The sequence below is a fragment of the Haloplanus sp. CK5-1 genome, from assembly GCF_037201915.1.
Lineage (GTDB): Archaea > Halobacteriota > Halobacteria > Halobacteriales > Haloferacaceae > Haloplanus > Haloplanus salilacus.
In genome coordinates, this window is the sequence record NZ_CP147505.1 from 3,195,119 (window position 1) to 3,243,851 (window position 48,733).

The 48,733-nt window shown below is 66.5% G+C and carries 51 protein-coding genes, 4 tRNA genes and 1 pseudogene (1 of these 56 only partly in view); 28 read left to right on the forward strand and 28 right to left on the reverse strand.

Going from position 1 to position 48,733, the window contains the following annotated elements; all coding sequences use genetic code 11:
• Nucleotides 1-1,041: the 5' portion of an amidohydrolase gene (locus NBT81_RS16960; RefSeq protein ID WP_338740084.1), read on the reverse strand. 252 nt of this gene lie to the left of the window's left edge; the window shows 1,041 of its 1,293 coding nt (coding positions 1-1,041); it begins with the start codon at nt 1,039-1,041; its stop codon lies beyond the left edge, outside the window.
• 82 nt (nt 1,042-1,123) lie between these two features.
• Here NBT81_RS16960 and NBT81_RS16965 point away from each other — a divergent pair, with 82 nt between their 5' ends.
• The 3 genes from NBT81_RS16965 (at nt 1,124) to hisG (ending at nt 4,197) form a co-directional block, all read left to right on the forward strand.
• Nucleotides 1,124-1,786 (forward strand): hypothetical protein, encoded by a 663-nt coding sequence (locus NBT81_RS16965; RefSeq protein ID WP_338740085.1) that lies wholly within the window; start codon nt 1,124-1,126, stop codon nt 1,784-1,786.
• A complete protein-coding gene (locus tag NBT81_RS16970) occupies nt 1,783-3,102 on the forward strand; it encodes a hypothetical protein (RefSeq protein WP_338740086.1) in 1,320 nt (439 codons plus the stop codon). Before NBT81_RS16965 ends, NBT81_RS16970 begins: the two co-directional genes overlap by 4 nt.
• A 249-nt stretch (nt 3,103-3,351) precedes the next feature.
• Nucleotides 3,352-4,197 carry an ATP phosphoribosyltransferase gene (hisG, locus tag NBT81_RS16975; RefSeq protein WP_338742588.1) on the forward strand — a complete coding sequence of 282 codons (846 nt, stop codon included), beginning with the start codon at nt 3,352-3,354 and terminating at the stop codon, nt 4,195-4,197.
• On the opposite strand, the gene NBT81_RS16980 is transcribed toward hisG, so the two are convergent.
• Both NBT81_RS16980 and NBT81_RS16985 read right to left on the reverse strand, forming a co-directional pair.
• The gene (locus tag NBT81_RS16980; RefSeq protein WP_338742589.1) at nt 4,198-4,713 is read right to left on the reverse strand and encodes a CPBP family intramembrane glutamic endopeptidase; all 516 of its coding nucleotides are present in this window, start codon (nt 4,711-4,713) and stop codon (nt 4,198-4,200) included.
• Complete coding sequence (locus NBT81_RS16985; RefSeq protein WP_338740087.1) at nt 4,710-5,261, reverse strand: hypothetical protein; 552 nt, start codon at nt 5,259-5,261, stop codon at nt 4,710-4,712. Before NBT81_RS16985 ends, NBT81_RS16980 begins: the two co-directional genes overlap by 4 nt.
• A gap of 84 nt (nt 5,262-5,345) precedes the next feature.
• Here NBT81_RS16985 and NBT81_RS16990 point away from each other — a divergent pair, with 84 nt between their 5' ends.
• Nucleotides 5,346-6,320, forward strand: a complete 975-nt coding sequence (locus NBT81_RS16990) for a hypothetical protein (RefSeq protein ID WP_338740089.1) — start codon at nt 5,346-5,348, stop codon at nt 6,318-6,320.
• Nucleotides 6,321-6,365: 45 nt separating this feature from the next.
• On the forward strand, nt 6,366-6,710 hold the full coding sequence (locus NBT81_RS16995) for a hypothetical protein (RefSeq protein WP_338740091.1): 345 nt from the start codon (nt 6,366-6,368) through the stop codon (nt 6,708-6,710).
• A gap of 53 nt (nt 6,711-6,763) precedes the next feature.
• Here the strand turns inward: NBT81_RS16995 and NBT81_RS17000 are convergent.
• Nucleotides 6,764-6,837 (reverse strand) — tRNA-Val (locus NBT81_RS17000).
• A gap of 91 nt (nt 6,838-6,928) precedes the next feature.
• Between NBT81_RS17000 and NBT81_RS17005 the strand changes: the two genes are divergently transcribed.
• Both NBT81_RS17005 and NBT81_RS17010 read left to right on the forward strand, forming a co-directional pair.
• Entirely contained in the window at nt 6,929-7,507 is a 579-nt protein-coding gene (locus NBT81_RS17005) for a DUF192 domain-containing protein (protein WP_338740092.1), read from the forward strand.
• 37 nt (nt 7,508-7,544) lie between these two features.
• A complete protein-coding gene (locus NBT81_RS17010; RefSeq protein WP_338740093.1) occupies nt 7,545-7,826 on the forward strand; it encodes a DUF7538 family protein in 282 nt (93 codons plus the stop codon).
• Here the strand turns inward: NBT81_RS17010 and NBT81_RS17015 are convergent.
• The gene (locus NBT81_RS17015; protein WP_338740094.1) at nt 7,821-8,768 is read right to left on the reverse strand and encodes a methyl-accepting chemotaxis protein; all 948 of its coding nucleotides are present in this window, start codon (nt 8,766-8,768) and stop codon (nt 7,821-7,823) included. The two genes, NBT81_RS17010 and NBT81_RS17015, sit on opposite strands and share 6 nt — an antisense overlap.
• Nucleotides 8,769-8,878: 110 nt before the next feature.
• Here NBT81_RS17015 and NBT81_RS17020 point away from each other — a divergent pair, with 110 nt between their 5' ends.
• Nucleotides 8,879-10,840, forward strand: coding sequence for an ABC transporter ATP-binding protein (locus NBT81_RS17020; RefSeq protein WP_338740096.1), 1,962 nt, complete (start codon nt 8,879-8,881; stop codon nt 10,838-10,840).
• A 61-nt stretch (nt 10,841-10,901) separates the two neighbouring features.
• On the opposite strand, the gene NBT81_RS17025 is transcribed toward NBT81_RS17020, so the two are convergent.
• Entirely contained in the window at nt 10,902-12,119 is a 1,218-nt protein-coding gene (locus NBT81_RS17025) for a transposase (protein WP_338740097.1), read from the reverse strand.
• Between the two features lie 136 nt (nt 12,120-12,255).
• On the opposite strand from NBT81_RS17025, the gene NBT81_RS17030 reads away from it, so the two are divergent.
• Nucleotides 12,256-12,981: a creatininase family protein gene (locus NBT81_RS17030; RefSeq protein ID WP_338740099.1), complete on the forward strand. Its 726-nt coding sequence runs from the start codon at nt 12,256-12,258 to the stop codon at nt 12,979-12,981.
• Here NBT81_RS17030 and NBT81_RS17035 read toward each other — a convergent pair whose 3' ends face one another.
• Both NBT81_RS17035 and NBT81_RS17040 read right to left on the reverse strand, forming a co-directional pair.
• On the reverse strand, nt 12,982-13,392 hold the full coding sequence (locus NBT81_RS17035; protein ID WP_338740100.1) for a DUF5790 family protein: 411 nt from the start codon (nt 13,390-13,392) through the stop codon (nt 12,982-12,984).
• A gap of 74 nt (nt 13,393-13,466) precedes the next feature.
• Nucleotides 13,467-13,802 carry a dihydroneopterin aldolase family protein gene (locus NBT81_RS17040; protein ID WP_338740101.1) on the reverse strand — a complete coding sequence of 112 codons (336 nt, stop codon included), beginning with the start codon at nt 13,800-13,802 and terminating at the stop codon, nt 13,467-13,469.
• A gap of 86 nt (nt 13,803-13,888) precedes the next feature.
• Here NBT81_RS17040 and azf point away from each other — a divergent pair, with 86 nt between their 5' ends.
• Nucleotides 13,889-14,677 carry an NAD-dependent glucose-6-phosphate dehydrogenase Azf gene (gene azf, locus NBT81_RS17045; RefSeq protein ID WP_338740102.1) on the forward strand — a complete coding sequence of 263 codons (789 nt, stop codon included), beginning with the start codon at nt 13,889-13,891 and terminating at the stop codon, nt 14,675-14,677.
• Between the two features lie 143 nt (nt 14,678-14,820).
• Here azf and NBT81_RS17050 read toward each other — a convergent pair whose 3' ends face one another.
• Complete coding sequence (locus tag NBT81_RS17050; RefSeq protein ID WP_338740103.1) at nt 14,821-15,438, reverse strand: DUF309 domain-containing protein; 618 nt, start codon at nt 15,436-15,438, stop codon at nt 14,821-14,823.
• 76 nt (nt 15,439-15,514) lie between these two features.
• On the opposite strand from NBT81_RS17050, the gene NBT81_RS17055 reads away from it, so the two are divergent.
• On the forward strand, nt 15,515-15,931 hold the full coding sequence (locus NBT81_RS17055) for a hypothetical protein (protein WP_338740104.1): 417 nt from the start codon (nt 15,515-15,517) through the stop codon (nt 15,929-15,931).
• Between the two features lie 342 nt (nt 15,932-16,273).
• On the opposite strand, the gene NBT81_RS17060 is transcribed toward NBT81_RS17055, so the two are convergent.
• Nucleotides 16,274-16,346: transfer RNA gene (locus NBT81_RS17060), tRNA-Arg, on the reverse strand.
• A 116-nt stretch (nt 16,347-16,462) separates the two neighbouring features.
• On the opposite strand from NBT81_RS17060, the gene NBT81_RS17065 reads away from it, so the two are divergent.
• The 4 genes from NBT81_RS17065 (at nt 16,463) to NBT81_RS17080 (ending at nt 19,991) form a co-directional block, all read left to right on the forward strand.
• Nucleotides 16,463-16,894: a hypothetical protein gene (locus NBT81_RS17065; RefSeq protein WP_338740105.1), complete on the forward strand. Its 432-nt coding sequence runs from the start codon at nt 16,463-16,465 to the stop codon at nt 16,892-16,894.
• 110 nt (nt 16,895-17,004) lie between these two features.
• Nucleotides 17,005-18,504 carry a single-stranded DNA binding protein gene (locus NBT81_RS17070; RefSeq protein WP_338740106.1) on the forward strand — a complete coding sequence of 500 codons (1,500 nt, stop codon included), beginning with the start codon at nt 17,005-17,007 and terminating at the stop codon, nt 18,502-18,504.
• A 50-nt stretch (nt 18,505-18,554) separates the two neighbouring features.
• Nucleotides 18,555-18,986, forward strand: a complete 432-nt coding sequence (locus NBT81_RS17075; protein WP_338740107.1) for a histone — start codon at nt 18,555-18,557, stop codon at nt 18,984-18,986.
• Nucleotides 18,987-19,991, forward strand: coding sequence for a histone deacetylase (locus NBT81_RS17080; RefSeq protein WP_338740108.1), 1,005 nt, complete (start codon nt 18,987-18,989; stop codon nt 19,989-19,991).
• Here NBT81_RS17080 and cca read toward each other — a convergent pair.
• The gene (gene cca / locus NBT81_RS17085; RefSeq protein WP_338740109.1) at nt 19,988-21,337 is read right to left on the reverse strand and encodes a CCA tRNA nucleotidyltransferase; all 1,350 of its coding nucleotides are present in this window, start codon (nt 21,335-21,337) and stop codon (nt 19,988-19,990) included. The two genes, NBT81_RS17080 and cca, sit on opposite strands and share 4 nt — an antisense overlap.
• Before the next feature lie 111 nt (nt 21,338-21,448).
• Here cca and NBT81_RS17090 point away from each other — a divergent pair.
• Nucleotides 21,449-21,521, forward strand: a tRNA-Asn gene (locus tag NBT81_RS17090).
• A gap of 37 nt (nt 21,522-21,558) precedes the next feature.
• On the opposite strand, the gene NBT81_RS17095 is transcribed toward NBT81_RS17090, so the two are convergent.
• Nucleotides 21,559-21,981 carry a GtrA family protein gene (locus tag NBT81_RS17095; RefSeq protein ID WP_338740110.1) on the reverse strand — a complete coding sequence of 141 codons (423 nt, stop codon included), beginning with the start codon at nt 21,979-21,981 and terminating at the stop codon, nt 21,559-21,561.
• A gap of 7 nt (nt 21,982-21,988) precedes the next feature.
• Nucleotides 21,989-23,431, reverse strand: a complete 1,443-nt coding sequence (locus NBT81_RS17100) for a sulfatase-like hydrolase/transferase (protein WP_338740111.1) — start codon at nt 23,429-23,431, stop codon at nt 21,989-21,991.
• Between the two features lie 149 nt (nt 23,432-23,580).
• Between NBT81_RS17100 and NBT81_RS17105 the strand changes: the two genes are divergently transcribed.
• Both NBT81_RS17105 and NBT81_RS17110 read left to right on the forward strand, forming a co-directional pair.
• Nucleotides 23,581-23,686 (forward strand) — tRNA-Ile (locus NBT81_RS17105).
• Nucleotides 23,687-23,726: 40 nt separating this feature from the next.
• A complete protein-coding gene (locus NBT81_RS17110) occupies nt 23,727-24,548 on the forward strand; it encodes a hypothetical protein (RefSeq protein ID WP_338740112.1) in 822 nt (273 codons plus the stop codon).
• 269 nt (nt 24,549-24,817) lie between these two features.
• Here the strand turns inward: NBT81_RS17110 and NBT81_RS17115 are convergent, their stop codons facing one another.
• On the reverse strand, nt 24,818-26,221 hold the full coding sequence (locus NBT81_RS17115) for a PAS domain-containing sensor histidine kinase (RefSeq protein ID WP_338740113.1): 1,404 nt from the start codon (nt 26,219-26,221) through the stop codon (nt 24,818-24,820).
• Nucleotides 26,222-26,470: 249 nt separating this feature from the next.
• Between NBT81_RS17115 and NBT81_RS17120 the strand changes: the two genes are divergently transcribed.
• Complete coding sequence (locus NBT81_RS17120; protein ID WP_338738951.1) at nt 26,471-27,463, forward strand: transposase; 993 nt, start codon at nt 26,471-26,473, stop codon at nt 27,461-27,463.
• Nucleotides 27,464-28,195: 732 nt separating this feature from the next.
• Entirely contained in the window at nt 28,196-28,402 is a 207-nt protein-coding gene (locus NBT81_RS17125; RefSeq protein ID WP_338740115.1) for a hypothetical protein, read from the forward strand.
• Nucleotides 28,403-28,443: 41 nt separating this feature from the next.
• Here NBT81_RS17125 and NBT81_RS17130 read toward each other — a convergent pair whose 3' ends face one another.
• Complete coding sequence (locus NBT81_RS17130; protein ID WP_338740116.1) at nt 28,444-28,929, reverse strand: hypothetical protein; 486 nt, start codon at nt 28,927-28,929, stop codon at nt 28,444-28,446.
• An 83-nt stretch (nt 28,930-29,012) separates the two neighbouring features.
• On the opposite strand from NBT81_RS17130, the gene NBT81_RS17135 reads away from it, so the two are divergent.
• Nucleotides 29,013-29,681, forward strand: a complete 669-nt coding sequence (locus tag NBT81_RS17135; protein WP_338740118.1) for a hypothetical protein — start codon at nt 29,013-29,015, stop codon at nt 29,679-29,681.
• Here the strand turns inward: NBT81_RS17135 and NBT81_RS17140 are convergent.
• The 3 genes from NBT81_RS17140 to NBT81_RS17150 are packed head-to-tail and all read right to left on the reverse strand — an operon-like array spanning nt 29,664 to nt 31,042.
• Nucleotides 29,664-30,254 (reverse strand): L-threonylcarbamoyladenylate synthase, encoded by a 591-nt coding sequence (locus tag NBT81_RS17140; RefSeq protein ID WP_338740119.1) that lies wholly within the window; start codon nt 30,252-30,254, stop codon nt 29,664-29,666. The genes NBT81_RS17135 and NBT81_RS17140 overlap by 18 nt on opposite strands.
• Nucleotides 30,255-30,767: a redoxin domain-containing protein gene (locus NBT81_RS17145; RefSeq protein WP_338740121.1), complete on the reverse strand. Its 513-nt coding sequence runs from the start codon at nt 30,765-30,767 to the stop codon at nt 30,255-30,257.
• Complete coding sequence (locus NBT81_RS17150; protein WP_338740122.1) at nt 30,767-31,042, reverse strand: glutaredoxin family protein; 276 nt, start codon at nt 31,040-31,042, stop codon at nt 30,767-30,769. The genes NBT81_RS17145 and NBT81_RS17150 overlap by 1 nt, the downstream gene beginning before the upstream one ends.
• Before the next feature lie 100 nt (nt 31,043-31,142).
• On the opposite strand from NBT81_RS17150, the gene NBT81_RS17155 reads away from it, so the two are divergent.
• The gene (locus NBT81_RS17155; protein ID WP_338740123.1) at nt 31,143-32,516 is read left to right on the forward strand and encodes a hemolysin family protein; all 1,374 of its coding nucleotides are present in this window, start codon (nt 31,143-31,145) and stop codon (nt 32,514-32,516) included.
• 3 nt (nt 32,517-32,519) lie between these two features.
• On the opposite strand, the gene NBT81_RS17160 is transcribed toward NBT81_RS17155, so the two are convergent.
• The 6 genes and pseudogenes from NBT81_RS17160 to NBT81_RS17180 all read right to left on the reverse strand — a co-directional run bounded on the left by NBT81_RS17160 (nt 32,520) and on the right by NBT81_RS17180 (nt 39,115).
• The gene (locus tag NBT81_RS17160) at nt 32,520-33,692 is read right to left on the reverse strand and encodes an inorganic phosphate transporter (protein ID WP_338740124.1); all 1,173 of its coding nucleotides are present in this window, start codon (nt 33,690-33,692) and stop codon (nt 32,520-32,522) included.
• A gap of 73 nt (nt 33,693-33,765) precedes the next feature.
• Nucleotides 33,766-33,927, reverse strand: a complete 162-nt coding sequence (locus NBT81_RS17165; RefSeq protein WP_338740126.1) for a hypothetical protein — start codon at nt 33,925-33,927, stop codon at nt 33,766-33,768.
• A 126-nt stretch (nt 33,928-34,053) separates the two neighbouring features.
• A complete protein-coding gene (gene csg, locus NBT81_RS17170; protein ID WP_338740128.1) occupies nt 34,054-36,693 on the reverse strand; it encodes an HVO_2072 family ArtA-dependent S-layer glycoprotein in 2,640 nt (879 codons plus the stop codon).
• A gap of 168 nt (nt 36,694-36,861) precedes the next feature.
• A pseudogene (locus NBT81_RS17405) lies at nt 36,862-36,954 on the reverse strand (surface glycoprotein); the annotation flags it as partial.
• 471 nt (nt 36,955-37,425) lie between these two features.
• Nucleotides 37,426-37,995 (reverse strand): metallophosphoesterase, encoded by a 570-nt coding sequence (locus NBT81_RS17175; protein WP_338740129.1) that lies wholly within the window; start codon nt 37,993-37,995, stop codon nt 37,426-37,428.
• Between the two features lie 91 nt (nt 37,996-38,086).
• Nucleotides 38,087-39,115: a GntG family PLP-dependent aldolase gene (locus NBT81_RS17180; RefSeq protein ID WP_338740130.1), complete on the reverse strand. Its 1,029-nt coding sequence runs from the start codon at nt 39,113-39,115 to the stop codon at nt 38,087-38,089.
• 116 nt (nt 39,116-39,231) lie between these two features.
• Between NBT81_RS17180 and NBT81_RS17185 the strand changes: the two genes are divergently transcribed.
• The 5 genes from NBT81_RS17185 (at nt 39,232) to NBT81_RS17205 (ending at nt 43,465) form a co-directional block, all read left to right on the forward strand.
• The gene (locus NBT81_RS17185; RefSeq protein ID WP_338740131.1) at nt 39,232-40,317 is read left to right on the forward strand and encodes an aminopeptidase; all 1,086 of its coding nucleotides are present in this window, start codon (nt 39,232-39,234) and stop codon (nt 40,315-40,317) included.
• A gap of 173 nt (nt 40,318-40,490) precedes the next feature.
• Nucleotides 40,491-41,828, forward strand: coding sequence for a methyl-accepting chemotaxis protein (locus tag NBT81_RS17190; protein WP_338740132.1), 1,338 nt, complete (start codon nt 40,491-40,493; stop codon nt 41,826-41,828).
• 346 nt (nt 41,829-42,174) lie between these two features.
• Nucleotides 42,175-42,498, forward strand: coding sequence for a hypothetical protein (locus tag NBT81_RS17195; protein ID WP_338740133.1), 324 nt, complete (start codon nt 42,175-42,177; stop codon nt 42,496-42,498).
• Nucleotides 42,492-43,325 (forward strand): MFS transporter, encoded by an 834-nt coding sequence (locus NBT81_RS17200; RefSeq protein WP_338740134.1) that lies wholly within the window; start codon nt 42,492-42,494, stop codon nt 43,323-43,325. Before NBT81_RS17195 ends, NBT81_RS17200 begins: the two co-directional genes overlap by 7 nt.
• Nucleotides 43,304-43,465, forward strand: coding sequence for a hypothetical protein (locus NBT81_RS17205; protein WP_338740135.1), 162 nt, complete (start codon nt 43,304-43,306; stop codon nt 43,463-43,465). Before NBT81_RS17200 ends, NBT81_RS17205 begins: the two co-directional genes overlap by 22 nt.
• A gap of 14 nt (nt 43,466-43,479) precedes the next feature.
• Here NBT81_RS17205 and lrp read toward each other — a convergent pair whose 3' ends face one another.
• Nucleotides 43,480-43,941, reverse strand: coding sequence for an HTH-type transcriptional regulator Lrp (gene lrp / locus NBT81_RS17210; RefSeq protein ID WP_338740136.1), 462 nt, complete (start codon nt 43,939-43,941; stop codon nt 43,480-43,482).
• A gap of 126 nt (nt 43,942-44,067) precedes the next feature.
• Here lrp and glnA point away from each other — a divergent pair, with 126 nt between their 5' ends.
• Nucleotides 44,068-45,447, forward strand: coding sequence for a type I glutamate--ammonia ligase (gene glnA, locus NBT81_RS17215; protein ID WP_338740138.1), 1,380 nt, complete (start codon nt 44,068-44,070; stop codon nt 45,445-45,447).
• A gap of 73 nt (nt 45,448-45,520) precedes the next feature.
• Here glnA and NBT81_RS17220 read toward each other — a convergent pair whose 3' ends face one another.
• The 3 genes from NBT81_RS17220 to NBT81_RS17230 form a co-directional block, all read right to left on the reverse strand.
• The gene (locus NBT81_RS17220) at nt 45,521-46,336 is read right to left on the reverse strand and encodes a hypothetical protein (RefSeq protein ID WP_338740139.1); all 816 of its coding nucleotides are present in this window, start codon (nt 46,334-46,336) and stop codon (nt 45,521-45,523) included.
• 197 nt (nt 46,337-46,533) lie between these two features.
• On the reverse strand, nt 46,534-47,373 hold the full coding sequence (locus NBT81_RS17225; protein ID WP_338740140.1) for a phosphatase PAP2 family protein: 840 nt from the start codon (nt 47,371-47,373) through the stop codon (nt 46,534-46,536).
• 46 nt (nt 47,374-47,419) lie between these two features.
• A complete protein-coding gene (locus tag NBT81_RS17230; protein ID WP_338740142.1) occupies nt 47,420-48,679 on the reverse strand; it encodes a YihY/virulence factor BrkB family protein in 1,260 nt (419 codons plus the stop codon).
• Between the last annotated feature and the right edge of the window lie 54 nt (nt 48,680-48,733).

The window sequence follows — 48,733 nt, forward strand, 5'->3', positions numbered from 1 at the left end:
GATCCCCAACACGTCGGCACCGCCGGCGGTCGCCATCCGGACCGCGTCGGGGGCTGCGACCGCACTCGCGTCGCCCGCGGCGAGTTTCCCGAGCATGGCCGCGTCCCGCATCTCGTCGAAGGGGTCGAGGTCGTTGTTCGAGGCCGCGCCGTCGGTGCCCAAGCCGACCGTAACGCCGGCGTCGAGCAGGCGCTGGATCGGGGCCATCCCCGACGCGAGTTTCATGTTCGAGGCCGGACAGTGGACGACGCCCGTGCCCGTCTCGGCGAGGAGGTCGATCTCCGCCTCGTCGAGGTGGACGCCGTGAGCGAGGAAATCCGCCTCGTCACAGAGACCCAACTCGCGTGCCCACTCCAGCGGGCGCTTCCCCCACTCCTCGACGACCGGGTCGACCTCGTCGACCGTCTCGTTGGCGTGGTAGTGGACGGGGACGCCGGCGTCGCTCGCCCGCTCCGCCGCCAGCTCCAGCAGGTCGGGCGTGACGGTGGTGAGGCTGTGGGGCATCACCGCCGTCGAGACCCGACCGTCCGCGCTCCCGTCGAGTTCGCGGGCCATCGCGACGCTCTCCTCGATGTCCGCGCGGGCCGCCTCGTCGTCCTTGCCCGCCGAGATGGCGCCGTGGCCGAGGACGGCACGGATCCCCGCCCGTTCGACCACCTCGGCGGTGCGGTCGATCTCGAAGTACATGTCCGCGAAGGCGGTCGTCCCCGACCTGATCATCTCGAGGACGCCGAGCGCAGCGCCGGCCTCGATGTCCGCCGGTTCGAGCGCCGCCTCGACGGGCCAGATGTCCTCCCGGAGCCACCGATCGAGGGGTTTGTCGTCGGCGTGGCCCCGCAGGAGCGTCATCGCGACGTGGGTGTGGGCGTTCACCAGCCCCGGCATCACCAGGCTCCCCTCGGCGTCGAGGTCGTCGTCGCCGCCGAGGTCCGGACCGATCTCGACGATTTCGCCCGCGTCGCGGTCCACCAGTACGTCCGCGTCGACGACGGTCATGTCCGGGCGCAGGACGCGACCGTCGCGGATCGAGAGCGTCGCCATGTCTCCCACTCGCTCCCCGACACGTTAAGCGCCGGGGATCGGCGGAAAGACATTTGCCGATCGCCCCGGAAGCGTGTCGGGAATGCCCTCCCCGACGCGCAGACGTGCCCTCCACGGCGTAGCGGCGGCCCTCGTGGGCGGCGCGCTCGCCGGCTGTTCCGGCGAGTCGTCGTCGACGTCGACTCACCCGGCCAACGCCACGGCCACCGGCAACGTCGCCTTCGATCCCGAGTCGTACAGCCTCCGCAACGCCGGTCACGGGCCGATCCTCTGGTCCGACGAGCGGCCGACGACCGAGCCTGGGACGGACGACGGCGAGGGACAGAGACGCCCCTGGGATCACCACCTGTTCGTCGCCGACGCCGACGACGCGGCCGCCGTCTCCGTCGCCGACGTTGAGGGGGCCGACGGGGCCCGCGAGTTCCTCGACTCGACCGACTACGACGCCGCGACGGTGTACGTCGAACGGGTCGGCATCGGCGAGTGTTACGCACAGGACCTCTGTCGCGTCCGCTGGTCGGCGACGGGGGTAGACACCGACTACGCCCGCTACTACCGCGACGCCGACGTGGCCTGCGAGACGGACGCACGAGACGTCTTGGTGACGCTGATCCGCATCCCCGAAGCCTTCGACCCGAGCGACGTGAACAGCTACGGATCGAGTCGCGGCTCGGGCACCTGTGAGCGGAGCAACGAACACTTCCGACGCCGGCGAAACGAGACCGCCGACGGTGACTCTCGATGACCCGTCTCACTCGCCGCGGTGCGCTCGCCGCTCTCGCCACTCTCGCCGGCTGTGGGGGCGCGAACCCGCTGTCGTCGTCGGACACGACCGAACTCGACGCCGCGGCGCTCCGCGCCGCCGTGGCCGACTCGCCACCCTCGGTCCCCGACCGGCTTCCCGTGGGCGTCGGCTCCGAACACCTCCAAGCGAGCGAGCGGCGTGCTCGGACGCTTCTCGACGCCGTGCCGGCCGACCTCGGTCCCGACGAGATTCCCAACGGGGCGATCCGAGAGGAGGTCCGGCGCGTCCGCGAGGGGGCGGCCGAGCGTGTCGTACGGGCGACCGAGGCGGCGTCGCCGTTCGAGCGGCTGTCGGCGCTCGCCGGCGCTCGGGCCGACGCCCGGTTCGCCGCCGCCGCGTGGCGCGCCATCGACGCGGGGCTGACACACGAGGACGTCGCCGACGAGGCGACGGCCGTCCGCGAGGACCGGCGGGCGCTGTGGGAGCGGTGGTCGTACGTCGGCGGCGACCCAGTCGACGCGGCGCTGGTTCACGCCGCCATCGAGGACCGCCTCGACACCGCCGACCGCATCGCCAACCTCGGGCGGTCGCGCCACTATCGCGCCGGCAATCCACTCGCCGTCGGTGAAGCCGCCGAGGACCTCGAAGACGCCCGCGTCGCCGTCGACGACGCCGCCCACATCTACGACCGACAGACGACCGCGGTCGACGATCCGACCGACCTCCGGCCGCGACTGCTAGCCGCCGCCGAGTCGCTCCGCGAGGCGTTCGACGCCGAGCGCTCGGCTCTCGACCTCGTGGAGCCGGACGCGGACGCCCCCCGACCGTGGGAACCCGAGGGGGTCGACCTCTCGAGAACGCCGGTCGGAGGGGCGCTGGAGGGACTCTACCGGTCGATCCGTCCCGGGGCGCCACGGGATCCACCCGACGGGCAAACCGTCGCTCGGTCGCTGTTGCACCGCCACGAGTCGTTCGCCTCGCTGTGGGCGTTCGAGTCGCTCCGCGCCCGGGTAGCCGACGACAGTGGCGAGGCGTTCGCCGTCGACTCCGCGGACGACGTGGCGACGATCCGGGCCGACGCGGTCGCGGCGCTCCGCGCGGCCGACGCGGAACCGCGGGTGCCCGCGCTGACGCGGGCGGCGCTCGTCGACCTGACGCGGCAGGTTGCGTGGGTCGACGGCGACATCGCCGACCGCGACCGTGACGTCCCGGTTCGGGCCCTCCACCACGAGGTGTCGACCTACCTCGTCGTCGGCGCTCGGGCCCGAGAGGTTCCGCGGGCGAGCGAACGGGTCGCCGAGGCGTTGCGGTCGTAAGGGGATTCGGTCGATTCGAGGGCTCGCGGGCCGCGGACCCGTTCGATTCGAGGTCACAGTTCCCTGCGGTCGCGCTCTCCCGCCCCTGCTCCGCGGTTCGTCCCTCACCGCTCCGCGTCGAGGGCTCGGTCCCTGCGCCCTCGCCGTTCTCGCGGGCCGCCGGCCCGCTCGATCCGAGGTCGCGGTTCCTTGCGGTCACGCGACCTCGCCCCCGAAAAACAGTTCCCCCCTGCCCTCGACAGTCCGACAATGCGCATCGCCGTCCCCAACAAGGGCCGCCTGCACGATCCGTCGATCGACCTGCTCGAACGCGCCGGCCTCCACCTCGAAGGCGGCGCGGACCGGAAACTCTACGCCGACACGGTCGACCCGGACGTGACCGTGCTCTTCGCCCGTGCCGCCGACATCCCGGAGTACGTCGCCGACGGTGCGGCCGCGGTCGGCATCACCGGACTGGATCAGGTCCACGAGTCGGGCCACGACCTGGTCGAACTGCTGGATCTGGAGTTCGGCCGGTGTCGCCTCGTCGTCGCCGCGCCCGAGGACGGCGCTATCGCGTCGGTCGACGACCTCGATGGCGGCACCGTCGCCACCGAGTTCCCGCGGATCACCCGCGACTTCTTCGCCGATCGGGGCGTCGACGCCGACGTGGTCGAGGTGACGGGGGCGACCGAACTCACGCCACACGTCGACATGGCCGACGCCATCGTCGACATCACGTCGACGGGGACGACGCTGCGGGTGAACCGCCTGACCGAAATCGCGGAGGTGTTGTCGAGTTCCGTCCGCCTGTTCGCCCACCCCGACGCCGTCGACGGCGAGAAGGTCCAGCAACTGGTGACGGCCTTCGAGTCGGTTCTCGCGGCCGAGGACAGGCGATACGTGATGTTGAACGTCCCCGAGGACCGCCTCGACGACGTGCGCGACGTGTTGCCGGGGATGGGCGGTCCGACCGTGATGGACGTGGCGGGCACCGACGACGTTGCCGTCCACGCCGTCGTCGAGGAGCGGTCGGTCTTCGGCGTCATCAACGACCTCAAGGCGATGGGGGCGAGCGACGTTCTGGTCACCGAAATCGAGCGGCTGGTGGAGTGATCAGGGCGTCGGCTCCCACCGGTCGGGATCCACGTCGTCCTCCCCGCTCTCGCGGCCCCGCAGGTCGGGGGTCGTCACCGCGAGCGAGACCTCCAGCCGTCCGGTTTGCCACCGCACCCAGGCGACGATGGCGGCGGTGCCGAGTACCATCGCACACACCCCGAGCAGTCCGGCTTCGGGGCCGAACGCGCCCCCAGTGACCCACCGCGGGCCCGTCACCTCGACGGCGATCAGGCTCACGTCGACCCCGAGCCCCGAGACGGGGAAGCCGTACACCCCGCCTTGGAACAGGTTCCACGTCGTGTGGGGGCCGATGGGGACCGCGAGTTCCCCCGTCAGCACGTAGCCCGCGGCCAGCATCCCGCCGGCGAGGACGATTGAAACCGTCGAGAGGAGCGTGGCGTTCGGGTTGTTGGCGTGTGCGACGCCGAACAGAATCGAGGAGAGGCCGACCGCACCGGCGACGGCCCCGCGCTCGCCGACACAGCCGACGAGTCCCTCGGCGGCGTTCGTCAGGAGATACCCCGGATCAGCAGTTCCTCGTACACGCCGACGACGACGAAGGTGGCGACGAGGCCGAGAACGCGGACGGCGACGCCGGCAGTCGGGCGAGCACTCCCCGTCACGCGGATCCAGTCGGCGGCGACACCGACGGCGAACACCAGCGTGATTGACTTCCTCCCACGACTGAAGTCGTGGGCTCTCTCCTCGTCTCTCTGTAGGGCCGCACCGAGGGCGAGGCCGAACCCGCAGTCGACCCACCACCGTCGGTCAAACCGGAGGCCGAAGTCCCGCAGGTGGCGGCGGTCGACGTACCGCCCGGCGATCAGTATCGACAGCGTGACCGTCCCGCCCGCGAGTGCGACGCTCGTGACGGCGCTTGCGGCCGACGCGACTGTCTCGCCGACGACGGCCGCGAGGCGTGCACGGAGCCCCGTCCCGACGCTCGCCCCGGCACTCGTCCCCGTGGCGAGGAGGGCCGTCACGACGATCAGGAGGGCGACCCGGAACGGGGCGAGGGGTCGGCGCTCGGCGTCGTTCCACACGAGGGCGCGGGGGTCCATGGCCGGCAGGTGTACGGGGGCGGTAATAGGGGTTGGGTCCCCCACGGGGACGAGTATAAGTCACCGTGGACCCAACGCCGGGCGATGCACAGGCGTGCGCTCCTTCGAGGGACGGCCGCGGCGGTCGCTGTGGCGACGAGCGGCCTCGCCGGTTGTTCGGAGTCCGACCCGTCGGCGACGGCGACGGACACGACGACCCCGACGGACACGACGACCCCGACGGCAACCGCGACTCCGACTCCGACTCCGACGCCCGGCGACCGGTCGCTCCAGCCCTACCCTTCGTGGTTGATCGCCCCGACGGAGCCGACGCCACACACCTACGAGTTCACGCACCTGTCGCTGGCTGCCGTCCGCGCCGACGCCGACCCGACCTTCGCCGAGCAACTCGACACCTACTGGGAGCAGCGTGCCGAGTCGTACTTCGGTGTCGCGGTGCCCGTAGACGACATCGACGCCGTCCTCACCGTGAACCACTCGACGGTCGCCAACGAGTCGTTTCGCGTTCTCGGCGGCGAATTCGACCCCGGCGCGTTGCGGCCCGCGCTCCGCGACGCCGGCTTCGAGGCCGACGGTCGAGTCGACGACTTCCAACGGTTCGTCCGCACCATGGAGGGGCGCACCCGCGCCTTCGGCCTCCACCCGGACGTGATCGTCACGATCGGTGCGAGCGAGGGAGCGACCGACCCGCTGGCGTCGGCGGTCGAGCAACACGCGGCCGGCGATCACCGCACTGGCACCGACGAGGGGTTGGCGACGCTGATCGACCACTTCGGCGATGCCGACTACCTCACCGGCCGCGAACTCGAAGCCGACATCGACGAGGACTTCCCGCTGAACGCGGCGGTGGCAACCGGTCGTCGGCTGGACGTCCGGGGCGAGACGACCTGGTCCGAGCGGACCTACGTATTCGACCCGGCGGCGACGGTCGACCGCGAAGGGATCGAGGAGGGGATCCGACGACGACACGTCGGCCAGCCGATCGAGGAGTACAGCCGCGACGGACGGATCGTCACCGTCGCCGGCGAAGTGGAGAACTCGCTGATCCGCCTGCTGTAAACCGGAGGCCGGAAGGCCCTCACCCCCGAGGATCGAAGCCGCGCCATGCACACCAGACGGACCGTCGTCGGCGGAAGCGGAACGGAATTGACGGTCGGACTGGCCGGCTGTGGGGCGCTCGCCTCGCCGGAGCCGAGCGTCACCGAGACGGAGGTCGACGGCGGACTCGACACGCTGATCGGCGAGACGGAGGTGTACGTCGTCGTCCGGAACGACGGCGCGGCCGGTGACGTGGACGTGACGCTGGAACTGCTCGACGAGGACGGGGTCGTCCTCTACGAGGACAGCCAAACGGTGGCGTTCGAGGCCGACGAGAGCAAACGCGTGACGTTCTCGGTCGACGTGCCGGAGGAGACCGAGGAGGTCACGGCGACGGCGAGTGCGGCGTAAGGTGGGGTTGGCTCAGTAATCGAACACGCCTCGCTGTCGCTCGGCGGTTCTCATGGGCTCGGGCGGAGTCGAACCACCGATCTCGGCCTTGTAAAGGCCGCGTCATAACCAACTAGACCACGAGCCCTCGTCGCAAACACCGTCCCCCGGCGGAATAACGGTTTCTGTCTCGGATCGCGAAACGCTTACGCCCGCCGCAGCCGACCTCCCACCAGACAATGCACCGCCGAACCGTCGCCGCACTCGCCCTCGCCCTCGTCGCCGTCCTCGGTGGCTGTGCCGGGTTCGGGACGGTGCCGGACGGGAGCGCCACCGAAACGCCCACGCCCGGCGGAGACGGGACGCCCGCGGCCGACGACGCGACGCCGACGCCGACGCCGACGCCGACCACCCCGGTCTCGACCCCCGGCAGCGACTACGAGACGACGACCGTCGACCTCGTCGACGAGGACGGGACACGGCTGGCGGCGGTCGACGTCTGGATCGCGGACTCGTGGCCGAAACGATACACGGGACTGAGCGACACGACCGCGCTCGAAGACGGACAGGGGATGCTGTTCGTCCACGACCAGGAGGGGACCCACGGCTACGTGATGCGGGAGATGGCCTTCCCGCTGGATATGGTGTTCGTCGCCGGGAACGGCACGATCACGACGATTCACCACGCGCCGGTGGAGTCGGACGGCGACCTCACGCAGTACTCGGGGCGCGCGAAGTACGTCCTCGAAGTGCCGATGGGGTACACGAACGAGACGGGCGTCGAGGTGGGCGACCGGGTCGTGATCGAGGACGCGTGACCGAAAGAGCCACCGGCGGCAGGCACCACGCGTTCGCATGAGCGACGACGCACGGAGCGAACTCGAGGCACTGACCGAGCGCGAGGGGTGGCGAGTCGAGGGGTTCGCCGCCCGGGTCCACTACCGTGGCGAGGGCGACCGGTACGCGGTCGAGTACTACGCTCCGAGCGACTGCGTCCTCTACTGGAAGGTGAAAGGCGACGGCGAGACGGCGGTTCCAGTGGGCCGGGGGACGGTGCCCGACCCCCTCCGAGAGCGGGTGCGGATCGACCTCGACGCGGCGGGAATCGACCCGACGATCGAGGGGCGGTCGCTATAGGTCCGCAACCAAGTCGTCGACGAGTCGATCGATCTCCTCGATCTCCTCGGTCTGGTCGTCGACCTCGTCGGCGATCTCCTCGGTCTCGTCGACGATGCGTTCGGCGTCGTCGGTGACGTTCTCGGTCATGCTGGCGATCTCCTCGTGGCTCGCGGCCTGTTCGTCCGTCGCCTCCGCCACCTCGTCGATGCCGTCGCTCACCTCCGAGACCGACGAATCGATGTCGTCGAGGATGTCGAGGGCGTTGTCGGCCGCGTCGACACCCTCGTCGACGGCGTGGCGCGTCTCGTCCAGACTCTCGGCGGCGGTCGACGTGGACTGCCTGATCCCCTCGACCCGGCGTTCGATGTCGGCGGCGTGGTTCTGGGAGTCCTCGGCGAGGGCCTTGACCTCGTCGGCGACGACGGCGAACCCCTCGCCGGCCTCGTCCGCCCGGGCTGCCTCGATATTGGCGTTCAGCGCCAGCAGGTTCGTCTGGTCCGCGATGTCGTTGATGATCTCGACGACCTCGTCGATCTCCGCGACGGCCTCCTCGACAGCGCGGACGTCCTCGACGACGTTCTCGGTCGCTTCCTGGATCTGTTCCATGGCGGTCGCGACGCTCCGGACCGACTCGTGACCCTCGCTCGTGAGGTCGGTCGCCCGTTCGCTCGCCGTCGCCACCTGTTCCGCCGACGACGCCACCTGCTCGACCGCGGCACTCAGGTTCGATATCTCGCTCGCGACCTCCGTCATGCGCTCGTACTGCTCGGTCGTGTGGTCCGTGATATCGCGGGTCCGTCCGGCGATGTCCTCGGAACTCTCCTGGAGTTCGGCGAGTGAGGTCTGGATCTCGCTGGCCGCCTGGTGGCCGTATCCGGACTGCCTGTCGATCTCTTGTTCGATCTCGCCATCGATCTGCTCGTCGAGGGACGCATCGAGGTCGGTGGCGTGTTCCGACATGCTCACCGGTCGTCGGGGATTTCAAAAAAGCCGACGGGGTAGTTATTCACAGTGATATTCGGGGACTCCGGCGAGTCAGGCTTTTGTCCGTCGGCCGCCGAAACACGGTGATGGAGGTCCCCGGCGACGACGACCCCTTCGAAGAGCAACGGGAGCGGACCGACAACCCGATGCGTCGCCTGTTCACCACGTACGGGCGGGATCGAGCGGGACTGCTCTCGGTCAGCGCCGTCGCCAGCCTCTTCGCCCGCGTGCTCGACTTGCTCCCGCCGTTGCTGTTGGGCATCGCCGTCGACGCCATCTTCCTCGACGAGGGGCCGTTCTCGCTCCCGCTGGTGCCCGACCGGTGGCTACCGACCGACCCGGAACGGCAGTTCTGGCTGATCGTCGGCATCGTCCTGTTCTCGTTTCTGGGTGGGGCGGGACTTCACTGGCTGCGAAACTGGGGGTGGAACCGCTTCGCCCAGTACGTCCAGCACGCCATCCGGACGGACGCCTACGACGCGATGCAACGGCTGAACATGACCTTCTTCGCCGACAAGCAGACCGGCGAGATGATGTCCGTTCTTTCGAACGACGTGAACCGGTTGGAACGCTTCCTCAACGACGGGCTGAACTCCGCGTTCCGCCTGGGCGTGATGGTCGTCGGTATCGCAGCCATCCTGTTCTGGATGAACCCGCAACTCGCCGTCGTCGCACTGGCACCCGTCCCGCTGATCGCCTTTTTCACCTACCGGTTCGTCGAGAACATCCAGCCCAAGTACGCCGAGGTGCGGTCGACGGTCGGACAGGTCAACTCCCGACTGGAGAACAACCTGGGGGGCATCCAGGTCATCAAGACGTCGAACACGGAGGGGTACGAGGCAGAGCGTGTCGAGGAGGCCTCGGGGGACTACTTCGACGCCAACTGGGACGCCATCGAGACGCGGATCAAGTTCTTCCCCGGCCTCCGGGTGCTCGCCGGAGTGGGCTTCGCACTCACCTTCACGGTCGGTGGCCTCTGGGTGTTTCGCGGCGAGGGGCCGTGGCTCTTCACCGGCACCCTGCGGCCCGGCGAGTTCGTCTCTTTCATCCTCTACACCCAGCGGTTCATCTGGCCGATGGCCCAGTTCGGACAGATCATCAACATGTACCAGCGGGCGTACGCCTCCGCGGCCCGCATCTTCGGGTTGATGGACGAGAACGCGGGCATCGACGAGCGCTCCGGCGCCGAGGACTTGGTCGTCACCGAGGGTCGCGTCGAGTACGACGACGTGACCTTCGGCTACGACGAGGAGGCGATCATAGACGGTGTCTCCTTCGCGGCCGAGGGCGGGGATACCCTCGCGCTGGTCGGCCCCACGGGGGCCGGGAAGTCGACCGCGTTGAAACTCCTCCTCCGGATGTACGACGTCGACGGCGGCGAGATCAGGATCGACGGCGACGATATCAGCGAGGTGACCCTGGCGAGCCTCCGGGACGCCATCGGCTACGTCAGTCAGGAGACGTTTCTCTTCTACGGCACCGTCCGCGAGAACATCACCTACGGCACCTTCGACGCCGACGACGAGGCGGTGATCGAGGCAGCGAAGGCCGCGGAAGCCCACGAGTTCGTCACCAACTTGCCCGACGGCTACGACACCATGGTGGGCGAACGGGGCGTGAAACTGTCGGGGGGTCAGCGCCAGCGCCTCACCATCGCGCGGGCGATGCTCAAGGACCCCGAGATCCTGATCCTCGACGAGGCGACCAGCGACGTCGACACGGAGACGGAGATGCTGATCCAGCGGTCGCTCGACCGGTTGACCGCCGACCGGACGACGTTCGTCATCGCCCACCGGCTCTCGACGGTGAAAGACGCCGACCGGATCGTCGTCCTCGACGACGGTCGGGTGCGGGAGCGTGGCACCCACGAGGACCTACTGGCCGCGGACGGTCTCTACGCCAGTCTCTGGGGCGTGCAGGCGGGGGAGATCGACGACCTACCCGAGGAGTTCGTCGAGCGAGCGACCCGGCGGGGGGCGCGGGCGGACGTCGACGGGGAGGGAGACGCCGCGGGCGGGCGGCCGACCGTCGGCGACGGCGACGACTAGGCGTCAACTGCCCCGCGCACGGTGGCGCGGGGCTTGTCAGTGAACTCGACCTCTGCCGGCGTTAGTCGGACGGGACGAATCCCCGATTCGGCGTCACCGTTCCTGACTTCAGGGCGAGTTGACTGTCGCCCGTCCGCCGCGAGGACTGTAGCCCGCGACGGACGTACCGCCACCCAACATTCTTCGCACCCACGTAATCTGCATTCTGAGTTGCACCGCACGATTCACACTCGAACTCCGCCTGTCGCACTCGGTTCCCCTTGCTCGTATGCCCGCATTCAGGACACCGCCGACTCGTGTTTTTCGGGTCTACAAACTCGACGCTAATCCCCTCGGCTTCCGCTTTGTACTCCACGAGGTCAACGAGCTGCCGGTGCGCCCACTGGTGGAACTCTTTGACGGGCGGCGCACGCTCCCTGATGTGTTTCAGATTCTCGAACGCGATGTACTCACAGTCGTGTGTTCGTGCTTCTTCAAGAATCTGGTTAGCGACTTGATGGAGGTGGTCACGGAGATACCGTGATTCCCTACCGCTCATCTGCCGAATTGTCCGATGGGCGGATTGTGTACCAGTCTGCTGGAGATCACCGCGAATCCGCTCGAACTCTCGATGTCGGTGCCTGAGTTCTCTCCCCGATGCGAAGTGCGCTGTGCTGGTGGTAGCGATGTTGACGATGCCGAGGTCAACGCCGAGAACTGTCCTGTCCTCGTCGTCACCCTGTGTTTCAACCTGTTTCTCGGGCTTATCTTTGCGAAACCCGAGGTGCAGGTAGTATTCGCCATCACGCTTTGATAACGTAGACTCTGTTACTTCCCACTCGTCATCGGTGAGGTATTCGTGTTGATACCCGTCTTCTTCGTCGGGAAGGGTCAGGTCACACCGAATCCGGCCCTCGACGGTAGAAAGAGACACAGACCCGTCATCGAACAGCGTCATCGTCCGGGTATCGTATTTTACCGTGTTACTGGTGAACTCCGGTCGGGACGTTTTGTAGTGTTCATCAAGGTCTTCGATTGCGTCGACACCATCGAGTGCGGCTGCAGCCTGATGGGTGGCGAGAATTGCGTGCTGACTCCCGAGGTGTGTCTCCTCCAACACCGTGTCGTAGGCGAGGTCTTGGAGGTAGGTTTTCCGCGTCTCACCTGTGTCCCATCCGATGCGACTGCTGATGTTACAGGCATCTTTCCACTCGTTGATGGTGACATCGAGCAAGTCCTGTTGCTCGTCGGTGAGGATAGGACGGGTGATTGCGGTACGCCTCAGGTAGCCGTCTGCCACGAGTTTCAATAGATAGTAGAGGTAGTTAATAGTCCGTGGATTGTGGCAGCGAGTGTCGGCTTCAACCCCGCCCACGGTGGGGCGGGGAATCCGCCTCGCTACCTAGTTTGAAACCCCTCCGGCCCGGACGGACGGTATGCGCCTCACCGACGCCACCTGGACGGACGTCCGGGACGCCGACGCCGACCTCGCCGTTCTGCCGGTCGGCAGCACCGAACAGCACGGCCCGCACGCACCCCTCGGCACCGACGCTCTCCACGCCGAGACGGTCGCCGACGCGGGCGCGGAGCGGTACGACGGCGACGTGGCCGTCGCGCCGACGATTCCGGTCGGCGTCGCGGAGGAACACCGCGACTTCGCGGGGACGCTCTGGGTGTCGCCCGACACCTTCCGGAGGTACGTTCGTGACGTGATCGGCAGCCTCGCTCACCACGGCATGGATCGGGTGGTCGTCGTCAACGGGCACGGGGGAAACGTCCCCGCGCTGGGTGAGGTGACCGCGACGGTCTCGCGGCACGACGACGCCTACGCCGTCCCCTTCACGTGGTTCGAGGCGGTCGGCGACCACGGATCGGAGATGGGCCACGGCGGGCCACTGGAGACCGCGCTGTTGCGCGCGACCCACCCCGATCTGGTGCGGGAAGAGCGGATCGAGGAAGCCCGCGAAGAAGCGAGCGACGGTTGGGGCGACTGGCTCTCGGGGACGAACCTCGCCCACGATTCGGCGGAGTTCACCGAGAACGGCGTCGTCGGCGATCCGGGCGCGGGCGACGCCGACCTCGGAGAGGAACTGCTGGATCTGTCGGCGGACGCGCTGGCGGAACTGCTAGAGGGTGTCGAGAAACGAGCCGTCCCGCGGTGATCACTCGTCGCCGGCCTCGCCGCCGTCGAGGTCCTCCAGCGTCCCGCGGAGTTCGGGCACCGCGTTCGTGAGGTCGCTCACGTCGTCGTGGGCCCCGCCGATCGACTCGATCAGTTCCTCCAACTCCTCGATGGCTTCCGCGAGGTCGGCAGCGTCCTCGAAGGCGTCGGCGCGGTCGCCCATCGTGTACCACTTTTTCGCCTGCCGGAGGTGCTCCTCGGCCTCGCCGGCGTCGAGTGCCGATCGGAGGCCGTTCAACACCCCGAGGACGTTGTCGGCGTCGGCCGCCCAGATCTCGTCCGGGTCGGGGAGTTCCGCGCGGGCCTTCCCGAGATGTTCCTCCACGTCCGCGCGCACCTCGGCCGCCGCCTCGCCGAAGAGTTCGTCGTCGCCGAGCGTCGTCTGACTCATACCCGACGATTCGCCGCCGTGTGAGTTAAACGCACGCCCGAAAGTGAAAGTGAAATTCGAGCGTCGCCACGCCGTCACTCGACGGACACCGGGCGCATCAGCGGGTAGCCATCGGTCATCGTCATTTCGGTGTCGACGACGACGTCCTCGTACTCGATGCGCATCTCCACCTCCATGAACCGCCCCGTGAGTTCGACGTAGCCGTGGTCGCCGGCCGCGTCGAACAGCGCTGCCTCGTCGATGTCGACGTCGACCGACGCACAGAAGGGTTGGTTCTCGATAGCCTCCTCCATCGCGCGTTCGAGGCTCGCCACGCTGCCGGGCGAGACGGGCGTGCCGGCGAACTGGTGGTAGAGCGATCCGAACTTGATGCCCGCCTCGAAACAGGCCTGCTGGGTGTCGGTGACCATGGTGGCTCGACGGGCCGGTCGGGGTAAGGCCTGTCGCCGTACCGAATCGGTTGTTACTTGGGGTCGGTGGTCCCAGTACCGTCCGAATGGACGACCCGGTGTTACTGACTGGCGCGGGTGGGCGCGTCGGGCAGGCCATCCTGCACGGGATCGGCGACACCTACGACTGGCGACTGCTCGACCGGGAGCCGCTGTCGAGCGACCGCCTCCCGCTGGGCGTCGACGAGGACGACGTCGTCGTCGCGGACGTGACCGACGAGGCAGCCATGGCCGACGCGATGGAGGGCGTCGGGGCCGTCATCCACCTCGCGGGGGATCCCCGACCGGAAGCGCCGTGGAACTCGGTGCTCTCGAACAACATCGACGGCACGCAGACGGTGTTCGAGGCGGCGGTCGGGGCCGGCGTCGAGAAGGTGGCCTTCGCCTCCTCGAACCACGCCGTCTCGGCCTACGAGACCGAGACGCGAAAGCCCGAGATGTACCGCACCGACGACGACTACCGCCTCGACGGGAGCGAACTCCCCCGCCCGGGCAACCTCTACGGCGTGAGCAAGGCCGCGGGCGAGACGCTCGGCCGCTACTACCACGACACCGAGGGCCTGTCGGTGGTCTGTGTCCGCATCGGCAACCTGACCGAGGGCCACCCGCCGCGCAACTACGAACGCGGGCAGGCGATGTGGCTCTCGCATCGCGACTGTGCCCACCTCTTCGACTGCTGTGTCCGGGCCGACTACGACTACGAGGTCGTCTACGGCATCTCGGACAACGAGCGCAAGTACTACTCCATCGACCGCGCCCGCGAGGTGCTCGGCTACGACCCCGAGGACGACTCGGCGGAGTACACGCTGGCTGGCGACCCGAAAGACGAGGCCTGACACCCGTCGAGTGCCGAAAGCTACTCGGTGCTCACGCCGGAGGGGTTCGTATGGACCGCCAACAGATCATGGCCCTCGTGCTGGTCTTCCTGATGGTGTTCTCGTCGCTGGCGTACGCCGTCTCGATGTTCTGACCGCCGGGATCAGTCGAACAGGCCGGCCACGTCGTCGTACTCCCGGTCCCGGCGGTCGACGTGCCGGCCCAGTCGCCGGGCGACCAGCGCCCGGTGGGGTTCGTCGGCGGTGACGAACTCGAAGAGCGGACCGGTGAACAGCGTCCGGCCGCCGTCGGCGACTTCTTTGCGGGCGTACGCGACCGCCCGGTCGACCGTCGCCTCGTCGTAGCCGTGTTCGGCCGCGAGCGCCGGTGCGACGACGGCGACGCACTCGAAATCCAAGTCGTCGAGGCCCAGCGTCCGCCCCTCGTACCGAAGCGGCGGCGGACGGCGGCGCTCGATCACCTCGGGGTCGGCGGCGAGCGTCGCCATGGCGCGGCGCGGGGCCGCGACGTCGACACCGTGGGACGGGGAATCGAGACCGGCGAGGTAGTCGGCGGCGCTCTTCGCGAGTCCCGTCGCCCCGCCCCAGTTTCGAGTCCGGGCGTGGTGGATCGCCGCGGTGAACTGGATGAGGCCGTGGAGCAGTCGCTCGTCGTCGGTCCCCGTCGTCAGGCCGAGCCACTCGGCCTCCCACGGATCGTGTGCGGCGTGGTGTTCGCCGGCGTTGTAGAGGGCGATTCCGGACCGGAGCGCCGCGTCCATACCCGACCGTTGACCGCCGAGACTGAAAAGTCACCGCGCCGTAACGCCCATACCTTGTGGAATAGTACCATGTATTGTGACCGAATCCGAACCGGACGACCTGACCGACGCGGAACGCGAGGCGCTTCACGAGGTAGAACTGGGGGTCGAGCACCTCCACCGGGCGCACGGCCACCTCGTCTCCTTCCACCACAGCACCGGTCGGGCGATGGACCACCTGGCGGCCGCCGAGGGATCGCTTCGCGAGGCCGGCCACGAGCGGTTGGCGAACCGGTTGCGCGAGGAACACCTACCGCGGGGTGTCCTCCCGTCGTGTGGGGACGACCCGTCCGGCCGGTGGTCGTACGACGTCCTCGAGACGTTCCAGTCGACGCTCCTCGACGACGTGGTGACCTTCGGCGACCGCGTCCACGAACGGGTCGCCGACGGGCGGCGACACGTCGCCGAGCGCCGACAGGAGGCGGCGTGGAAGCGTCGTTCGGAGTCGGAGTGAACGGTCGGCGAAGCGACGGGAGCGTCCGTTCGGGGGTCGACCGTAGAACGGCGGCTACGCTCGTCGACGTAGTGTCGGCAGAAACGTCCTGACTGAGTCCCACGCGAGCAGCGAGGGACCGGAGGTCTCGCGTGTAGCCGGTCGACTGCGTCGACCGGCGACGGAGTGAGCGTGGGGCACGTCAGGTCGCGAACGAAGTGAGCGTCCTGACGGAGATTTGAACTCGCCGAGACGGTCGGCCTCGCTCCGCTCGGCCGCTGCGACTCGTCTGCTCAAATCTCCGTGTTCCCGTTTCTGCCGACGGTCGACTCGCTACGCTCGTCGACGTAGTGTCGGCAGAAACGTCCTGACGGAGATTTGAACTCCGGTCCCTGGCTCCGCAAGCCAAGAGGATAGTCCACTACCCTATCAGGACTCACTTCTCTCTACCGGGGAACGGGTTAAGACGGTTACGATCCGCGGGCGACGGTCGGTGAAAGGGATCTTTGAGAGTACGGAAGGGGTATGTCCCCGCCGACCGACGCGGGCGGTATGAACCGGCGAACCCTGCTCCGGACGGCTCCCCTGACCGCGCTCTGTGGGTGTGTGGGTGCGCCGAGCGATACCGACGACGGGATCGACGAAGTGAGCGAGCGGACGCTCCGCGACACGGGTCGGTGCGAGGATCCCGAAGCCGCGACGGTGAGCGTCTCGGGGACGCAGGTTCGGATCGAGGGTTGTGTCACGGGGCCGAACGGCTGTTCGGTCTCCAGTCTCGGGTCGGCGACGGTCGAGGAGAACCGATTGACGGTGGTCGTCACGACGCGGCGCGACGCACCACCCGACACGGCCTGCACGGAGGCGCTCGTCTACCGTGGGTACGTCGCGACGGTCGAGACGGACGGCGAACCCGCGGGAGTGCGGGTGCTCCACGAGACGCCGGAGGGGCGGCGGACGGTCGCCGAGTGGCCCGAGGATTCATAACCGAAGCCGGGACGAGAGTCGGCCGTGACCACGCACGGATCGGGAGACGGGAGCGCCGCGTTCGGGCAAGGACAACGCTTAACCGGAGGGTTCGCCTGTTGCACGGTACGATGGGTGTAATCGAGGACGTGTACGAGGACCTCGACACCGACGTGGAGTTCGAGGAGTTCGAGGCCGCCGTCCACGACAAGGTCGAGCAGATGGGGGGGCTCGCCGACGAGGAGACGGCGGCGATGCTCATCGCCCACGAACTGGAAGACGAGGAGGTGAGCGGCATCGCCGACATCGAACCAGGGATGGACGAGGTGAAGTTCCTCGGGAAGGTCGTCGGTATCGGCGAGTTGCGGACGTTCGAACGCGACGACACGGACACGACCGAGGACGACGAGCGCGAGGATGCCGAACGCGACGACGACGAGGGAGGGCCCGCAGATGGGGAGGGCCGCGTCATCAACGTGGAGGTGGCCGACGAGACCGGACAGGTCCGCGTGGCCTTCTGGGACCGAGTGGCGCAGTCGGTCGCGGACGGCGAACTCGAGGTCGGCGAGGTCCTCCGAATCAAGGGTCGGCCACAGGAGGGGTACAGCGGCGTCGAGGTGAGCGCGGATCAGGCGGAACCTGATCCGGACGCCGAGGTCGACGTCCAGATACGCGACACCTACCGCGTCGAGGACCTCTCGCTCGGCCTGTCGGACGTGAACCTCCAGGGTCGGGTACTGTCGACGGACTCGGTCCGGACGTTCGACCGCGACGACGGGAGCGAGGGACGGGTCGCGAACCTCACCCTCGGCGACGAGACTGGCCGCATCAGGGTGACGCTGTGGGACGAGAAGGCGGATCGGGCCGAGGAACTCGATCCTGACACCTCGGTCGAGGTGGTGGACGGCTACGTCCGCGAACGCGACGGCGACCTCGAACTCCACGTGGGGTCGCGGGGTGCAGTCGAGGGGATCGACGAGGAGATCAGTTACGACCCCGAGACGGCGACGATCGACGACCTCGAACTCGGCGAGACGGCCGATCTTGCCGGCGGCGTCATCGAGACCGACCCCAAGCGGACGTTCGACCGCGACGACGGGAGCGAGGGGCAGGTCCGGAACGTGCGGATCAAAGACGAGACGGGCGACATCCGGGTGGCGCTCTGGGGGGAGAAAGCCGACCTCGACGTCGACCTCGCCGACTACGTCGTCGTCACCGACGCCGAGATCCAGGAGGGGTGGCAGGACGACCTGGAGGCCTCGGCCGGGTGGCGGTCGACGGTGACCGTGACCGATCCGCCGGCGGACGCGGCGGGGGCCGGCGTGGATGCCGACGCCGAAACGGGCTCGGCGACGGGGGACGGGAGTCCGGGACTCGACGCCTTCGGCGACGATGTGGGCGGGGCGGAGACTGGCGGCGGGACCGGGAGTGCGACGGGCGCCGCCGCCGGAACGGACGACGGACCCGTCCAGTTCACGGGGACGGTCGTCCAAGCGGGCGACCCGGTCGTCCTCGACGACGGGACGGAGACGCGGAGCGTCGAGACGGACGCGAACCTCCGTCTCGGCGAAGAAGTGACGGTCCGCGGGCCGCTCCGTGACGGGCGGATCGACGCCGACGAAGTACACTGACCGCTGTACCGACGGAAAGGATTATACGCGCCACGGACGGGTATCGGGGTATGAGCGTCGAGTTACCGTTCGCCCCGGTAGACACGATCATCCGTCGGAACGCGGGGGACCTCCGCGTGAGTGCGGGTGCGGCGGAGGAACTCGCCCGGCGCATCCAGCGCCACGGGGCGGACCTCGCCGTCGACGCCGCCGAGGACGCGACGGCGGACGGTCGAAAAACGCTGATGGCCGCCGACTTCGGCGTCGAACGGGTGGTCAACCGCGACTCGCTCGAACTGCCGGTCGCGCCGGTCGATCGGATCGCACGGCTCGACATCGGTGACCGCTACCGCGTCTCGATGGACGCACGGATCGCGCTCGCCGACATCCTGGAGGACTACGCCGACAACGTCGCCTCGGCGGCGGCGACGCTCGCCGATCACGCCGACAGGCGGACGATCCAGGCCGAGGACATCGAGACATACTTCTCCCTCTTCGAATAGATGCAGTTCGGCTACAGCGAGACCTGTCTCGACCACGACACCGGCGACCGACACCCGGAGACGCCCGACCGCTTGCGGGCGATCCGCCGACAGCTCGCCCGCCGTCACGGTGTCGAGTACGTGTCGGCCGATCCGGCGTCGGCCGACGCGGTGTCGATCGTCCACGACGACGACTACGTCGACGAACTCCAGTCGTTCTGTTCCGAGGGAGGGGGCGACTGGGATCCCGACACCGTCGCCTCGTCGGGGACGTGGGAGGCCGCACTGACGAGCGCGGGACTGGCACAGTGGGCCGCGGAGCGGGCTCTCGCCGGCGACGACGGCCGTGAGACCCCCTTCTCGCTCGGTCGGCCGCCGGGCCACCACGCCGTCACCGACGACGCGATGGGGTTCTGTTTTTTCAACAACGCCGCCGTCGCCGCGGGGACGGTCGTCGATCGGGGCGACGCCGACCGCGTGGCGATCTTCGACTGGGACGTCCACCACGGCAACGGTACCCAGGATATCTTCTACGACCGTGGGGACGTGTTCTACGCGTCGATCCACGAGGAAGGGTTGTTCCCGGGCACGGGCGCGGTCGACGACGTCGGGACGGGCACGGGCGAGGGGACGACGCTCAACGTCCCGCTCCGGTCCGGCGCGGGGGACGCGGATTATCTGGCGGCGTTCGAGACTGTCGCCGCGGCCCTCGACCGGTTCGACCCCGACCTCCTCGTCGTCAGTGCGGGCTTCGACGCCCACCGTCACGACCCGATCTCGCGGCTGCGGGTCTCGACCGAGGGGTACGCCGCCCTCACCGATCGGGTCCGCGAGGCGGCCCGCGAGATGGACGCCGCCCTCGCGTTCGTCCTCGAAGGCGGGTACGGACTCGACACGCTCTCCGAGAGCGTCGCGACGGTCCACGAGACGTTCGACGGTCGGACGCCCGTGGCCGTCGACGACGACGACCCGACCGACGCCACCCGCGACCTGCTCGACCGGGTGCGGTCGACCCACGACCTCTAGGGCGTGGGGTCGAAGTAGCGCGCGAGGGCGACGCCGAACTCGTCGGCCAGCGACGCAACTGCCTCGCCGACCAGCAGGTCGTAGCCGTCGTCGAGGGCGCGTTCGACGTGTGTGCCGAGAGCCACGTCGAAGACGGCGTCGCTCTCGAGGAGGGCTTCGGGCGTGGTGAACTCGCGGTCACGCTCGACGACGTAGCGGTCGCCGTCGACGAAGGGACCGTACGCGTCGCCGTCGGCGTAGGCGTCGTAGAAGCCGGTCGCGTGCTCGCGGACGTGGACCGGCGGGCCGCGGTGCCGGCGGACGGCCGGGAGTTCGTCGACCGCGAGTTCGACGAACAGGACGGCGCGATCGGCGGCCAGGGTCGTCGACCGGATGGGTACGAAACCACGGCGGTCGAGTTCGTCGGCGATCCCGTCGAGGGACTTGCGTAACTGGGGGTAGAGTTGGTCGTCGACGATGTCGGGCGTCTCGAAGACGACGGCCACGGGGGTCGTCCCCCGGCGGTCGAGGTGAGCGCGGACGGCGTCGGCGTCGATCGGATCGGGATCGGCGGGGACGAAGAGGTCGTCGCGGGGGTCGGCTACGAGGTCCCGGGCGTAGTGTTGGAGGCGAGCGACGTTCTCCGGGGCACAGACGGCGGCGACGTTGCGCGTGGGATCGGTGGGATCGATCACGACGAGCGGGTCGTCGAACGACTCGGTGCCGTGGTCCTCTGGATCGAAGCGAACGGGCGGGTGCCAGTCGGCGGCCCCGCGGAGCAGTTCCTCGAACCCGCCGTACTCGAGGACGAGCAGTTCCGAGAGGTAACCCGAGAACCCGCGGGTCCTGAGGTCGCTCCCGTAGGCACCGATTCCGGTGAGGAAGGCCTTGAACAGGCGCACGTCGCCGGCGAGAGTCGGATCGAGGCGCTCCTGTAGGTAGGCGTCGTGGAAGGGAGTGCGATCGACCGCCGACTGGATCGCAGTCGCGTCGTCGACGTCGTAACAGGGGACGAGGTCGACCTCGAACCCCTCGAACTTGCCGGTGACGTAGGGGTGTTCCGCGTACTCCTCGCGCCCGTCGGGGAGCGCCGTCCGACCGACGGACAGGCCGTAGGCCTCCAGATCGGCGCGGTCGAGGTCGGGAGGAAAGCAGACGAACAGGTCGATGTCGCGGTCGGCGGCGAGCCACGTCCCGCGGGCGGTCGAGCCGACCTGTACGATCCGCGCGTCGACCGGGAGGTCGGCGAGGGCCTCCCGGACCCGGTCGGTCAGTGCGTCGACCGCCGATCGGAGCGCCTCGCGCTCCGCCTCGTCCGGCGTCACGCGGTCGGAGACACGCGCGACGACGGCGTCGAACTCGCTCATGTGACACCGATCCGCCCGTGCGGGCGAAAGCGTGTCGGTCGCCCCCGACCGACCGACGGGAGCGGGTGAAAGCGAAAGCCCTTTGGGCCGACTGCGACTACGACGAGTCGAGCCGTCGTAGCTCAGATGGTAGAGCACCTCGCTGTTAACGAGGTGGTCCCAGGTTCGAGCCCTGGCGACGGCGCTTCTTCAGGACTCGCCCCGATGAGCGGTGCGATCCGTCACCCCCACGTCCACCGCGATTCGAGGAGATAGCGGTAGACACCGCTGATCACGATACCGACGCCGTTGGCGACGAGGTAGGGGACGGCCGCGGCCGAGACGAGGGCGTACAGGACGCCGAGTTGGATCGGGATGGCAGAACCACGGACGATGTTCGTCTGCAAGAGGCCGTTGGCGTACTCCCGCCAGCCGTCGTGTCGTGAGGCGTGGAACGTCCACCGGTTGTTGACGCCGTACTGGAGGATGATAGTCGTCTCGATGGAGAGGGCGGCGGCCAACAGGTACTGAAGGTCACCCACCTCGACGAGCGTGCCGAGCATCGCCGTCTGAAACGCCGCCGCCGCGGTGCCGACGAGGAAGAACCGGCGGATCTGCGGGGCCTCGGGACCGACGAGTATCGCCCGCAGGAAGCGCCGAAGCATCGACGAGTTACCGGTAGCCGAGGGCCTCGAGCCGGGTCTCGATGTCGTCGTCGATACCAACGCCTTCGTCGTCGGGGTCGACGGCCTCCAGTGTGGCCACGTGGTCGCGAACGGCGTCGCAGAGACGGTCGTGGGCACGAGCGGCGGGAGTCTCGGAGTCGACGGCGTCGCCGTCGGCAAGGAGGTCCGTTCGCTGTTCCGGATCGGCCCGTCGGTCGTACAGTTCCTCGACGTCCGTGACGGTGTTCCGAATGTACACCCAGTCACGCTCTCGGGCACTCACCAGCAGATCGCCCTCGTCGAGGCGCCGCGGAATCGGTTGCTGGGTCACGTCCTCGCCGCGGACGGCAACGCTCACCACGGGATCGGCCCGCGGCGCGACGCCGTCCCGGATCGTCGGCACGAGACTCCGCCCCGTCCAGTCGTCGGCAGGATCGACGCCGAGCAGGTCACAGATCGTCGGAGGGATGGAGTCGAGGCCGACGTGGTCGGCTACCCGACCGGACTCCACGCCCGGCAGGTCGACCACGAGCGGGACGTGGATCAGTTCGTCGTAGAGCTTCGGATAGTGCGAGAGGTGACCGTGGTCCATGAACTCCTCGCCGTGGTCTCCGGCGACGACGACGGCGGTGTCGTCGCCGACGCCGGCGTCGTCGAGCGACGACAGGAGTCGGTCCAGACTGGCGTCGATCTGTCGGACCGCCCCCTGATACAGGGTGCGGAGGTCGGCGAGGGTTCGGTCGCCGACCGACCAGCCCAGTCCGGTCCTGACGTGTGCGACCAGCATCCGGACCTTGCCGACGCGCCGGTCGGATATCTCCCGGAGGTACCGCGGCGCGGGGACGTACGGCGTGTGTGCGTCCATGTAGTGGACCCACAGGAAGAACGGTTCGTCGGTCTCCTCGACGAAGGAGGTAGCGCCACGCTCGACGTCGAGCATACGTGAGGCGTCGGTGAAGGGCTGTTCGTCCGATCCGCCCCGCAGGATGCTTCCGGCCCGACGGAACGGCGACGTGAGGAGTTGCAGCCACGCTCCCCAGGTGGGGTGGGCAGCCACAAACTCCCCTGCTCGGCCGTCCCCGCCGCCGCCGACGAACGCGTCGAAGTCGTCGAAGCCGTCGTCGTACCCCCAGTGTTCGGTCAAAAAGCCGTTCGCGGCGTTGAATCCGCCGGTCGCGATTCCAGCGTCGTGAAGTCGCTCGGCGAGGGTCGTCGCACCGTCGACGCCGATCCGTCCGGTGTCGGCGAAGGCCGGACGCGACGCGAGGATGGAGGGAAAGGACATCGGTGTCCAGTTACCGTGGGCGAAGGCGTTCTCGAAGACGGTGCCTCGGTCGGCGACGGCGGAGAGCGTGGGCGTCTCGTACTCGCCGCCGTACGGTTCGATTGCGTCGGTCCGCAGGGAGTCGACGGTGACGAGAAGGACGTTCGAGACGGGCGTGTCTGTCATAGATGGGCGCGGCGTCGGGGCCGTCGGTGGGTCGATCCGCCGACGGTGGCCGTGGTTGTCCCTCTAATGGGGGAAGGTCGTACTCAACCTTTTGGTCTGCCGCTACAGTCCGGCACGTTCAAGATGACGGCGACGGGACGTCGGGATACGGGCCCTTAGCTTAGTCCGGTTAAAGCCCCCGGCTCATACTGGTAGACGACTCCGTCGTCGCCATGGGACACCGGGTGATCGCTGGTTCGAATCCGGCAGGGCCCATCCCACTTTTTCCTCGGTCGTTTCACTCCCTCGCAAAAACGTGGGGAAAAAGACCGCAAGAAGGATTCGAGCCCAGAGGACGAACGAAGTGAAGTCCTCGCGGTTCGAATCCGGCAGGGCCCATCCCACTTTTTCCTCGGTCGTTTCACTCCCTCGCAAAAACGTGGGGAAAAAGACCGCAAGAAGGATTCGAGCCCAGAGGACGAACGAAGTGAAGTCCTCGCGGTTCGAATCCGGCAGGGCCCATCCCACTTTTTCCTCGGTCGTTTCACTCCCTCGCAAAAACGTGGGGAAAAAGACCGCAAGAAGGATTCGAGCCCAGAGGACGAACGAAGTGAAGTCCTCGCGGTTCGAATCCGGCAGGGCCCATCCCACTTTTTCCTCGGTCGTTTCACTCCCTCGCAAAAACGTGGGGAAAAAGACCGCAAGAAGGATTCGAGCCCAGAGGACGAACGAAGTGAAGTCCTCGCGGTTCGAATCCGGCAGGGCCCATCCCACTTTTTCCTCGGTCGTTTCACTCCCTCGCAAAAACGTGGGGAAAAAGACCGCAAGAAGGATTCGAGCCCAGAGGACGAACGAAGTGAAGTCCTCGCGGTTCGAATCCGGCAGGGCCCATCCCACTTTTTCCTCGGTCGTTTCACTCCCTCGCAAAAACGTGGGGAAAAAGACCGCAAGAAGGATTCGAGCCCAGAGGACGAACGAAGTGAAGTCCTCGCGGTTCGAATCCGGCAGGGCCCATCCCACTTTTTCCTCGGTCGTTTCACTCCCTCGCAAAAACGTGGGGAAAAAGACCGCAAGAAGGATTCGAAGCAGGGCCACCCAGAATTTGCACGATGCTGGGCCACCGGGTTCGAACGTGTGACTCCCTGAAATACATATTTCCGCCTTTGAATATATGAATATGAATGTCGATCAGCCTGGAGTTCAATCATACTGTGAATGCGGGTCGCCGCTGTCGTGCCTTCGCCGACGACCGAGAGCGATGCCTCCGTAATCATTCGCTCGTTGTGGGGGCAACGCGTGGATCGTGATTGAGGGTGGATCCGATACCGAGCGAGACGACGGATAGACGACGCACGGTAGTGGTCGGTCGCGTCGTCGGAATCGAGACATCGGTAGGTCTCTGCCCGCTCACGAGCTGGGATTCGCCACAACACTTTGATCTACACTTGGTAATTGGAACGTCAGCACGCTTCCCCGTGGGTCGTTATCACTAATCGTCAACTCCCCACCGAGCGTCGTTACCACCCAATTCATCATCCAAAGCCCGATACCGAGACTGTGCTGGAGCGGCGTCTCCTCTCTCGATTCGATCACACGCCGTTCGAGGTCCGGGATACCGGGACCATTGTCCGCTACGGATATATACACGTAATCGGGATCCGACTCCCGGTCAATCGTCATAGTTACTTCTGGCGGTGACCGATCACCGTGGTCGACTGCATTCTCGACAGCCTCATCCATGGCTTGCTCGAACAGGTCTGCATTTCGAACATAGATCGGCTCGTCACCATCGATCGATGTCGTGAGTTCTGCGTCCGAATATTGCCCCTGATACGCTTCGAAAAGCGCCTCGATATTGAGACGATCCCATCGCTGTTCGTCCGTCGGGTCGTAGATCTCGCGGATGTTGTCGGTCGTTCGCGCGATCTTATGCATCGACTTTGCTTGACGCCGAATTGCTTCGATCGACGCCTGTCGGGTTTCTGCGTCTATCTCGTCAGATGCTAACAGTTCTGCGTGACCGTCGATCGCGGTCACGGAGTTTCGCAGATTGTGCCGCACCACCCGGTTAAGCACATCAATCGTCTGTCTCGTGAGCATTTTCTCGCTGATGTCCTGCATGATAGCCACGAACTGCGTTATCTTCCCGTGCTTGCCCGTCGCAGGGATGATCTTCAGTGTGACCTCGAACAGCTCTCCGTGCTTGGTCTGGTTCGTCAGTTCGGCGTCCCACACGTCGCCAGCCGTGATCTGCTCCCACAGGTCCGCATAGAACGCGTCGTCGTGTTGCCCGGATTTGAGAATGCGTGGATTGCGTCCGGTCGCCTCGGACGCCGTATATCCGGTCATCCGTTCGAAGACAGGGTTGACATACTGGATCGTCCCGTCCGGGTCGGTTATGAAAATGACTTTCTCAGATCCTTCAGCCGCCTTCTTAAACAGGGTGAGATCTTGTTTGAACCGCTTTTCGTCGGTCACGTCTTCCTGATAGCCGAGGTAACTGGTGACGGCCCCCGACTCGGCTCGAATCGGAACGATCGTCACGCGATTCCAGAACATCGCGCCTTCTTTTCGGTAGTTCCGGAGTTCGACGGTCACGGGCTCTTTGGCTTCGATTGCGGTTCGCATCTGTGCAACTGGCTCTTCACGTGTGGCGTCGCCCTGTAGGAACCGACAGTTTTGGCCGAGAATCTCGTCACGAGAATAGCCGGTGAGTTCGCAAAACCCATCGTTGACGTAAATCAGAGGGTTGTCGGGTTGAGATGGGTCTGCAATTGTGATACCTATAGTAGCGTTTGTAACTGTCCGCACACCTGATCGAACGCAGTCATGCGATCAGGTGTGTGATGACTTACAAAGGCTACTATAGCGGGGCTTCGTCCATTACTGTATTGCGGAGCAGACGCCCAACCGCAGAATCAGGATCAACAATTGGAAGCACAGAGGCCAGAACCTGTTGGGTGCCACCCCACTGTATCAGTGAGTTCACGATGATAACCCGTTGAGAGGGTGTCATAGAACAGTTCGCATACCAAAGAGCAGGGTGAACGCTGAGGTGGAATGAGTTCAGCGACCCTGCAAGATGATCCTTCGGTAGAATCGTTCTTCAATGCCGTGGAAACGGAGACGTTGGCGTTGTTCGAGCACCTCTCCTTCGAGTTTCTTGAAGGGTTCGACGTGTTCGCCCCGGCGGAGACGGGGCGAACACGAGATCTTGAGCCGCCCGAGATGATGCGTGGCTTTCTCCATTGCTATTACAAGAACATCGACGGTATCCGTCCGGTTGCACGAGAACTGAACAACACCGTTGTCTGGCTCAGCTGTAGCTTCGATCGACCGCCGTCGAGAGACGCGGTCGATCGATTCCTCACTGATCTTGAGCACGTTGTTGACCGGGTCTTCGACCATCTCGTCGAGCAGGCCGCCTTGCGGGGCCTGCTCGACTTGACGTATTCTATCGATTCAACCGACGTGAGAGCGATGCCCGCCGATCCAGACGCATCGAAGTGCTATGATCCAACCGATGACGAGTACTACTACGGCTACGGCTGCACGATCGTCTCAACCGGGCAAAAGATCCCGATTGCAGCCGAGTTCACCGAGAGCAAACAAGCACCAGAAGAGACGGCGATGCGCGTCACGCGTGACGCGCTCGCCGTCGGGAAACCGATGTGGATGCTTGGAGACAGTGCCTACGACACGCTCGACTGGCACGACCACCTGCTGGCCGCAGGGGTCGTGCCAGTCGCTCCGTACAATCCACGAAACACCGACGACCCGAAAGATATCGAGTACAGGGTAGAAGACCGCATTGAAAAACACAGCAACGACGTTCAGCTGAAGCAATCAACGCTAGACGAGACGTACAACCGCCGGAGTGGCGTCGAACGAACCAACGAATCAGTCAAGGGCTGCGGCCTCGGGCGAACGCACGCCCGAGGCCGCGTCCATGCACGAGCGCAGGTGTTCCTCGCGTTGTGTCTGCGCCTCGTCGTCGCAATCACCAACTACGAACGCGGAGACAATCCGGGAAGCACAATCATCACGGTGTGAGAAGAGTTCTATGACACCCTCCGTTGAGACTGATTGGCAGGCATCAGTAGTTCCACGGCGAGCGCCAACACGGGTTCGTCTTCAGCTTCGATTCGCGTCACTTGCTCCCGGAGCGTGGCGTGATACTCCGGCTTCACGATGTCCGTCAAAGATAGGCCGACAAGTTGGTCTTGAGACTCCGCCCCAAGAAGTGTACGGAACACGGGATCCGCATACGTGATCTCCATACCCGAGTGGATCAGAAATGAGTCCGGAACACTCTTAGATGGCATAATTGACTATTAACCGCATTAGCAGAAAACTTGGGGGTCCAGAGTTCCGAAAGGCAGTTCAGTATATGTCGTTGGGCAGTCTCGGGCAAAGAGCACATTGAGAGACCGGTTCTGGAACTCTCGTCTGGACGTCGAACCGCGGAAAATACGTGCCCTGTACTCAATACGGACGTTTTGACGTGTCACCGATCGACGGTTCAACCGGACCACTTTCGTCTCGGTCGTCGCCCTGCGGAGAGATACCGTGGAAACCGAACCGAGCGACCGACGACGACAGTGATAATATCGATCGTCAGGGATGGGTACTGTTTTAATTCCTAAGTCACGACCGGGCGCGGATCGGGTAAATTTCGTCGGTTCGAGGGATCCAGCGGCGAATTCCCTATTCAATATTTCGGTCGCGCCGAAAATGACACGATAGATAATATCAAATGGGGTGTCGGTCGTAGCGGCGTCCGTCATGGTTCGAGACAGGACCATCGCATCGAGCATCGGCATGGCACTGGGTATGGTCATCGTCACCGGATCGGCGCTGGCCGCCGGGATCACGCTGTTCCCGGCGCTCGCCCTGTCGCTGATCGGCCTGGCCTTCGGCGGGTGGCTGGGCGAGCGACAGTACCTGAAGCGCAGTTCGGGAGACAGTACGCGCAGCGCACGGACGGCCTGAGTCGCGGAGCGATTCCATCGAGCGACGTGTTCTGTGAGCGATCAGTACCGAACGACCGCATCGACGATGCCGGCCGTCTGTCCGACGCCGACGAGTCCGAGTCCGGCGACTGCGAGCGAGGGCGCGGCCGCGTAGACGCCCACACCGAGCAGAGCGGCCACGCCGCCACCGAGATAAGGGGCCGAGTCGCCGACGGCGCGGCCGGTGTAGAGCAGTCCGAGCGCCGGGAGCGCCATCCACGCGTACAGCGAGACGGAGAGTAGGGGATCGGCGTCGACGACGAACCCCACGACCCCGAGAGCCGTCGCGCCGAAGCCGACGACGACGGTCGTGCGCCAGACCCGGAGGACCCCATCGGACATGTCGCGCCACCCTGTAACCGCGAAGGTCGCCAGGAGGAGACTCATCACGACGTGCGCGACGAAGATGGCGTGAGAGGAGACAGTATCGAGGTGGGCAGCGACGACGACGGTCCAGGCGAACGGAACGAGCGCGGCGGGGGCAGTCTCGCGGAAGCGACGGAGCATACGACGTGGCTCGGTGTGGAGGGGCAAGAACGTGACCCAGCGCGGCCGGAGGTTCAAGGCGGATCGGGCGACCACCGCCATCCGTGCTCACCTTCGGTTCGCTCGCCCGCGCGGCGTACTGTCCGCGGCAGTGGTACTACGCACGGCGGGAAGGGGAGGACGACCGACCGCCGCCGGAGGTCCGCGACTGCCAGTCGCTGGCTTTCAGATACCCGACACTCAGGACGGCCGACGACGCGACGCTCAACGACGAACCGATCGACGTGTCACCGGCGGCGTACCGGGCGAGACTGGATCGGCTGGCAAAACGAGAGGAGTGGCCAGGACTCGCCGATCCGGTGGCCCGCGAGGTTCATCTGGAGGGGAAGGAGTGTCGGGGTATCGCACACAAAATTGTCGAGGGGGAGGAGGGCGAGCCACCGACGCCGACCTTCGTCTCACCGGGACAGCCACCCGAGAGGGGCGTGTGGCGCCCACAGCGGGTACGGGCAGTGGCGATGGCGAAGGCGCTCGCGTGGGAACGGGAGCAGACAGTGCCGTCGGCACTGGTGGAGTACCCGGCTCACGGCGTCGTCCGGCGGGTGGCGCTGACGACGCGCAACCGGGCGGCCTACCGGAAGACGGTCCGGACGGTCAGGGATGTCGACGGCCCGCCGCCACGAACCGACGACGAGGCCAAGTGCGACGCCTGCGACTATCGGGAGCGGTGTGGGGTTCGGACGCGGTCGCTGCGGTCACTCCTCGGTCTGTAGCCAGTCGTCGATCCGATCGGCCAACGCTCCACGCCGGTGGATCACGCCCCGTCCGGGGTCGACGACGGTGCTCTCGGTCCCGGGCGTCTCGCCGCCGTCGACCACGGCGGCGACGCCAGACCGAATTCGGTCGTCGAGGTCGGCGATCCGAGTGACGCTCCCCGCACCGGACCGGTTGGCGCTGGTGGCGGTCAGCGGCGGCGTCCGGTCGAGGAGGGCGAGCGCAGTCTCGTGGTCGGGGACGCGGACGCCGACGCGGTCGCGGCCGGCGGTGAGGGCGTCCGGGAGGGAGGGTCGGCGCTCGACGACGACCGTCACGGGACCGGGGAGAAACCGGCGCATGAACCGGACCTCGCGGTCGGTCGGTCGGGTGTGTTCGAGCGCAGCGTCCACATCGGGGACGGCGACCGAGAGGGGATTCCCACGGGACCGCCCCTTCAACTCGAATACCCGTTCGACCGCGTCGGTGTCGGTGGCGTCGGCACCCAGCCCGTACACCGTCTCGGTCGGGTAGACGACCGCACGCCCGTCTCGGGCGGCGTCGACGGCGACATCGAGGGTGTCGGGACTCATTCAGTCGACGAGCGTCCGGATCTCGTCTTCGAGGTCGTCGTACGGCGGGAAGTCGGGCCACTCCTCGGCGACCCACGCGTAACGGACGGTGCGGTCCCCGTCGAGGAGGAAGGTCGCGGGACGAGCCTCCTCGATACCGGCCATGCCGTCGAGGTCGTTGGCGACGCCGTAATCGCGGGCGACGCCGTTTCCGGGGTCGGCGAAGAGGTCGAAGTCCATGCCGCGCTCCTCGATGAGTCGCTTGTGGGCGTACGGAGTCGAAATCGAGACACCGACGACGGTGAGCAGGTCGCCCAAGTCACGGTCGCGGAGTTCGTTCCAGATGTACGTCGCGGGGAAGGAGCCGTCCATGGGGTAGAAGACGAGACAGACCGGCCCCTCGTCGGTCAGGTCGGAGAGGGCGGCGTCCTCCCAGAACTCCTCGTTGACGAGCGGGCGGGTGAAGTCGGGGGCAGTCTCGCCCTCGGCGACGTGGTCGGTGTCGGGTAGGTCGACGACGTCGAAGTCGACCATCAGCGCGCACCCCTGTTACCGTCGCCGTACGTCGATTCGAGATACTCGACGACGTTGGCGGACTCGGACATCGTCACGCCGGTTCGCTCGTCGACGATGGCGGGCACCGGACGGGAGCCCGCGACTCGCTTGACGACGTTGCGCTCGGAATGCATCGGCTCGACGAATCGCGAGGTGTAGTCGAGGCCGAGGTCGTCGAGCGTCCGGACGACACGTTCGCAGTAGGGACACGCCTGTAGTCGGTACAGGGTGATGGGTGGGTCACTATCCGGCATAGGCTGGCGTACGGCAGGGGGCAGCCTAAGCCCTTCGTTCGGGTCGAGACGGCCTGAGGGTAACGCTTAATTCGGGCCCGTGAGTATGATGGGTAGTTCCATGGGTTTGTCCCCGATAGCGAGCGCCGTCAGACACTCTCTTCCGGCGCAGATAGCCGATATCGTCCCGCTGACCGACACGACGATCACGATCGCCGGATCGGTCGCGATCATCGTGTTGATCGGCCTGTCGGCCTTCTTCTCCTCCTCCGAGATCGCGATGTTCTCCCTGGCTCGTCACCGCGTCGACTCGATGGTCGACGACGGGGTCCCTGGGGCACGGGTCGTCCAGGAGTTGAAATCGGATCCCCACCGACTCCTGATTACGATCCTCGTCGGCAACAACATCGTCAACATCGCCATGTCCTCGATCGCGACGGGCGTTTTCGCCATCTACCTCTCGCAAGGACAGGCGGTGCTCGCGGCGACGTTCGGGATCACGACGCTCGTTCTCCTGTTCGGGGAGAGCGCACCTAAGTCCTACGCGGTCGAGAACACCGAGTCGTGGGCGCTCCGGATCGCCCGCCCACTCAAGTACTCCGAACTGTTCCTCATGCCCCTGGTCGTCGTCTTCGACCACCTGACGCGAGTGGTCAACCGCATCACCGGTGGGCGGTCGGCCATCGAGACCACCTACGTCACTCGCGACGAGATCCAGAACATGATCCAGACCGGGGAACGCGAGGGCGTCATCGAGGAGGAGGAGCGCGAGATGTTCCAGCGCATCTTTCGGTTCAACCGCACCATCGCCAAAGAGGTGATGACGCCGCGCCTCGACATGACCGCGGTGCCGAAAGACGCCGCCATCGACGAGGCCATCGAGACCTGCGTCCAGAGCGACCACGAGCGCATCCCCGTCTACGAGGGCAACCTCGACAACATCATCGGCATCGTCACCCTCCGGGACCTCGTTCGTCAGCAACACTACGGCGAGCGGAACGTCGACCTGACCGACGTCGTCCAGCCGACCCTCCACGTCCCCGAGTCGAAGAACGTCGACGAACTCCTCGAAGAGATTCAGGAGAACCGAATGCGGATGGTGATCGTCATCGACGAGTTCGGGACGACGGAGGGCCTGATCACGATGGAGGACATGGTCGAGGAGATCGTCGGTGACATCCTCGAGGGCGACGAGGAGGAGCCCTTCGAGTTCGTCGGCGACGACGAGGTGATCGTCCGGGGCGAGGTCAACATCGACGAGGTGAACGAAGTGCTCGATCTGGACCTGCCGGAGGGCGAGGAGTTCGAAACACTCGCGGGCTTCATCTTCAACCGGGCGGGGCGACTCGTCGAGGAAGGCGAGACGATCGACTACGACGGCATCACGATTCGCATCGAGCAGGTGGACAACACCCGGATCATGAAAGCACGGATCACGATCCCCGAGGCCACGGACACGGAACTCGAAGAGACGGAAGCCGAGGTCGAAGGGTAGGCGTTACACCACGAGGGCGTCGAGGGCGACGAAGACGCCGTAACTGAGCGCGAACGCGAGGACCAACGATCCGGCCCACGCAAGCACCGTGTACGCCATCTTCCGACGGCTGACGCCGCCGCCACCGGCAGCGTAGCCCGACCCGATGATCGCCGAGACGACGATTTCGTTGAACGAGACGGGAATCCCGAAGGCGACGGCAGCCTGCGCTATCGCGAAGGAGGGAATGAGCGCCGCGATCGACCGCCGAGGGCCAAGCGACGAGTAGTCCTGTGCGAGCGCCTTGATCATGCGCGGCGCGCCGGTCCAGGACCCGAGTAGGAGTCCGAACCCACCCCCGGCGAGCACCGCCCACAGGGGGACGGAAACGTCGTCGAGTAGCGGGACGAGCGGTCCGATCGCCAGACCGACCTGACTCCCGCCGGCCGAGAACGCGACCAGCCCGCCGAGCGAGAGGAGGAAGCGCCGCTGTGTCGTCTCGGGGTCGGTCACGAGTCCACGGAAGAGGACGGCCGCCACGAGGATCGCACAGCCGACGGCGGCCGCTGCCGTCCCCCCAGGCACGGCAGTTCCGAGGGTACTCGCGATCGATCCGCCTTCGCCCGCGGGACCGAGCAGAGCGAACTCGATCGTGGCGACGAGCGCCCCGACGGCACCACCGAGACCGGCGATGGCGTAGCGTTCCGGAACGGACGGGAGACGGAGGAGCCGCGCAGTAGCGTACGCCGCACCGCCGCCGACGAAAGGAGTGAGCACCCACAGCGTCGCGATCTGTCGATACTTCGCCCACGCAGGATCGCCGCCGAGAGCCAGCCCGACACCGACGACCGCCCCGGTGACGGTGAACGCCGTCGCGATGGGGTAGCCCGTGAAGACGCCGATGGCGACGAGGACGGCGGCGGTGAGCAGTCCGACGATGGCGGCGGTCGCCGTCAGAGAGACGCCACTGATGAGTTGGGTTCCGACGGCTTCCGTGACGTTCGCGCCCTGCAAGACCGCGCCGGCGAAACCGAGCAAGCCGACGAGGAAGCCGGCTCGCATCACCGAGATGGCGTTGGCTCCCACGGCCGGTGCGAACGGCGTCGATCCGGAGGACCCGGCTCCGATCGCCCACGCCATGAACAGACTGGCGACCGCGGCGACGACGAACGTCAACAGTGTTCCGGTGGCGACCATCAGTTCGCTCCCCCCTCGGAGGGGTGGATACTAACCGGTGCCGGCCGCACGGAAGCCCTGGGCACGTCCACCACTACCGGTATCCCTCGTCGTACCCCTCGCGAAGCGAGAGCAACGTCCGGCGGACGAGCAGGTAGGCAAAGAAGACGAGCAACAGCATCAGCCCGACCAGTCCGAGGAATATCGGATCGCCGAGGAGGTCCGACAACTGGAGGGAACCGGCGGGTGGCTGCATGAACGAGTCGTGAGTCGGGTCGCACAAAGCCGTTTCGCCGTGGGTCGACGGACGGCTGTCTCCGGGATGTAGCGTCGATAAAAAAACCGCGTCGGGTGACCGCTACCGGCGGTCAGTCGTGGCTACTTATTCGTCGCGCCGGGTGGCCAGCAGTGCCGCCGCCAGCAGCGCGATGACCGCGATGACCGCACCGAAGCCCGGCCCGCCGCCCTCCGTGGGCGTCGCCGTTGCCGTGTCGGTCGGTTCCGGCGTGTCCGTTGCCGTCGGCTCGGGCGTGTCCGTTGCCGTCGGTTCCGGCGTGTCCGTTGCCGTCGGTTCCGGCGTGTCCGTCGGTTCCGGCGTCGCAGTCTGGCGGTTCTGGACGATCTCTACGCTTTCGACGTCCTCGTTGAAGGCGTCGTCAGCCACGAGTTCGTACGTGCCAGTCTGGACGTCGTCGAGTTCGAGCGAGACCATGTACTGTCCGTCGTAGCCCCACTCGTCGGTCGTGCTCAGCGCGACCGAGTCGCCCTCGTCGGTGCTGAGCTCGACGGTGATCGAGTTGTCGTCCGGTCGCAGGTTGGTCGTCCCCGCGACGACCATCGTGTCGTCGACGGCGATCGGGTTGACGCCCGAGGCTTCAGCGCCCTCGGGGTAGACGCTCTGGATCGAGGTCGACGATTCCGCGAAGCGGAACTGCGCGTTGACGATCCGGTCGTCGCTCGCGACCGCTTCGACCGTCTGGTCGAGGAAGCGAGCGCGCATCTGGTCGCCCGTCAGACCCGAGCCAGACAGGTTGTCCTCGACGAAGTCCGCGAGGTTGCCGCTCGGGAGTTCGCCGTCGCCGTAGTCGCCGTCACGACCCGACGTCAGGATGTGAACGCTGGCCTGACCCGTCGCGAAGCCGTCGGGGCCGACGACGTTGACTTCGTCCTCTTCGAACGTGTTGTCATCGTCGACCGAGATGGTCTCGTGGTTCGCGTTCCCGCGGTTGTCGAAGAACACCACGTCGACGTCCTGGTTACCCAGGGCGGTCCCCGAGATGTTCACGTCACCGTCTTCTTCGGCCACTTGGCCGCCGACGGTCTTGACGTTCGCGCTCAGCTCAGTGTCGACCACGCGGAGCGACGACTGGCTGCTCGTGCCCGTGTTGAACTCCGAGACCGGCACGGACGGGTCGACGTTGTTGCTGCCACCCACGTCGGCCGTGTCGATCACGCCGAGTCGGTAGCTCCCGGGCAGCGAGAGGATGTTGTTGCCCGGCTCGTCGTCACCCTGCGAGAGGATGACGTCTTCCTTTTCGAACGTGCCGTCGGCGTCGACGCCGATCTCGCCGTCGGTGCCACTGCTGTCACCGTTCAGGTCGATCAGCTTGTATTCGCCGTCGCGGCGGATGTACAGCGACACGTCGTCGATGCCTTCCGAGGCGGTCCCGTTGACGTCGATTTCGCTGCCGACAACGTAGGTGTTGTCGGGCGTGTTGAGGGAGACGCTACCCTCTTCGACGGTCAGCGAGGGGTCGTCCTCGGAGCTGGCCGGGAGGTTCGGCACTTCGTCACCGGCCGCGTAGAGGTCGAGGTCGACGTCGGTCGTGTCGAGGTTCGTCGTGTCGACCTGTCCGCGCGCGATACCGGTGTCGTCGTCGATGGTCAGGTTCGCGTACGCGTAGTTGACGTCCGAGACGTCTGCACCGGACGGAAGAGGGTCACCGCTCTGGTAGACTTCCGTGTCGTTGACGACGACGCCGACGGAGTCCGTGTCGCCGACCTGACCGAAGACGCGCCGTGCGTCGCCGATCGTGACGCCGTCACGGAGGTCGTCGGAGTCGATGGTGACGACGTGGTCCTGGCCCGCGTTCGAGCCGCGGACCGAGAAGGTCACGTCGTTCCCGCGCGTGACCGAGTCTTCGTCCAGGTCGAGCGTGACGTCGTCGTCACCGGTGACGGTGACGGTCGTCGACTCGACGGCCTGACCGAAGTCGAGGTCGTCGGAGCCGGCCACCTCGATGGTGTAGGTACCCGTCCCGAGGTCGGTGAGGTCGAGCTCCCAGCCGACGTCACCGTCCGAGCCGCTACCCGCCTTGATGGCGTTACCGGTCGCGTCGCGGTCGGAGATAGCGTCACCAGTGACATCGAGGCCGCCCTCGTTCTCGACGGTGAGTTCGAGGTCCTCGGCCTGATCGTAGTTGTACGAGGCGTTGACCGAGAGGTCACCCGAGCCGCTGACGTCCGATTCGCCCTCAGGGACCGAACCGCCCGCGATGTCCGCGTCCTGGCTGTTCAGGACTTCGAGCTCGTCGACCTGCGGTCGCAGGACCGTGACGCCGAAGCCGCCGTCACCGTCGGCCGGACCGTTGGCGTCGTACTGACCGGTCGCCTGATCCTGATCGATGGGGGTCGTGAGGGTCTGACCCTCGGCGTCACCGCTGGACCCCGTCAGGGACGTCCGGCCGTTGAAGTCGATGTCTTCCTCGCCCTGGAAGACGGTCGCACCGGAGAGGATGGTGCCCGTACCGTCTTCGGTGTTGAATTCACCGACTTCACCGTTCGAACCGGCGCGGGTCTCGCCGAAGTTGATCGTGACGTCACTACCAACATCGGTGCCGCCCGCTTGGATGTTACTGGTCGTCGTCCCAGTGCCGGAGACACCGGTGTAGTCAACGGTGATAGTACCGTCAACGGTGAATTCGCCACTCGCGGGCGAGTTCGTTGTGGTAGTGTCGTATTCAACCGTAGCGGCGTCGCCAGTTACAGTAACATCGCCGCCGGTTTTGTTGGTGACTGTCACATCAACGTTGTCAATTGTTCCTGAAGTGGAAGTCAGGTCAATTGACTCAGTGTTTTGTACGCTCGACGCTGAGACGTTGAATGTGATGTCGTGCGTTACTGTTGTGTTTACAACCGAAGTCTGAGTGAGTGTGTCGTTGCCCGCAGTATAATTAGTGGTTGCAGCAGCCGATCCCGACAGCGCCACGGTACCAGCGAAGACGCTGAATACCATGAGCGCCGCGAGGATCACTGCGCGGGCTTTGTCGTTATAGTCTGTCATGTTTTTGCGTTGTTGTCTGCATCGGCAATCCAGACGGGGTCTTTCATGCCGGGTTCGTGGTCTGACTGATCGCCAGCCTATCCACGGGTAGGGGTGTTCGAAATGAAAGCCGAGTGTGGTAAATACTTTGTGTTCAAATCATGCGTGTGTCAGACGGTGCCAATGGGCGTCTCAGCCCGATTCCGGGGCGATTCGTGAACTGGTATATGCCTTGTGTGTAGGCGGGTCGCGACGGCGGGGCGTGGCACTCGGATCGAGGGGGACGGGAGGGAGCGAGGAGAGTCGGCGACCCCGCGCGAATCGGCGGGCGACCCCGCTGGTCGGTTCGGTGAATTCCACCGACGGCGGAAGGCTACAACGGCCGTTTGAGCCTACGGTGTGTCTATTATCCCATCGGGCGTAGGGTCGGTCGCGTGGTCCCCCGACCACGCTTCGGCCCTCCACTTCGTGCTGGTGTGTCCCGACGAGCGATCAGCCGACGCGAAACCGGTCGAGGACGTCGCCGTCCGGGGTTCGAAGCACACCGACGAGCCCCACGTCGGCGTCGGCGTCCGCGTTCGCGTCGAACGGGGTGACCCCGGCCGGTCGGTCGTCGCCCCCCGGCGTCCACAGTTCGGCGTGGCCCGGGCGGTTCCCCCGCGGGTCGGCGTAGCTCCCCGGATTCAGGAGCACCGGACCCGTCTCGGGGGCGTCGACCGACGGACGGTGGGTGTGGCCGGTGACGACGAGGGCCGCGCCGCGCTGTCGGCCGAAGAGGGAGCGGGCGGTCGCGCCGCCGCGCTCCGTGTGCGTGACCGCGATCCGAACGCCGGCGTAGGTCGTGGTGGCGGCCGAGGGGAGTCGCTCCCGGACGGCGGCGGTGTCGGCGTTGCCGTGGACGGCGACCAGTCGGTCGGCGCGTTCCCGGAAACCGTCGAGGACCGAGGGCGTCGTGAAGTCGCCGGCGTGGATCGCGAGGTCGGCGGCGGCGAGGGCCTCGCGGGTCCGACCGGTCAGTCGGGGGTCGTCGGTGCCGTGCGTGTCGGAGCAGACGACGAGCATGCGGGAGCGTCGAGGCGGGCGGGCAACTCGGTTGCGGTCCGTACCGAGGACGGACCGCGGTCGGACACGCGACGTCGCACGGAGCGAGGTATCACTCCAGCGATCCGAGGGCCGTCTCGACACGGTCGACCGCCGTCTCCACGTCCGATCGGTCGACGTCCAGATGCGTACAGAACCGGACGGTTCGATCGCCGAAGGGACCACAGGCCACGTCGTGGGCGGCGACTCGGTCGACGAACCCCTCGGGGTCGAGGCCCGTCCCCGAGACGTCGGCGACGACGATGTTGGTCTCGGGCGTCGGGACGGAGAGACCGTCGACGGCGTCGAGACCCTCGGCGAGGCGGGCGGCGTTCTCGTGGTCGGTCGCGAGGCGGCCGCGGTTCTCCAGTGCGAGCAGTCCGGGCGCTGCGATCATTCCGACCTGTCGCATCCCGCCGCCGAGGAGTTTCCGGACCCGTCGGGCCTCGTCGACGAACGACTCGCGTCCGGCGAGGATCGAGCCGACGGGCGCACCCAGCCCCTTCGAGAGACAGAACAGGACGGAGTCGACGGGGGCGACCATCTCTTCGGCGTCGACGCCGAGGGCGACACAGGCGTTGAACAGGCGCGCGCCGTCGAGGTGGACGGGCACGTTGTGGTCGTCCGCGGCGCCGGCGACGGCGCGGACGTGGTCGACGGGCACCGCCACGCCGCCGCGGGCGTTGTGCGTGTTTTCGAGGGCGACGAGGCCGGTACCGGGGCGGTGGAGGTCGGCCTCGTGACAGCTCTCGTGGACCTGTTCGGGCGTGAACGCGGCCCGGTCGCCGGCGTCGACGGTCCGGGTCTGGAGGCCGGCACCCCGGGCGAGACCACCCACCTCCCACCGCACCATGTGGGCCTCGCCGTCCACGAGGACTTCGCTCCCGGGGTCGGCGTGGACGTACGCGGCGATCTGATTGCCCATCGTCCCCGTGGGGACGAACAGCGCCGACTCGCATCCGACGACGTCGGCGGCGCGGCGTTCGAGGTCGTTCACCGTGGGGTCGTCGCGGTAGACGTCGTCGCCGACGGCGGCGTCGCGGGCGGCGTCGCGCATCGCGTCCGAGGGGCGGGTCACCGTGTCCGAGCGGAGGTCGATCATACGTCGAGTCGGTGCCGCCAGATCAAATAGCTCCGGGCGGTCGCGCGGGGGTCGCCGACCGGCACCGGGAGGGCACACTCCGAAAGGCTTTGCCGCCCGCGCGGGAACGCACATGCATGGACCCGCGCATCCGCACGCACGCGGAGACCATCGTGGACCACTCGACGAGTATCGAGTCGGGCGACGACGTCGTGATCAGCATGCCCGCCGTCGCCGAGGACCTGGCGGTCGCCCTGCACGAACTGCTCGGCGACCGAGGAGCGAACCCGGTCTACCTGCACAACTCCGAGCGGGCGAGTCGGGCGTTCCTCCGGGCGAGCGACGACGACTTCGAGACGCCGGCCCACCAACTCGCGCTGTTCGAGGAGGCCGACGCCTTCGTCATCGCGCGGGGCGGCCCGAACGTCTCCGAACAGGGCGACGTGAGTCCCGAGACCAACGCCGCCTACCGGCGGGCGATGCGGCCCGTCCTCGACGAACGTCTGGAAAAGCGGTGGTGTCTCACCCAGTTCCCCTCCTCGGGCCACGCCCAACTGGCGGGGATGAGCACCGAGGCCTACGAGAACTTCGTCTGGGACGCGGTGACGCTCGACTGGGAGGCCCAACGCGAGCACCAAGCCCGGATGGTCGAGATCCTCGACGGGGCCAACGAGGTTCGGATCCGGAGCGGCGACGAGACGGACGTCACCATGTCGGTGGCGGGCAATCCGACGCTCAACGACTACGGCGAACACAACCTCCCTGGCGGCGAGGTGTTCACCGCGCCGGTCAAGGAATCCGTCGAGGGATACGTCCACTTCGACCTCCCGCTCTACCGAAAGGGCAAGGAGATAGAGGACGCACGCCTCCGGTTCGAGGACGGCCGCGTCGTCGGCCACAGTGCCGAGCGCAACGAGGACGTCCTCACGGGGATCCTGGACACCGACGAGGGCGCGCGCTACCTGGGCGAACTCGGCATCGGGATGAACCGCTCGATCGATCAGTTCACGTACAACATGCTGTTCGACGAGAAGATGGGCGATACGGTCCACATGGCGGTCGGCAACGCCTACGCCGACACGGTGGGAGAAGAGAACGAACGCAACGAGAGCGCCGAACACGTCGACATGATCGTCGATATGGGCGAGGACTCGGTCATCGAGGTCGACGGCGAGGTCGTCCAGCGAAACGGCACGTTCGTCTTCGAGGACGGCTTCGAGTAGCGGGGGGCCACTAATCGAGCGGGGAGCCCCCCCGACGCGCCACCTGCCCGCCCACGTGCTACCGCCCGTCCGACCGTGACGCGACGACGGCCGACCAGGTGGCACTCGACAGCGTATTCTCAGGATGTGGAATATTGTGACAGTTTGAAATACCCGCTAAGCGAAGCCCGGATATGGCAACGAGTGAGAGCGGTTCGACGGAGGGTGGCTCGACGGCCGGCGAGGATTTCTCACAGGGAATCGTCGATGGCAAGCAACTCCCGGAAGACCAGCTCTGGAACGTTCTCACGGACAACCTCCGGCAGATAATGGAGTCGACCGGTGCGGCGATGCGGATTCTCGATATGGAGTTCAACGTCGTCGTCGAGAACAAGCAGATGAAGGAACTCGGTGGCGTCGACGCCGAGGAGAGCGAACTGGTCAAATGCTACGACCAGTTTTGCAACCCCGAAGTCTGTGGGACGGGCAACTGCACGCTGAAACAGATCGTCGACGAGGGGCGAGAAGAGATTCGTGTCCAGGTCGAAAAGGAGAGTTACGACGGGCGTGTCGTCCCGACGGAACTCGTCGTTCGACCGATTCGCGACCGGGAGGGCGACGTGGTCGCTATCAGCGAGACGTTCCGCGATATATCCGACCGGAAGGAAGCGACACGGAGTATCAAATCCGCGGTCGACGAACTGAAACAGTCGGCCGAACAGGTCGCAGAGAATTCACAGACGATTAGCTCCCAGGCGACCGACCAGTTGGAGTCGGTCACGGAGGTCTCGGAGGAAGTGTCGTCGCTCAGTGCGACCGTCGAGGAGATCGCCGCCACCGCCGACGATGTCAAGTCCATTAGTGAACGGGCACGCGAGGAGGCCGAGGCCGGTGAGGAAGACGTCGACGAGACGATCGAGATTATGACAGACATCGAGAGGGCGGCCGCGGACGTGACCGACGACATCCGCGAACTCAACGAGAGCATCCAGCAGATAGACGAACTCGTCGACGTCATCAACGACATCGCCGATCAGACGAACCTACTCGCACTGAACGCCTCCATCGAGGCGGCTCGGGCCGGCGAGGCGGGCTCTGGATTCGCCGTCGTTGCAGACGAGGTCAAGTCACTAGCAGAGGAGTCCCAGAATCGAGCCACCGAAATCGAGGAAATCGTCGGCGAGATCCGCGAGGACACCGCGGATACCGTCGAGAGTCTCGAAGGGACCAACGACGTCGTCCAGGAGGGAGCAGAGAAAGTACGCAGTTCCGGCGAGACGTTCAAGAACATCGCCGAAGTGGTCGAAGACGTCTCAGACGGCGTCACAGAGGTGGCAGACGCCACCGACGACCAGGCCGCAAGTACCGAGCAGATAGCGAGCATAGTCGACCGGACCGCGGAGGACTTCGAACGGGTCGCCGACGAGGCCGAGTCCATCGCGGCAGCGAACGAAGAGCAAACGACGAAGATACGAGAGATCAGTAACGAGATCGACGAGATGAACGCACTCGACGTCCAGAGCGAACTCTGACCGGTGTCGCACGCAGCCGACGCCAACCGCGTCGGCAAACGATCCGGGAGAGCCGAACTCGTCTCGACGATCGGCGAGTCCATCTTTCGACCACGACGATCGCGTTACCTCACGGTGATCCCGGTACCGAGGTAGGGACAGTCCGTTGGGCAGTCCTCACGCGTACCGACTATGACCGCGCGTTGTTCGGTCCCGACCCTTCGTTCGTGGTTTGGGTGTCGGCAATTCCGCGAGGTCGTTCGCACTCGAATGATCGCAGGAAACTCGCCAACACGCCAGACACCGGCCCCAGTCCTGCAGTTTCAACAGAGCAGTGTTTTTCAGGTCCCGCCGCGGAGACGGAGGTATGCCCACGACGGCGGCGAAAAACCGGTGGTTCGTCGCGGCGTCGGCGATGCTGATCCACCTCTCTATCGGGTCGGTGTACGCCTACAGCGTGTATCAGCGACCACTCCAGGAGACACAGGGGTGGAGCATCGCCGACGTGACGCTGGGGTTCACCCTCGCCATCGTCACGCTCGGCCTGTCGGCGGCGTTTCTCGGCCGGTACGTGGAGCGGTACGGACCACGCGTCGCGGGGACGGCCGCGGCCGTCGGCCGTCCTGTTCGCCGGCGGAACGATACTCGCGGGCGTCGCCGTCTCCCGGGGGAGCCACACGGTTCGTGTTGACCTACGGTGTCGTCGCCGGTACGGGGCTCGGATTGGGGTACATCAGCCCCATCTCGACGCTCGTGAAGTGGTTCCCCGACCGACGGGGGCTGGCGACCGGCCTAGCCGTGATGGGGTTCGGCGCCGGCGCGCTGGTGAGCGGCCCCGTGGCGAACGCCCTGATCGAGGCGACGAGCATCCCGACGACGCTGTACCTCCTCGGGACGGCCTACTTCGTCGCGATGGCAGCCGGGGCGAGTTATCTCGCACCGCCGCCGGAGGGGTGGGTTCCAGCCGGCGTCGACCCGGACGACGTCGTGGAGGCGGACAGCCACGGCGTCGTCGTCGCGACGGACCTCGAACAGTTGAGCGCCCGGGAAGCGCTCCGGACGCCACAGTTCTACCTGGTCTGGGTCGTCGTCTTCATCAACGTCTCGGCGGGGATCATGCTCCTGTCGGTGGCATCGAACATGACACAGGCGATCACGGGAGCGAGTGCGGCCGTCGCCGCCACGGTCGTCGGCCTCATCGGGGTGTTCAACGGGGCGGGACGGATCGTCTGGTCCAGCCTCTCCGATTACCTGGGTCGAACGACGACATACGGCGTGTTCTTCGCCGTCCAGATCGTCGGCTTCCTGGCACTGCCCACCGTCACCACCGTCCCGGCGTTCGCGGCGGTGTTGTTCGTCATCGTCTCTGCTACGGCGGCGGGTTCGCCTGTCTCCCGGCGTATCTCGCGGACCTGTTCGGGACCGATGAACTCGGCGCGATCCACGGCTACACGCTCACCGCGTGGTCGGTGGCCGGAGTCGCCGGCCCGACGCTCGTGGCGCGGGTCGTCGAACTGACCGGCAGCTACGCGCTCGCCTTCTACGTCGTCGCGGGCGTCCTCACGGTCGGCCTCGCCTGTGTCGGGGTGCTCCGCTGGCGGGTGGCCGTCGTCCGCCGGGCGCGACTCCGGGGGACGCCACATGGCGTCCACCGCTGACCCGCGGGGGGTGTTCACTCCCAGTCGACTTGGAGTTCGAACTGCTTGTTCTCGACGACGGCGTTCAGGACGACGCTGGTGTTGGACTCACGGATGTCGGCGTCGGTCAGCAGCGTCTTGATCTGTTCGTTCATGCCGTCCGTGTCGCGGAACTTGCCGACGGCGATGACGTCGTAGTCACCCGTGACCTCGTAGACGCTGACCATCTGCTTTTGATCGCGCAGGCTCTCGGTGATCCCGGGCAGGGCGCTTCCCTCGACTTTCAACTGGAGGATAGCCGTCACGTCGTAGCCGAGCGCGTCGTAGTTCACGCGGGGCGTGTACCCCTCGATGACACCTTCGTCTTCCAGGTCACGGAGGTGATTCGAGACGGTGGTGACGGAGACGTCGAGTTCTTCGGCGAGGCTCCGCAGGCTGGCACGACCGTCGCCCAGGAGCGCGTTGATCAGCTTCGCGTCTAGATTTTCGTACGTCATGGCAGTTACCGACGTCCCGGGGGGTATAGAAGTTTACGAATATCCAATTACGAGAGATCGTAAGAGGAAATTGCAGCCAACAAAAAAAGCTTAATACTGGGAGTATAGAGTAACCCTGTCCAGAACATGACGGACGAAACTACGGCGACAGACGGCGGTTTAACGGCCGAAGAACAGGGCGTGATCGACGAGATCGACGAGGAGAACGTCGACTTCCTCCGGCTCCAGTTCACCGATATCCTCGGTACGGTCAAGAACGTCTCGGTCCCGGCGAGCCAGGCGGAGAAGGCGTTTACCGAGGGGATCTACTTCGACGGCTCTTCGATCGACGGGTTCGTTCGCATCCAGGAGTCGGACATGCGCCTCGATCCCGACCCGGAGACGTTCGCCGTGCTCCCGTGGCGGAACGGGGATTCGGGTGGCGGTGCGGCGGCCCGGCTCATCTGTGACGTGATCGACACCTCGACCGGCGAACCCTTCTCGGGCGATCCGCGTGGCGTCCTCAAGAGTGCCATCGAACGTGCCGAGGAGATGGGCTACCACGTGAACATGGCCCCCGAACCGGAGTTCTTCCTGTTCGAGGAGGACGAGGACGGCCGCGCGACGACGAAGACGAACGACGCCGGGGGTTACTTCGACCTCGCACCCAAGGACCTCGCGTCCGACGTGCGCCGTGACATCATCTACGGCCTAGAGAGCATGGGCTTCGACATCGAGGCCTCCCACCACGAGGTCGCACAGGGGCAACACGAGATCAACTTCACGTACGACGACGCGCTGTCGACGGCCGACAACGTCGCTACCTTCCGCGCGGTCGTTCGTGCCATCGCGGCCGAACACGACCTCCACGCGACGTTCATGCCCAAGCCCATCGCCCGGATCAACGGCTCGGGGATGCACACCCACATGTCGCTGTTCACCGAGGACGGCGAGAACGCCTTCCACGACGAGGACGACGAGTTCAACCTGAGCGACACGGCCAAAAGCTACCTCGCTGGCGTCCTCGAACACGCCCCGGCGATCACGGCCATCGCCGACCCGACCGTCAACAGCTACAAACGGTTGGTGCCGGGCTACGAAGCCCCCGTCTACGTCGCCTGGTCCGACCGCAACCGCTCGGCGCTCATCCGCAAGCCGGCCGCCCGCGTCCCGGCCGCCTCACGGATCGAGCTCCGGTCGCCCGACCCGTCGTGTAATCCCTACCTCGCCTTCGCGGCCATGATCCACGCCGGTCTCGACGGCATCGAGAACGACCTCGACTGCCCGGACCCGGTCCGCGAGAACATCTACGAGTTCGACGAGGCCAAACGCGAGGAGTACGGCATCACGACGCTGCCTTCGAACCTCGGCGAGGCCGTCGACGCCCTCGAAGCCAACGAGACGATCAAGACTGCGCTCGGCGAACACGTCACCGAGAAGTTCATCGAGGCCAAGTCCCAGGAGTTCGGCGAGTACATCGTCGAGGTTTCGGACTGGGAACTCGACCGCTACCTCGAGAAGTTCTAGCGGCGACTACCCGCGGAGGTTCGGTTTTTTCACCGCGTGTCGGACCGAAGAGCCACGCGGACGGGGCGCGGCGTCAGTCGGTGATGTTGTCGGTCGTTTCGCGCAGCGTCACGAACGTGCCGTGTTCCTCCGCGTCTTCGCCGGTGAAGTTGTCACCGTTCGGCAGGTCCCCGTTTTCGTCGACCTCGGGACCGTCGTAGAGGTCCAGATCCATCGCCTCCAGCGTCGCGGTGTACTTCCCGAAGCCGTTGAGATACAGGAACTCGTCGTCGAGGGAGGCGACCGCTCCCTGATCCTGATCGGTCAGGGTAGAAGTCGTTCGGGAGATCGACGACCCATCGCCGGGATAGATGGACAGCCGCAGTGCCAACACGTCGCCGTCGCCGTCGGCGTCCGACACCCCGTACTTGATCGACTGTGTCTGGCCGGAGGAGCCGAGATCCCACGTGTCGACGCTGAACCGGTCCTCGGCGGCGGGCAGGCTGATCGATACCGTCCGGGTCTTGTCGTTCGACTTGCCGCCGGTGTCGGTGACCGTCACCGTCACGTCGACGTCGCCCTCCGACTGGAAGGGGTACTCGAGCCTCGCGGAGTCGTCGCCGACGACCTGACCGTCGACCTGCCACTCGTAGGTCAGTTGCGACGCCGAGTCCTCCGGATCGAAGGCATCGGCTTCGAACACGTAGACCGACCCCGACGAGCTGATGACGTCGATAGCCTGAACCTTTGGTCCCACGTTCCCGGACTGACCGCCGTCGCCGTCTTCGCTCCCGTACAGCGCCGGGTTGAGTTCTCGGAGTATCTCGTTGAGTCGCTCTTGGGCCTCCTCGGGTATCGTGAAGTCCCGCTCGGACGCGTCGACGAAGTCCTGCAGGGTGATCCCGCTCATTATGCCCCTCCTGCGGGCGGACGGCCCGCGAGCGACGTGCGGTCGGACGCCGATTCGGTCGGAGTCGGTGTCGGTAGAATCATCGCTGTCGGACCGTGGTGACGGCCGGAGTACCGATTGTATTCATGTCATCGAACCCATACAACGAGTGATTGAAACGCCCGGGATTCGGGGTTCTGTCGGCCGATTTCGTCGCGCTACCCCGACAGCCCGGGGATCGCGAGCACCAGTGCGACGGTCCCCCCGGCGAGGCCGCCCGCGACCGGGAGGGTGACGCCGCCATCGAGGACGAGGAGAGCGACGACGACGACGCCCGGGAGGAGGGCGACCGAGGCGACGAGGCGGCGCGTCGATCCAGCGGCGGCGACGACGCGATCACCGGCGACCCGCCAACCGATCCAGCCACCGGCAGTCGCGGCCGCGGCGACGACGGTGTCGGTGACCACCGCGGCGGCGAGCGCCACGAGGCCGACGACGGCGGCGAGGGCGAAGGTCCGACCGGTCTCGGCGGCGGTCACGCTCGCGGGCGAGTAGCCGGGGCCGGCCCGGAGGCCGGCGGCGACGTAGCCGAGGCCGACGGCGACGCCGACGACCACGTCGACGAGGTAGTGGACGCCGATGACGACCCGCGAGGCGGCGACGACGACGATCAGGGCGGCGGCGGCCGCCGAGAGCCGGCGGTCGTCGAAGAGGGCGGCGAGTCCGCCGTAGACGACCGTCGCACCGAGGGCGTGGCCGCTGGGGAAGCCGTAGCCGTCCGTCCCCGCTCCGGGCGGCCGCGGGAGCGCGAAGGCGTATTTGAGCGCGAGCGTCGCCGCGAACCCGCCGAGCGCGAGTGCGAGCGCCGTCGCCATCCGGGTCGAGGAGACGCCGAGGTGGTCGGCGAGCAGGTAGCCGGCGGCGACGACGAGGAGGAGCGTTACGGGGTCGCCGAGGCGCGTGAGGAGGTCGAACAGGTCGACGACCGCCTCCGGAAACGTCTCGACGACCGCCATCTCGCCGACGTCGCGGTCCGCGAGCGTGGTGTCGGCGCGCATACCACCGGCTTCGTCGGGAGAGGTATATATGTCCGGGCTTCCGCGATCAGCGCCGGAAGCGCCGAACGGCCTCGACGGCCCGCGCGGGTTTGCCGAGCAGCGAGAGCCCGAACCCGAAGAGGACGAACAGGACGTAGAGCCCGAGCGTCGAGAGGAAGATGACGATCATGGCGACGACCGCGAGGAGGTCCGAGAGGAGGTAGAACGCACCGAGCGTCATGGCGGTGCCGTAGAGGAGCACGAGATACGGCCCCCAGCCACGGGCGTGGCCACGCCGCATCCGACGCCGGACGTACCGCTTCAGTTCCGCTTCGAGCTCCGGCCGGTCGACCGTGCGCTCCTCGATATCGGACTCGAAGGCGTCGAGGTCGGCACGCACTGCGTCGACCCGATCGGCGAGGTCCTCGATGTCCGGTGCGGGGGACGGGTCCGTATTCGCGTCTCGCGTGTCGTCTCCGGTCATTGCCGTCGTTGCGGTGACTCGGGCCGGCGGATGTTGTACCTGCCGGTCCGGGCCGCCGATCCGTCCGGCGAGGACGGCGTTGATCGTCGCACCCAGGAGGAGCACCAGTCCCGCGAGGTAGAACCACGTCACGAGAAGGAGGACCGCACCGAGGACGCCGTACAGTGCCAGTTGCCCGCTGGTCGCCGTGACGGCTGCGTAGATCGCGAATCCGGTGGCGAGGAGGGTCCAGCCGGTAGCGCCGACGAGCGTTCCGGGGAGCGCCTCGCGGACCGAGAGGTCCACCGACGGAGTGAGGTAGTACACCGGGAAGAGGACGACGGCGAGGACGGCCCCGAACACCACGGGGCCGAGGAAAGCAACGGTCGAGGTCCCGAAGACGGTGATCGCAGCGACGAGACCGAGACCACCGAGCGCACCGACCCCGACGGCGATCAGGACCGTCCCACCGGCACGGACGCCGCCGAGGAACCCGCGGGGATCGGTCCCGTAGACGCGGGCGAAGGCGGTGTCGACGCCGCGGAACAGCTTGAGCGAACTCCACGTCAACAGGAGGAAACCGACGGCAGTGATACTCCCCTGCCCGGCCGTGTTCGCCAGCGCGTCGGCGACGAGCGTCCGTCCCACGGGGAGGAGATACTGGCCGGCGAGGTCGATGATCGCAGTCCGGAGCGCCGGCCCCCCCAGCGCGGTGGCGATGACACTGGCGAGGACGAGAGAGGGAAGGACGGAGACGAAGGCGTAGTAGGCGATGCTGGCGGCCAGGAGGGTCGCGTCGCGGTCCTGCACCTCGCGGGCGACGGTACGGGCGACCGAGAGCCCCCCGGAGAGTCGAGTGGACACGCATCGGCGTTACGTCGGCGGGGACAAAAGGGACGGCCTCGACGGGACGTCGAC

Coding starts and splice junctions, on each gene's coding strand:
- NBT81_RS16965 (WP_338740085.1), top strand. CDS start 1,124: ATGCCCTCCCCGACGCGCAGACGTGCCCTCCACGGCGTAGCGGCGGCC.
- NBT81_RS16970 (WP_338740086.1), top strand. CDS start 1,783: ATGACCCGTCTCACTCGCCGCGGTGCGCTCGCCGCTCTCGCCACTCTC.
- hisG (WP_338742588.1), top strand. CDS start 3,352: ATGCGCATCGCCGTCCCCAACAAGGGCCGCCTGCACGATCCGTCGATC.
- NBT81_RS16985 (WP_338740087.1), bottom strand. CDS start 5,261: ATGGACCCCCGCGCCCTCGTGTGGAACGACGCCGAGCGCCGACCCCTC.
- NBT81_RS16990 (WP_338740089.1), top strand. CDS start 5,346: ATGCACAGGCGTGCGCTCCTTCGAGGGACGGCCGCGGCGGTCGCTGTG.
- NBT81_RS16995 (WP_338740091.1), top strand. CDS start 6,366: ATGCACACCAGACGGACCGTCGTCGGCGGAAGCGGAACGGAATTGACG.
- NBT81_RS17005 (WP_338740092.1), top strand. CDS start 6,929: ATGCACCGCCGAACCGTCGCCGCACTCGCCCTCGCCCTCGTCGCCGTC.
- NBT81_RS17010 (WP_338740093.1), top strand. CDS start 7,545: ATGAGCGACGACGCACGGAGCGAACTCGAGGCACTGACCGAGCGCGAG.
- NBT81_RS17015 (WP_338740094.1), bottom strand. CDS start 8,768: ATGTCGGAACACGCCACCGACCTCGATGCGTCCCTCGACGAGCAGATC.
- NBT81_RS17020 (WP_338740096.1), top strand. CDS start 8,879: ATGGAGGTCCCCGGCGACGACGACCCCTTCGAAGAGCAACGGGAGCGG.
- NBT81_RS17030 (WP_338740099.1), top strand. CDS start 12,256: ATGCGCCTCACCGACGCCACCTGGACGGACGTCCGGGACGCCGACGCC.
- NBT81_RS17035 (WP_338740100.1), bottom strand. CDS start 13,392: ATGAGTCAGACGACGCTCGGCGACGACGAACTCTTCGGCGAGGCGGCG.
- NBT81_RS17040 (WP_338740101.1), bottom strand. CDS start 13,802: ATGGTCACCGACACCCAGCAGGCCTGTTTCGAGGCGGGCATCAAGTTC.
- azf (WP_338740102.1), top strand. CDS start 13,889: ATGGACGACCCGGTGTTACTGACTGGCGCGGGTGGGCGCGTCGGGCAG.
- NBT81_RS17050 (WP_338740103.1), bottom strand. CDS start 15,438: ATGGACGCGGCGCTCCGGTCCGGAATCGCCCTCTACAACGCCGGCGAA.
- NBT81_RS17065 (WP_338740105.1), top strand. CDS start 16,463: ATGAACCGGCGAACCCTGCTCCGGACGGCTCCCCTGACCGCGCTCTGT.
- NBT81_RS17070 (WP_338740106.1), top strand. CDS start 17,005: ATGGGTGTAATCGAGGACGTGTACGAGGACCTCGACACCGACGTGGAG.
- NBT81_RS17075 (WP_338740107.1), top strand. CDS start 18,555: ATGAGCGTCGAGTTACCGTTCGCCCCGGTAGACACGATCATCCGTCGG.
- NBT81_RS17080 (WP_338740108.1), top strand. CDS start 18,987: ATGCAGTTCGGCTACAGCGAGACCTGTCTCGACCACGACACCGGCGAC.
- cca (WP_338740109.1), bottom strand. CDS start 21,337: ATGAGCGAGTTCGACGCCGTCGTCGCGCGTGTCTCCGACCGCGTGACG.
- NBT81_RS17095 (WP_338740110.1), bottom strand. CDS start 21,981: ATGCTTCGGCGCTTCCTGCGGGCGATACTCGTCGGTCCCGAGGCCCCG.
- NBT81_RS17100 (WP_338740111.1), bottom strand. CDS start 23,431: ATGACAGACACGCCCGTCTCGAACGTCCTTCTCGTCACCGTCGACTCC.
- NBT81_RS17120 (WP_338738951.1), top strand. CDS start 26,471: ATGAGTTCAGCGACCCTGCAAGATGATCCTTCGGTAGAATCGTTCTTC.
- NBT81_RS17125 (WP_338740115.1), top strand. CDS start 28,196: ATGGTTCGAGACAGGACCATCGCATCGAGCATCGGCATGGCACTGGGT.
- NBT81_RS17130 (WP_338740116.1), bottom strand. CDS start 28,929: ATGCTCCGTCGCTTCCGCGAGACTGCCCCCGCCGCGCTCGTTCCGTTC.
- NBT81_RS17140 (WP_338740119.1), bottom strand. CDS start 30,254: ATGAGTCCCGACACCCTCGATGTCGCCGTCGACGCCGCCCGAGACGGG.
- NBT81_RS17145 (WP_338740121.1), bottom strand. CDS start 30,767: ATGGTCGACTTCGACGTCGTCGACCTACCCGACACCGACCACGTCGCC.
- NBT81_RS17150 (WP_338740122.1), bottom strand. CDS start 31,042: ATGCCGGATAGTGACCCACCCATCACCCTGTACCGACTACAGGCGTGT.
- NBT81_RS17155 (WP_338740123.1), top strand. CDS start 31,143: ATGGGTTTGTCCCCGATAGCGAGCGCCGTCAGACACTCTCTTCCGGCG.
- NBT81_RS17160 (WP_338740124.1), bottom strand. CDS start 33,692: ATGGTCGCCACCGGAACACTGTTGACGTTCGTCGTCGCCGCGGTCGCC.
- NBT81_RS17165 (WP_338740126.1), bottom strand. CDS start 33,927: ATGCAGCCACCCGCCGGTTCCCTCCAGTTGTCGGACCTCCTCGGCGAT.
- NBT81_RS17175 (WP_338740129.1), bottom strand. CDS start 37,995: ATGCTCGTCGTCTGCTCCGACACGCACGGCACCGACGACCCCCGACTG.
- NBT81_RS17180 (WP_338740130.1), bottom strand. CDS start 39,115: ATGATCGACCTCCGCTCGGACACGGTGACCCGCCCCTCGGACGCGATG.
- NBT81_RS17185 (WP_338740131.1), top strand. CDS start 39,232: ATGGACCCGCGCATCCGCACGCACGCGGAGACCATCGTGGACCACTCG.
- NBT81_RS17190 (WP_338740132.1), top strand. CDS start 40,491: ATGGCAACGAGTGAGAGCGGTTCGACGGAGGGTGGCTCGACGGCCGGC.
- NBT81_RS17195 (WP_338740133.1), top strand. CDS start 42,175: ATGCCCACGACGGCGGCGAAAAACCGGTGGTTCGTCGCGGCGTCGGCG.
- lrp (WP_338740136.1), bottom strand. CDS start 43,941: ATGACGTACGAAAATCTAGACGCGAAGCTGATCAACGCGCTCCTGGGC.
- glnA (WP_338740138.1), top strand. CDS start 44,068: ATGACGGACGAAACTACGGCGACAGACGGCGGTTTAACGGCCGAAGAA.
- NBT81_RS17220 (WP_338740139.1), bottom strand. CDS start 46,336: ATGAGCGGGATCACCCTGCAGGACTTCGTCGACGCGTCCGAGCGGGAC.
- NBT81_RS17225 (WP_338740140.1), bottom strand. CDS start 47,373: ATGCGCGCCGACACCACGCTCGCGGACCGCGACGTCGGCGAGATGGCG.